The sequence below is a fragment of the Corynebacterium pilbarense genome, from assembly GCF_026930265.1.
Taxonomy (GTDB): Bacteria; Actinomycetota; Actinomycetes; order Mycobacteriales; family Mycobacteriaceae; genus Corynebacterium; species Corynebacterium pilbarense.
On the sequence record NZ_JANRML010000007.1, the window covers coordinates 55,380 to 111,675 of the forward strand.

Sequence of the window (56,296 nt, forward strand, 5' to 3'; positions counted from 1 at the left end):
TTGGTCACGTGCCAGATCTCCGGGCCCTTGTGGTCCACGGTGAAATCCACGCGCGTCATGTCCATGGTCTTGCCGTTGATTTCCACTCCGTTGAGACGGAACTCGCGCTCCACCTCCACAGACTCCGCATCGGGCACCTCGAACGGCACCAGCGAATCCGCGAGCTCGGGCACCTCGGGGGCGTCTTCCACAGGCGCTGCAATCTCGAGCAGGTCAAATTTGTCGGTGAAGCCGAACATCTCCGCGGTTTCCTTATCCGGCATGCCGCCTAGGTCCGGGAGGCCGTCGCTGCGCAGCATCAAGTCCTTGCCCGGCTCCAGGTCCACCACGATCTCCACGCGCTCGCCGGAGCTGAGCAGCACGCCGTCGACCTCGACCGGGGCGTCCAGGAAGCCCTGGTCCGTGGCCACCACGTGGAACGGCTTGCCCAAAGACAGGTGGTGGAAACGCATCGTCGCGCCGTTAAGCACGCGCAGGCGCACGCGCCGGGTGGTCGCTTCGAAGCGCGGCTTGGTCATGCCGTTAACCATCACGGTGGAGCCGACCCAGCCGTTTTCCTCGTCCAGCTGGCCGTCTTCGGTGAAGTTGGCGTCGGTGATGATCACGGGGATGTCGTCTACCCCGTAGTCGTTGGGGAGGCCAGGGAAGGCGGAGTCGTCGTCAAGCACGATGCCCCCGGCCAGTCCGCGGTAGGCGTGGACGGCGGACTTTTCGTGCGGGTGCGGGTGGTACCAGCAGGTCGCCGCCGGCTGGTCCACGGTCCACGACGGCGACCAGGACTCACCTGGGTCGAACATGAGCGCCGGCCCGCCGTCGGCGGTGGCGGGAAGGTGCAGGCCGTGCCAGTGCACAACCGTCGGCTCCGGCAGCTCGTTGTGCACCGTCATGTCGATTTCCTCGCCGCGGCGCATGTACAGCGTCGGGCCCTGGTACGGGCCGTTGAAACCCCAGGTCTTGGTCATCGTTCCGGGCACGATCTCGAACTCGCCTTCCTGCGCGGTCAGCTCGAAGCGGCGCACGTTGCCGTCGAGCTCGCCCTCGTACAGCGGCGGGATGCGAAGCGGGCGCGCCTTTTCGTCCGCGCCCAGCGGTTTCGTCTGCGAGGACGTCGAGCACGCCGTACCTGTGGCTGCTGCGGCCAGCGCCGCCGTCGCGAGAAGTGTGCCTCTGAAGAATGTGCGTCTGCTCATTGCCATGTCCGCCTCCCGGTTCGCTGATACTCTCTTTCGACCCTACTATCCGCTGTATGTCTAACGATCAACGCGAGGAACGCAACGCACGCCGGTTCATCTGGTCAAACGGCCTGCAAAACATCGGCGACCAGGTCGTCGCTCCGAAGACGGTGCTGCCGTGGCTCTTCGGCGCCGCGGGTGTGCCGGCGGTGCTGACCTCGTTTCTCGTGCCCATCCGCGAATCCGGCTCGATGCTGCCGCAGGCGTTTTTGAGCCCGTGGGTGACCTCGAAGCGCTCCCGCAAACGCGTGTGGCTCATCGGTTCGTGGGGCCAAGCCATCGCCGCAGGCCTCATTGCGCTGAGCGCCTTGCTTCTCGACGGCACTCCGCTCGGCGCCGTCATCCTGATCCTTCTAGCCGCCCATGCGTTGTTTCGCTCGTTGTGCTCTCTGGCGGGCAAGGACGTGCAGGGGCGCACGATTTCCAAGGGCCGCCGTGGCAGTATCACCGGCCGCGCCACCGCCTTGGCCGGCGCGTTCACGCTCGCGATCGGTCTGCTGCTGACGTTTTTGCCGAGCAACCTGCCGCAGTGGACGATCGCCGCGCTGCTCGCCGTGGGCGCTTTGACGTGGGCTCTGGCGTCGCTGGTCTTCAGCGGCATCGACGAGCCGGAAGCCGAACCGGAGTCCAAAGACGGCCAGAGCATGAAGGAAATGTGGGCGCTGGTTAAGGGCGACCGGGACCTGCAGAAGTTCCTGGTGGTGCGCTCGCTGATGCTGGTCACCGCACTTTCCACCCCGTTCATCGTGGTGATGGCCGGCGATGAGGGCGCGGATCTAACGGGCCTGGGTGCATTCATCATCGCCTCAGGCGGCGCGTCGCTGCTGGGCGGCAGGGTGTCGGGCAAGCTTTCCGACAGGTCGTCGAAAAGCACGATGGCCTGGGCAGCCGGCGTGGCCTCGACCGTGATCGTGGCCCTTGTCGCAAGTGCCCGCCTGGCACCTTCTGCGGTGAACGCCTGGGTCATGCCACTGGGCTTTTTCCTGGTCAACCTCGCCCACACCGCGGTACGCGTGAGCCGTAAGACCTACCTTGTGGATATGGCCGACGGCGACAAACGCACCATGATCACCGGCGCTTCCAACACGGTGATGGGCGTGGTCCTCCTCGTCGTCGGCGCGGTGTCCTCCGCGATTGCGGTGCTCGGGCCGCAGGCGGCGCTGATCTTCCTTGCCGTTGTGGGCTACGCCGGTGTTTTCGGCGCGCGGAACCTGAAAGAAGTCTCGGCGGCCGCCTCCTAGGCGTTATGCTTGTGGCCGACAAAAACCCGCTACAAATCCCATAAAACAAGGAGCATTCGAGTGCCTACCCACTTCGAACGTGCCGTTGTCGTGCTTGCGGCCGGCGCCGGAACCCGCATGAAGTCCGACCGCCAGAAGACGCTGCACGAGATCGGCGGGCGTAGCCTGCTGTCCCACTCCCTGCACGCAGCCGCCGGTGTGCACCCCAACCACCTGGTTGCGGTTGTCGGCCACCAGCGCGACCAGGTCGCTCCGGCCGTGGAGCAGATCGCCGAGCAGATGCACGTGGAGATCCGCCAGGCCATCCAGGAGGAGCAAAACGGCACCGGCCACGCCGTCCAGGTGGGCCTGTCCGCCATCCCGGACTTCGACGGCACCGTGGTGGTCACCAACGGCGACGTGCCGCTTCTGACCCCGGAGACCCTGCAGGCGCTCGTGGAAAAACATGAGGCCGAGCACGCCGCGGTCACCGTGCTCTCGCTCGAGTTCGACAACCCCACCGGCTACGGCCGCATCATCCGCGGCGAGGCCGGCGACGTCCTCGAAATCGTGGAGGAAAAGGACGCCACCGACGAGCAGCGCGCCGTCCGCGAGGTCAACTCCGGCGTATTCGCCTTCGACGGCAAGGTGCTTCGCGACGCCCTCACACGCGTCACCCCGGACAACGCCCAGGGCGAGTTCTACATCACCGACGTGCTGAGCATCGCGCGTGGCGACGGCCTCCGGGTCACCGCCTTTACTGCCCCCGACGCACGCGAACTGGCCGGCGTGAACGACCGAGTGCAACTGGCGGAGGCTGGCAAGGAGCTCAACCGCAGGCTCGTCGAGAAGGCGATGCGAGGCGGTGCGACCGTGATCGACCCGGACACCACCTGGATCGGCGTCGAGGTGGAAATCGGCCGCGACGTGGTCATCCACCCGAACACCCAGCTGTGGGGCTCCACCGTCATCGGCGACGGCGCCGAAATCGGCCCCGACACCACCCTGACCGACATGGAAGTCGGCGCCCGCGCCACCGTCGTGCGCACCCAGGGCGAACTCGGCGTCATCGGCGAGGAAGCCACCGTCGGCCCGTTCACCTACATCCGCCCCGGCACCGAACTCGGGGCCCACGGCAAACTCGGCGGCTTCGTCGAATCCAAGAACGCCAAGATCGGCGAAGGCTCCAAGGTGCCGCACCTGACCTACATCGGTGACGCCACCGTGGGGAAGCACTCCAACATCGGCGCAAGCTCCGTGTTTGCCAACTACGACGGCGTGAACAAGCACCACACCACCATCGGCGACTACTGCCGCACCGGCTCCGACACCATGTTCGTCGCACCGGTGAACATCGGTGATGGCGCCTACACCGGCGCGGGTACAGTGGTCACCGAGGATGTGCCCGCCGGCGCGCTGGCCATCAAGGAAGGCCGCCAGCGCAACATCGAAGGCTGGGTGGAAAAGCGCCGCCCGGGCACTGACGCGGCTGAAGCAGCAAAAAACGCGAAGCGAGAGGGTTAATTACATGACTGGTTACTCCACCGAAAACCACAAAGACCTCAAGGTCTTCACCGGCCGCGCCCACCCGGCCCTCGCAGAGGCTGTGGCCAAGGAGCTCGGCATCGAGCTGGTTCCCACCACCGCGCGCGACTTCGCCAACGGCGAGATCTTCATCCGCTTCGAAGAGTCCGTCCGCGGCGCCGACTGCTTTGTCATGCAGTCCCACGCCCAGCCGCTGAACAAGTGGCTGATGGAACAGCTCATCATGATCGACGCGCTCAAGCGCGGCTCCGCCAAGCGCATCACCGCGATCCTGCCGTTCTACCCCTACGCCCGCCAGGACAAGAAGCACCGCGGCCGCGAGCCGATCTCCGCCCGCCTGATTGCGGACCTGCTCACCGCCGCCGGCGCGGACCGCATCGTCTCTGTGGACCTGCACACCGACCAGATCCAGGGCTTCTTCGACGGCCCGGTGGACCACATGCACGCCCAGCCGATCCTGGTGGACTACATCAAGTCCAAGTACCCGCTGGACAACCTCGTGGTGGTCTCCCCCGACGCCGGCCGCGTGAAGTCGGCCGAGAAGTGGGCCAACATGCTCGGCGACGCCCCCATGGCGTTCGTGCACAAGACCCGCGACGTCGACGCCGCGAACAAGGTCGTGTCCAACCGCGTCGTCGGCGACGTCGACGGCAAGGACTGCATCCTCATGGACGACATGATCGACACCGGCGGCACCATCGCCGGCGCCGTCGGCGTGCTCAAAGAGGCCGGCGCGAAGTCCGTGGTCATCGCCTGCACCCACGGCGTGTTCTCCGACCCGGCCCGCGAGCGCCTCAGCGACTGCGGCGCAGAGGAAGTCATCGCCACCGACACCCTGCCGCAGGACACCGAGGGCTGGAGCAACCTCACGGTGCTGTCCATCGCGCCGCTGTTGGCAAAGACGATCCACGAGATCTTCGAAAACGGTTCCGTGACCACCCTGTTCGAGGGCCAGGCGTAGCCGCCACGGTTCGCCGGGCCACGACAGCCGGGGCAGCACTTGCGCTGCCCCGGCTTCACGCATACGGGAAGGAAAAAGGATGTACGAGCGCTACGCCCCGTCGGTGGATCTCACCCCCGACCTCGAGCACGCGAAGTCCATGTTCGACAACGACGCCACCCTGGAGTACCTCGGCGCGACCATCACACGCCTCGAGCCTGGCTTGGCCGAGGGCGAGTTCACAGTTGAAGCGCGCCATGCCAACGGCTTCGGCGTGTGCCAAGGCGGTGTGCTGTTCACCTTCGCCGACGCACTGTTCGGAGGCGCCTGCAACTCGCGACGCACCGACCCGACCGTAAGCGCACAGTCCGAGATCATCTTCCTCGCGCCCGCGAAAATGGGCCGCACCATCCGCGGTGTTGCGCACGAGCGCCACACGTGGGGGCGCAACGGGCTTTCGGACGTCACGCTTTACGACGGCGACACCGCCATCGCCGAATTCCGAGGTATGTCCCGCACCACCACACGACCACCGACAGGAAACTAAACCTTGAGCCAGAACCAAAGCCTGCAAGAACAGGGCCTGAACAGGAGCGTCAAAAGTAGGCAATTGATGATGATTGCCTTTGGTTCGTCGATAGGCACAGGCCTGTTCTTGGGCTCCGCCGGATCAATCCAGTACGCCGGGCCCGCGGTACTGATCTCCTTCGCGCTCGTTGGCGCGATCGTGTACTTCCTCATGCGCATGCTCGGTGAGATGGCGGTCGAGCACCCCGTCTCCGGCTCCTTCGCGGCCTACTCGCGCACGTTCATCGGACCGGTGGCCGGCTTCATCACCGGCTGGAACTGGTGGTTCACCACCGTCGTGGTGGGCATGCTGGAGCTGACCGCCATGGGCACGTTCTTGGACTACTGGTTCCCCGCCCTGCCCCACTGGGTCACCGCACTGGTGACGCTGCTGCTGGTGGTCGCGCTCAACCTGTTCAACGTGCGGGTGTTCGCCGCGACCGAATACTGGCTCTCGCTCATCAAAGTCGCGGCACTCGTGCTCATGATCGTGCTCGGGTTCGCGCTCGTGCTCGGCTTAGGCCCGGACGAGGCAATCGGGCTTTCCAACATCACCGACCACGGCGGGTTCATGCCAAACGGCATCTCCGGCGTGCTGTTCGCTCTGGTGGCGGTGACGTTCACATTCGGCGGCATCATGTCCATCGGCACCGCCGCCGGCGAGACGGACAACCCGAAGTCCGCAATCCCGCGCGCCGTGAACTCCGTGGTGTGGCGCATTCTGGTGTTCTATCTCGGCGGCATCGGCACCATCCTGCTGCTCGCCCCGTGGAACGAGCAGGAATCGAACGAGAGCCCGTTCATCCGTGTGCTTTCCGGTGTCGGTTTCGGCCCGGCGGCCACCGTGCTCAACGTGGTCATCGTGGTGGCGGTGTTCTCGGTGCTCAACACCATGACGTACTCGGGCGCGCGTATGCTGCGCGACCTCGCCCGCAACGGCCAGGCACCGCGCGCGTTCGCCGCCACCAGCGCGAAGGGGCTGCCCACCAAAGCCCTGCTTTTCGACGCCGCGCTGATGGGCACCGTCGTCATCCTGAACTACTTCTTCGAAGGCAAAATCTTCGCGGTGCTGCTCGCCATCATCGTCGGCACCGAGCTGATCACCTGGGCGGGCATCTGCATCTCGCACTTGAACTTCCGCAAAACCTCCAAGAGCGCAACCTTTCCCGCCCCGCTGTACCCGGCGGCCAACTGGATTTGCATCGCGTTTTTCATCCTCGTGCTCGTGCTGATGGGTATTCTTCCGGAATACCGGATGGGCCTAGCCACGCTGACCGGCTGGATCATCGTGCTGGGCCTAATCTCACTAACCACGCAGAGGAGCCACGCATGATCCGCCCCGACCTCGAGGCCATTCCCCCGTACGTCCCCGGCGTGCGCGACGAACGCGCCATCAAGTTGTCCTCCAACGAGTGCGCGGAGGGCCCGCTGCCGCCGGTGCTCGACGCCATGAGCAAAGCGCTCGGCGAGATCAACCGCTACCCGGACATAGACGCGCTGCAGCTGCGCACGGCCCTCGGCGAGCACCTTGGTGTGGCACCGGAGCAGGTCGCGCTCGGTGCCGGTTCATCCGCCTTGTGCCAGCAGCTGGTGGAAATTACGGCCCAGCCCGGCGACGAAGTGATCTTCCCCTGGCGCAGCTTCGAGGCCTACCCGATCTTCGTCCAGGTCGTCGGAGCCACCCCCGTACGCGTTCCGCTGGACAGCGACGGCAGACTGGACATGCCGGCACTAGCCGCCGCGGTGACCGACCGCACCAAGCTGATTTTCATCTGCAACCCAAACAACCCGACCGGCACCACAATCACTAGCGCCGAGTTCACCGCTTTCATGGACGAGGTGCCGGCGGACGTGCTCGTCGTGCTCGACGAGGCCTACTTCGAGTACAACCACGCCGCCGACACGCCTGTCGCCACCGAGGTGATCACCCGCTACCCCAACGTGGTGGGGCTTCGCACCTTCTCCAAGGCGTACGGGCTAGCCGGCGCACGCATCGGCTACGCGTTCGGCCCGCGCCCGATCATCGAGGCGCTGAATAAAGTCTCCATCCCCTTTTCCGTCAGCGCGGTGGCGCAGGAGGCGGCACTCGCCTCGCTCAAAGCACAGGAGGCACTGCGTGCGCGTATCGACGGCACCGTGGCCGAGCGGAGCCGTGTCGTCGATAAGCTTGGGCTCGCAGAAAGCCAAGCAAACTTTGTGTGGCTGCCCGGCGCCGGCCAAGAGTTGGCGGACCGGCTAGCCGCGGAAGGTGTGCTGGTGCGCGCTTTCCCCGAGGGCATCCGCGTGACGGTGACCAATGCGGAGGAAACCGACGCGCTTTTAGAGGCTTTCAGCCGTGCGCAGTGAGCGACGCCGCGTCATCGCGGCCACGACCATCGGCACCGCCATCGAGTGGTACGACTACTTCCTCTACGCCGCCGTCGCCGGGCTGGTGTTCAACCAGGTCATGTTCGGCCCACTCGGGCCCGCGGCGGCGACGATTGCCAGCTTCCTCACCGTCGGGCTGTCGTTTTTGTTCCGGCCGCTCGGTGCGGTGCTGGCGGGCCACTTCGGCGACCGGCTGGGGCGCCGCGGCGTGCTCATGGTCACGCTGTTCACCATGGGCACCGCCACCGCGCTGATCGGGCTGCTGCCCACCTACGAGACCGCCGGCTGGTTCGCGCCGGCCGCCCTGGTGCTGCTGCGCATCCTGCAGGGCACCTCCGCCGGCGGTGAATGGGGCTCCGCGGTGCTTTTGGCCGTGGAGCACGCGCCGACCGACAAGCGCGGCCTCTACGGCGCCGGGCCCCAGGTGGGCGTGCCAGCGGGGCTGCTGCTGTCCTCCGGGGTACTGGCGCTGATGACCATGATCGCCCCCGGCGAGGCGTTTTTGCAGTGGGGCTGGCGCGTGCCCTTTCTGCTGTCCATCGGGCTGACATTTTTGGGCTGGTGGATCCGCACCGGCGTGGAGGAATCGCCCGTGGTGGAACAGATGCGCGAGGTCGGCGCGCGAAACCCAGTCGGGTCCCTGTTCAAGCGCCACGCCGGGCTCGTCGTCGCTGCGGCGCTGATCTTCGCCGCCAACGGCGCGGTGGGCTACATGACCACCGGCGGCTACATCCAGAACTACGCCACCGACCCAGCCGGGCTGGCTTTGGAACGCGGCGACATCCTGTGGGCCGTGACAGCCTCCGCCGCCACCTGGCTGTGCACCACCGCGTTCGCCGGTTGGGTGTCCGACATCATCGGCCGCCGCCGCACCCTTTTGGTCGGCTTTATCGTGCAGTCCGCTGGCGTGGCGGTACTGTTCCCGCTTGTGGACACCGGGTCGCTGCCGAAGATCACTGCGGCGCTGGTCTTCCTCACCGTCGGGCTCGGCCTGACCTACGGCGAGATCGGCGCGTTCTACGCCGAGCTCTTCCCCGCCTCCATCCGTGCGTCCGGCGCGTCCATCTCCTACGCGCTCGGCGCGATCTTGGGTGGCGCGTTCGCCCCCACCATCGCTGCTGCCCTGCGTGAGGCGACGGGCGGCACCACCGCGATCACCGTGTACTTGATGGCGGCGACGGTCACGGGCTTCGTGGTCACGCTGCTGATGCGCGAACGCGGCGGCATCCCGCTGGGGCACGAGCACGAGGAAGCCCAGGCGGGCGGGCATTTTGTGTGGCAGAAACCGGCTGCTACCCTGTAGCAGTCTCGGCGAGGGCCTTTGAAAGGGCCGTTATCGACGCGATTTTGAGATCCTTTTGCGATCACTCGACGAGCACATATCCGTTTAGTGGTCGCAGGCAAGGCCTGTGGCCCTTCACACACGAAGGAGTACAACATGGCTATTACCCCCACCGTTATCAAGGGTGAGCGTCGCGAGGAGTTCGGCAAGGGCTCCGCACGCCGTCTGCGCCGCGACGGCAAGATCCCGGGTGTCCTGTACGAAAAGGGCATCGAGAACATCCACTTCGCAGTCGACCTCATCGAGATGACCGCGATCGTGCGTAACGACGGCGCCAACGCCATCGTCGAGCTCGAGCTCGACGGCGAGAAGCTGCTGGCCATGGTCAAGCACATCGACCAGAACGTGATCACCCTGGACATCGACCACATCGACCTGTTCGGCATTAAGCGCGGCGAGAAGGTCACCGTCGAGGTCCCGGTTGTCATGGAGGGCGAGGCCGCTCCGGGCGCAGTTGTGCTGCAGGAGACCGACTACGTCGAGATCGAGATCGACGCGCTGTCCATCCCGGACGAGCTGACCGTGTCCATCGAGGGCAAGGAGATCGGCGACGCTCTCTACGCAACCGATGTCAAGCTGCCGGAGGGCGCAGAGCTCATCTCCGATGCAGAGACCCTCATCGTCAACGTCACCTACGAGCAGGTTGACGAGGACCTCGAGGCTGAGGCCGAGGCAGCTGAGGAAGGCGGCGCTGAGGCTGGCGCCGAGTCCGACGCTCCGGCTGAGGAGAAGGGCGAGGAGTAAACCCTCCCCTGCTCACCCCGCCCCCGCATTTGCCGCGGCGGCGGGTTTTCCGCATTTTCGGGTGGGTTATCCTCGTGGGCGTGACTATCTTGATCGTCGGTCTTGGCAACCCCGGCCCGCAGTACGCCGCCACCCGGCACAACGCGGGCGTGTTCGTCGTGGAGGAGCTGCTCGACCGCGCGACCCCCATGCCGGCGCAGCTTGCGGTGCACAAGCGCACGAACACGGAGATCGCCGAGCTTGCGAAGGGGCGTTTGCTTGACGACGACCATGCGGTCATCGCCCGCACCCGGTCTTTCATGAACGTCTCCGGCGGCCCCGTCAAAGCGTTGATGGATTACTTCGGCGTGAAGCCGGCCGATTTGTACGTGGTGCACGACGAGCTGGACTTGGAGCTCGGCGAGGTGAAGCTGCGCCTCGGCGGCGGCGACCACGGGCACAACGGGTTGAAGTCCATCACGAAATCCTTGGGCGGCAAGCCGTACAACAAGGTGGCGGTGGGCATCGGCCGCCCGCCCGGGAGGATGGCGCCGGCGGACTACGTGCTCAAACCATTCAGCGCGAAAGAGCAGGTGGATCTGGCTATCGCATCCGCGGACGCGGCGGATGAGATCATTCGCGCGATAGGCTAGCGCGCATGAAACTTGCCACGATCAGGACAGGAAGCACCACCACCGCCGCCCGCATCATCGACGACAATAGGGCGGTCACGCTGGGCGCGGAGGACGTCGGAAAGCTGCTGCGCGACGGCACGTTCGACGAAGGCGAGGAGATCACTTTCGCCCCGGACGACCTCGCGCCGGTGATCCCGCGGCCTGGCAAGATCATTTGCGTCGGCCTGAACTACGCCAAGCACATCGCGGAGATGGGCCACGAGCAGCCGGACGTGCCCACCTTGTTTATCAAGTACCCGGAGGCCCTCATCGGCGCCTACGACGACGCCGAGGTGCCCAGCTTCAACGCCGACACGCTCGATTTCGAGGGCGAGCTCGCGGTCATCGTCGGCACCCGCGCCCGCCACGTCACAGACGGCGCGGAGCACATCGCGGGCTACTCGGTGATCAACGACTACACCCAGCGCCACTTTCAAAAGCGCACGCAGCAGTGGCACCAGGGCAAATCGCTGGAAAAGACCGCCGGCTTCGGCCCGTGGCTGGACACCGAGTGGCAGCCGGGCCCTGCGATCACCACCACCGTCAACGGCGAGGTGATGCAGCACGCCCCCACCGACGATTTGGTGTTCACGCCGGCGAAGCTGGTGGAGTTCATCTCGCACCTCTACCCGCTCGAGCCCGGCGACGTCATCGCCACCGGCACCCCCGCCGGCGTGGGCCACGCCCGCGAGCCGAAGCGCTACCTCGCTAACGGCGACACGGTGCGCGTGGAAATCGAAGGCCTCGGCGCGATCGAGAACACCACGCGGGTGTACTAGACGCCCAAGCGGTCCAGCAGGCGGACCTCAGCCTCGGCGATCATCTGCAGCGGGAACAGTAGGATCGCCAGCGGCAACGCGCTGAGCATGACCCCACCGAATTTCTCGGTCGGATGCCTGTCCGCGCCGCCGTTGATCTGGTCGAGCCCGTTCATCAGGTTGGTCATGAGGAAGCTGTACAGCCCCCACGAGCTGCCGCTGTACGCGCGGTCGCTTTCAGCAGGCGCGCCGGCGGTTGCGGTGGCAATGGCGATCCTGGAAAGTTTCATACCTAAAACATCGCCCCGGCCGGCGAGGGCGTTAGCATCCGCTCGATCTCGCGCGCTGGTGCGGCCATGAGCTCGCCGCGGTCCGCGCCGACGAGGCAGTAATCGTTGTCCCTGGTCATGGGGCGCAGGTATGGGTAGGTCGGCGGCAGGTCCGAGTGCTCGCGGGTGAACGCGGTTTCCACCCCGCTCGCCCACCGTCCGGAAAACGCGCGCGAGACCACCGCGGGCGCGTCCGTGCGCAGCAGGTCGCGGTTGCGCGCGCTGGTGCCGGCTTCGTCGGCGAGCAAGAACGCGGTGCCGCAAGCGACAGGGACTCCAAGCTTTTCGACGTCCTCCGGTCCCCGCACCCCACCCGCCGCGATCACCGGTCCGTCCGCGAGCGTGAGAAGCTCTTCTAACGGGCGCTGATCGGGATCGTCGTGCTGGTCCCAGGTTGCGCGGTGGCCGCCAGCGCGCGGGCCCTGAACGATCACGCCGTCGACGCCCCTGCGCTGGGCCTCGGCGATCTCGGCCGGGTTAGTCACCGTCGCCCACGCCTCCGACCCCGCCGCGTGCAGCTGGGCGATCTCGTCTTCGGTGAAGCAGCCGAACGTCGACGAGACCACGGCCGGCGCGGCATCGAGCACGAGCGCGAACTTCTCGGCGTAATCGGAGGAGACGTCGGGGACTTTTTGGTGGAGGCGGCGGGCGACCGTGAGGACGTCGTCAGGCAAAGGCTCGCGCTGCGGCACAAACAGGTTGGCGCCGAAGGGAGGCTCGCACGCGGCGAGCCACTCGCGGGCCTGGGTGAGGGTGCAGGTGCCGAGTGCGATGAACCCGAAGCTCACCGCGTTGACGAGCGCGGGCGTGGACGGCCCGCCGGCCATGGGCGCTGCGACTACACGTGGAAAGTCCATGGCTAAAGTATGCGTCATGTTCGGATTCTTCAGGCGCAAACGCACCCCCAAGCTGGAGGCGGAGTGGCTCGTGGTGGGGCTGGGCAACCCAGGTGCGAAATACGCCGCCACCAGGCACAACGTGGGGTACATGGCGCTCGACGAGCTCGCCGGCCAGCTCAAGCCGGTGCCCGGCATCAAAGCGCATGTGCAGGTGCGCGATGGCGTGGCTTACGCCCGGTCCACGACGTACATGAACACCACCGGCGAGGCCGTCGGCCCGCTGGCCCAGTCGCTGGGGGTTGCGCCGGAGCGCATCATCGTGGTGCACGACGAGCTGGACCTGCCCGCTGGGAAAGTACGCGTGAAACTCGGCGGCAACGAAAACGGCCACAACGGGCTGAAATCCATCACCGAGCACCTGGGCACCCGCGACTACCTGCGTGTGCGGATGGGCATCGGGCGCCCGCCGAAAGGTGTGGCGGTGCCGGACTGGGTGCTCTCCCCCATCGAGAGCGATATTTCCGCCCAGGTCGCGCTCGCCGCCGAGGCCGTGCAGTTGATTGTCAGCGAAGGCCTAGGCAAAGCGCAGAACGTGATCCACGCAACACGGTAGGTTGTGGGGCATGACCCGCCATGCCATGTTCGACAGCAAATTCCCGCCCGCAGAGGGCCTTTACGAACCCGACGAGACCACCAGCGAAATCTGCCTGCAGCTTTGCCACGGCTGGAGCGCAGACATGATCACCGCCGGGCTGGAGGACGACGGGGTCCCCGTGTCCGTCTTCGAGGAGGTCCGGGACGAATACGCCCGACTCGTCCCCGAAGCCTCCGAGGACGCCAAACGCATCGACGCGCTGCGCGACGCCCTGGCCAAGCGCGATCTCGCCTTCTCCTTCGACGAGGGGTACGACATGGGCGAGGCCGCCGAAGACGGCGCCGATGTCGCCCGCGAAGACGCGCGGAAAGGCTACGCCTACTGCACCATGCAGGACGTCGACAGCGTCATCCACACCGGCGAACTCCTATTCGGCTTCAGCTCCCTGGACAACCCCGGCGACGAATCTGATGCGGAGATCGGCCAGGCGGTCGTCGACGCGCTCGAAGAGGTCGGCTTGTCGCCTGAGTGGAACGGCTCGCACACGGCGCGCATTGAGTGCAGCGGCCTGAAGTTCGAGCTCCCGCTGGCGGACTAGCCCAGCTCGGCCTCCAGGTCATCCAGCGCGCGCGTGAGCGCCGCCTGCTTGTGCTCGCGCGGGGCGAGCTCGCCATCCTCGACGTCCTCGCCGAAAATGTTCAGCGCCACCTGGTTGCGGATGCCGCGCATGGGCAGGTTCGCCACAATCTGGCGCCAGTGCTCCACCGCGCGCACGCCGCCGTCGGCGCCGTAGCCCACGAACGCCACGGGCTTGCCGGCCCACTCGCCGAAGAGCGAGTCGAAGGCGTTTTTCATCGTGCCCGGGATGGAGTGGTTGTACTCGGGCGTGACAAAGACGTAGCCGTCGCAGGCGTCCACCGCCTCGGACCAGCGGGTTACCACCGGGTCGTTGTACTGCTTGTTCGCCGCGCCAGGCACGACCTCCGCAACCAGGTGCGGCACGTCGAAATCGGCCAGGTCGAGCAGGCGGTAGTCGACGTCGCGCTTGGCGGCGGCGTCCATCACCCAGGCGCCGATATGCTCGCCGATGCGGCCAGAGCGTACAGATCCAAGAAACACTCCGATTGTTGTCATGGACACGACTGTACTTGGCCGAAGGTGCGTCGATAAGCTAGCTGCTTATGAGTACCGTTTCCGAGGCCGCGCGCCGCCGCACATTCGCCGTCATCGCCCACCCGGACGCCGGTAAGTCGACGATTACGGAGGCGCTGGCGCTGCACGCGCACGTGATTTCGGAGGCCGGAGCGGTGCACGGCAAGGGCAACCGCAAGTCCACCGTGTCGGACTGGATGGAGATGGAAAAGGACCGCGGCATTTCCGTCGCGTCCTCGGCGCTGCAGTTCGAGTACGCCCCTGACGGTCACGAGGGCGAGCCGTACGTGGTCAACTTGGTGGACACGCCGGGCCACGCGGACTTCTCCGAGGACACCTACCGCGTGCTTTCCGCTGTCGATGCCGCGGTCATGCTTATCGACGCAGCCAAGGGCCTCGAGCCGCAAACCCTGAAACTGTTCCGCGTGTGCAAGGCCCGGGGTTTGCCGATTGTCACCGTGATCAACAAGTGGGACCGCGTGGGCCGCGAGCCGCTCGAGCTTGTGGACGAGATCGTCTCCGAAATCGACCTGCAGCCGACCCCGCTGTACTGGCCGGTCGGCGAGGCGGGCGATTTCCGCGGGCTGGCGCACGTCTCACGCGACGGCGAGATCGACGGGTATGTGCACTTCACCCGCACCGCCGGCGGCTCCACCATCGCCCCGGAGGAGCACTACTCCCCCGACGAGGCCGCGGGCAAGGAAGGCGACGTGTGGGACACCGCCGTCGAGGAGGCGTCGCTTTTGCTTGAAGACGGCGCCGTGCACGACCAGCAACTCTTCGAGCAGTGCATCACCTCGCCGATCATCTTCGCCTCCGCGATGCTGAACTTCGGCGTGCACCAAATCCTGGACACGCTGTGCGCCATCGCCCCGGCACCTGAGGGCCGCGCCTCGGACCCGAAGGCCATCGAGGCGTCCACCACCGCGATGGACGAACAGCGCGAAGTCGGCGACGACTTCTCCGGCGTGGTGTTCAAGGTCCAGGCCGGCATGGACAAAAACCACCGCGACACCCTGGCATTCATGCGCGTGGTCTCCGGCGAGTTCGACCGCGGCATGCAGGTCACTCACGCGCAGTCCAGCCGGTCGTTTTCGACGAAGTACGCGCTGACGGTGTTCGGCCGCAACCGCGACACGGTGGAAACGGCGTACCCGGGCGACATCATCGGCCTGGTCAACGCCGGCGCTTTGGCACCTGGCGACACGATCTATGCAGGCAAGAAGGTCCAGTTCCCGCCGATGCCGCAGTTCGCGCCGGAGCACTTCCGCACGCTGCGCGCCAAATCGCTGGGCAAGTACAAACAGTTCCGCAAGGCATTGGACCAGCTGGACGCCGAGGGCGTGGTGCAGATTCTGCGCAACGACGCCCGCGGCGACGCCGCCCCGGTGATGGCCGCAGTCGGCCCGATGCAGTTCGAGGTCATGCAGGCGCGCATGGAAAACGAGTACAACGTCGAAACCGTCACCGAGCCGATCCCGTACTCGGTGGCGCGCCGCACCGACGCCGATTCTGCGCCGGAGCTGGGGCGTCAGCGCGGCGTGGAGATCTTCACCCGCACCGACGGCGAGCTCATCGCCCTGTTCGGCGACAAGTGGAAGCTCGCGTTCGTGGAGAAGGAGCACCCGGAGCTGACCATCGAGCCGCTCATCGCGGACTAGCGCTTCGCGGTGAGGAACTCGCGCATCGCGGGCCAGTCGCGCTCAACCTGCGCCTGCCCGGCCGCGTAGTTGGCCCGAAGCTTCTCCGCGTCGAGCTCGGTGGACTCCACTCCCATCGAGTCGGGGAAAAAGATGTAGGCGTTGCCGGCGGCAGCTTCGTCGATAAGCGACTGTTTCGCAGCGTTGTAAATGCCCGGCCGGGCAACCATCGCGTCGGCGACCTTCGGTGTGTTGCGCAGGATGCGGCGCACGGCGCGCTCACGTTTCTGCGGCCCCTTGACGTAATCGCGCGGACGGGTAAGCACCGCGAGGAAGCGCGAGTATCCGGCAGCGCGGGCGGCGTCGATAAGCAAACCGCCCGAGGTGCCCAGCGCACCGTCGACGTAGGGCACGCCGTCGATCTCGCGCATTTTCATCAGTATTGGCAGCGTCGACGACGTTCGCGCGGCAAGGGCGACGTCCTCCAAAGTGCGCAGGTCCTCGCGGTTGAACGCCACCGTCTCCCCTGTGTCGGCGCGCACCGCCTCAACGTGAACCTCCTCGGTGGTCCGGGCAAACGCGTCGAAGTCGAACGGCAGAACGTCCTCGGATTGCTCGTACGCCCACTCACCGTTGATCAGGCCTTTGCCCCGTACAACCGAGCGCCAGCCGCCGAATTTGGGGTTGCCCACGAACTCCGTGAACGCGTTTTCGGAGCGCCACGTGTCGCGGGAGGCGAAGTTCAACGCGTGGACCGAACCGGCGGAAATGCCGCCGACCCAGCCGAATTGGACCTCCTCCGCGATGAGTTTTTCCACCACAGGGGCGGTATAGGAGTTGCGGGTGCCTCCGCCTTCGAAAATGAGGGCGGTGTCGCGGGCGTCGATCATGCCCGCGAGCCTACGCGCACGGCCTCTCCGATCGCGTCCCAGGCGGCCTCCGCAAATTCGGCCGTGCCGAGGCGCCCGCAGCCTTCCGGCAGGTGGCCCCAGTAGTCGGCTCCGGTGACTTCCGGCAGCTCTTCGACGTTGAGGCGCGTGGGCAGGTCCGGGTTATCGGGCATACTGCCGCCGATGAGCCCCAGCACCTCCAGGCCCATCGCGCGGGCGTGGACGCAGGTCAGCTCCGCGAGGTTCAGGCTGCCCAGCCCCAGTGAGGTGACCACCACGAGCGGCGCGCCTGTGGCTTTGGCGATGTCGGCGAGGGTGTAGTCGTCTGCAAGCCGCACCAGCAGCCCGCCGGCGCCTTCCACCAGCACAACGCGATCCGGGGCGTCGAGGCTGCGCACCCATTCCGCGACCTCGTCCAGGCTAGGGGTCTCGATCCCGGCGCGCCGCGCGGCGAGGTTCGGTGCGAGGGGTTCCGGGTAGCGCCACCGCTCGAACGTCTCAATGCCAGCAAGCTTTGCGACGGCTGACGCATCCCCCTGCCCCGCCTCCTCGCCCGTCTGGATGGGCTTGGCTGCCACCACGTCGACGCCGCGGCGTTTGAGCACGGCGGCGATGGCGGCGGTGGCCACCGTCTTGCCCACGTCGGTGTTGGTGCCGGTCACAGCGATGATCATTTTGTGGCCCCCTTAACTGCTGCCGCGATGCCCCGGCAGATCTGTTCAATCTCGTCCGGGGTACAGATGTACGGCGGCATCGTGTAGATCAGCCGGCCGAATGGGCGAATCCAGACGCCTTCTGCCATGGCGGCTTCGGTGGTTTCGCGCATGGGCGCGTCGTGTTCGAGCTCGACCACGCCGATGGCGCCGAGCACGCGAACATCCGCAACCCCGGGAAGGTCCGCCAGCGGGCGCAGGCCACGCTCGAGCGCCCCTTCGATCCGTACGACCTGGTCGCGCCACTTCCCCTCCGCCACCATGGCAACGGACTCGGCCGCCACCGCGCAGGCGAGTGGGTTGGCCATGAAGGTTGGGCCGTGCATGAGCGCGCGCGGCTTCATCCCCGAGGCGATTTTCTCGGTGGCCAGGGTGGCCGCGAGTGTCATAAACCCGCCGGTCATCGCCTTGCCTACGCACATGATGTCGGGCACGACGCCGTTGTCCAGGGTGGTGAACAGCTGGCCGGTGCGGCCGAACCCGGTGGCGATTTCGTCGGCGATGAGGGGGATGCCGGAGGCGTCGCAAAGCTGGCGTAGCCCCACAAGCAGCTCGGGGTCGTGGAAGCGCATGCCGCCGGCGCCCTGGACCACTGGCTCGACGATCACGCCGGCGATGTCAGCGGTGATAAGCCGCGCGAACTCGTCCAAATACGCCGCATGCTCGGCGGCCGACGCCCCGCGCACCGGCGGCGCGGGGGCAAACACCTGCGGTTTCAGCGCGTCGCCCCACATCGCGTGCATGCCGCCTTGCGGGTCGCACACGCTCATGGTGGCAAACGTGTCGCCGTGGTACCCGGAGCGCCAGGTCAAAAACGTGGTGCGCTCCGGATGCCCCTGCCCGATGGCGTACTGCAGCGCCATCTTCATCGCCACTTCCACCGACACGGACCCGGAGTCGGAGTAGAACACCTGGGAAAATGCGCCGCCGGTCAGCTCCAGCAGGCGTTTCGTCAGCGTCGCCGCTGGTTCGTGGGTGAGACCGCCGAACATGACGTGGCTCATCTTCACAATCTGCGTCTCGGCCGCCGCCACCAGCCGCGGGTTGGAGTGGCCGTGGATGGCGGCCCACCAGGAGGACATGGCGTCGACGAGTACGCGGCCGTCGAAAAGCGTGATGCGCGGGCCCTTAGCGCTTTCGACGGGGTAGGTGAACTGCCCCGGTTCCGCATAGGGGTGCCAGATATGGGCAGCGTCAATGTCGGCGATCTCGCGTGGGTTCATGCACACGAACCCTAGCAGCTCACTGCTAGTTTTGAACGGTGTTCAGGCGCGACTTTCTTCAGCGATTTCGTCGGCTGCCCGGTCAGTCCAGCGCCGCATCTGCAACCGCCCCGCAGCACCCCTGCTGGAACGCGGCGGCGCCTGGATGCAGCGGCGCGAATCCATCCCCGCTTGCAACTCTTTGGCGCGCAGCATCTCGGCGTCGATTTTCACGCCCATCAGCAGCACCACGTTCATCGTCCACACCAGCACCAGCACAGCCAGCACCGTCCCGAACGCGCCGTAAGTGCTACGCACACCGACCAGTTTCAAGTACCAGCCAAAACCGACCCACAGCGCACTGGCTACCACGAGCGCCAGCGCCGAGCCGAGCGTCAGCACCCGGAACCGCCCCGGGCGCACGTTCGGAGTGAAGTGGTAGAGCACGCTAACCAGCGCGACTGCCACCACCGCGATCACGGGGCCGCGCAAGTAGTCCCACACGGGCAAGAAAATCGAGGTGAGGTACTCCAGCTCGTCCTCCAACTGCAGCGGACGTGCGAGGGGCCCGAGGACGGCGTTCACGATGCCGTCGGTAAGCAGCGCACCCAAAATAATCACCACCGCGCCGACCACGAGCACGAGCGTGACCAGCCACATCGTCGCCCACGTGACCACAATCGGTCGGCCTTCAGTGCGGCCGTACATCAGGTTCGCGTTACGCGAAAACGACCGCACGTAGCCCGACGCGGACAGCAGCGAGATCAGCACCGAGACCACGAGGGCAATCGTGCTTTGCGACGGCGTCCCGACAATCGACAACACCAGCGCCAGCGCATCTTCCTGCAACTCCGCAGGCACGTACGAGCGGATCAGTTCCGCGAGCAGTGAATCCGGGGCGTCCTCCTCGCGCGGCATGAGCAGGCTGAAAATGGAATACGACGCAAGCAGTATCGGCGCAACCGACAGCAGCGTGTAGTACGTCATCGCGGCTGCGCGGTCCACCATGGCGTCGTTGGCAAAGTCTGTGACGATGCGGCGCAGCACCGACTTCCAGCCGACGCGCGACAGCCGGGTGCCAAGCGGGGAGGAGTAGTCGTGCGGGGAGACGACCACGTCGCCGGTGCCGTACGGCATGACCAGCTCAGCGCGATAAGAGGTGCCCTTTTCTGCCATGTCAGACACTGTAACCGGGGTGTGCTGCCGAAACTGTGCGCGGGTTCCCAGCGTTTCCAAATCTGTGAACAACTCTACTGCCCAATCACTAGCGGTGGCCCTCTACACTCGGACGGCATGGGACTTCTCAGTCGCGCGCGCCAGCTCCTCGGCCTCGGCCACACTCCGCTGGTGGATTTTCCGGACCGGTTTGAACCTTTGGACGTCGACAAGCTTGAGGTGCACACCGCGAAACTCTCCCCCGACACCGAGGAAAAGATGGTTATCGTGACCACCACGGTCGCCGCGCTCGATCGCATCGCCGCAGGCGGCGCGGTGCAGCTGCGGCACGAAGGCGAGCGCGACGTCACCTTCGTGCCGGTGGACCGCGAAGCCGTGCCGGTGCTGGACCCGAAGCTCGGGTGGATCATTCCGGTAACGCCCGCGACCGCCCAGGAACTCGCTGAATTGCCAAAAGGCCCAGGCGAGCACGAACTTTCCGCGCTGCACCTGGGCCTGATTGTGGAGTAGTTAGAGCAGACCGATCCAGTTCCAGTAGGTCGCCGACAGCAGCAGGATGAGCAGGTAGCCCACAATCGTCAGCGGGATACCGGTGCGCAGGAACTGCTTGGAGGTGAACGCGCCAGTGCCGTAGGCCAGCATGTTCTGCGGCGCGGAGACCGGCAGCAGGAAGCCGAAGCAGATGACGAACTGCTGGATGATAACGAAGCCGATGCCGTTGTTGGGCACGTCCAGGGTGGCCGCCAGCGCGATGAACACCGGGATCAGCGCGGACGCCAGCGAGGTCGCCGAGGCGAACCCCAAGTGGATGAGGATGTTAAACAGGCTCACCAGCGCGATCGTGGCGATGATCGGCATGGAGGCGAGGCCGATGGCGCCGAACGTCGCCTCCGACAGCCAGGTCGCCGCGCCCGTGTCCAGCAGGAACTTACCCAGCGAGATGCCGGCGGCGAAGACGACCAGGGTGCCCCAATTGATGTGTTCCTGGGCGTATTTCCAGTCCATCACGCCGATGATCGGGGTGAGCATGATGCCCACCGCGACGATGGTGATGGTGGCGGAGCTGATCGGGTGCAGCACGCCTTCCGTCGCCCAGAACAGCAGCAGCGCAACGGCAATGGCGGTGAGGCGCTTCTCGGCGCCGGTCATCGGCCCCATCTCTGCAAGCTGCTTCTCGACGAGCTCCCGCCCGCCCTCAATCGCCTCAGCCTCCGGCTTGATCGCCCAGCGCATGATGAAAAACAGCGCGATCGACATCAGCACTGACCACGGCGCGGCCCACAGGAACCACTGGCCCCAGGACACGGTCTGTTCCAGCTGGTCCTCGATGAAACCGACGGCCACCAGGTTCTGCGCCGCGGCGGTCTTGATGCCGACGTTCCAGATGGACACCGCCTGCGTCGCGGTGATCACCAACAGCGCCGCCAGCTTCGACTCCTTGGCCAAGCCGAACGCGGCGACCATACCCATCAGGATCGGCACCACAGCGCCGGCACGCGCCGTCGCGGAGGGGACGAAGAACGCCAGGATGATGGAGATAGCAATCGCGCCGATGACGATGTTGGAGACCTTCTCGCCCGCAGTCTTGAGCACGTAGAGCGCGAGCCTTCGGTGCAGCCCCGTGGCCTGCATGGCCGTGGCCAGCGCGAGCGCCGCACCGACGAGCGCCACCGCGGACGACGAGAAACCGCTCATCGCGATGCTCAAACCCTTGGACGCGCCGACCGCCTGCCCGGTCTCGGGGTCGGTGGCGAAGGTGAGCAGGATCGCGATGAGGCCGACGATGATCACGGCGGAAACCGAGTAGGACACCGCCTCGGTGACCCACATGATCACGGCGAAGGCGAGCATGCCGAGCGCGATTTTCGCCGGCATGGCCAGGCCCGCAATCGGCAGCATCATCACCACCCCGAGTGCCACAAACGCCAAGATGAACGCGATGACCTTGCCGGTGTTGCGTTTCTTTTCCACCGGTTGTTGCTCTGAGTTAGCTGCTGGTGTGACTGCTGTGGTCACTGCGTGCCCCTCCTTGATTCGGTTGTTATATACCTGACGCTAGTCACTCCTATAAAGCCTGCAAAATGGGATGTTCGTACGGTTAGCCGGTGGCGGGGGCGTAGCATCGTCGGCATGAATTTGAGCTCGCAGCTGACCTACAACATGCACCACGGCGCGGAGGATCTGCGCATCATGCTGACCACCGACATCACCAACAGTTTCCTGCCCGCGTCCTGGCAGCAATCACTTTCTGACCTCAGCTTTTCCGTGATCGGCCTGTGGGATTCGATCGTTCGCGGCGTTGGGGTACTGCTGTGACGCAGCAGCGCCTTACCGAGCGTTTCCTGCGGTACGCGCGCACCGAAAGCCAGTCCGACGCCGCCGCGGCGACCGTCCCCTCCACCGACAGCCAGTGGGCGTTCGCGCGGATGCTTGTCCGCGACCTCACGGCCGCCGGCGCCACCGACGTGCATCTGTCGGACACGTGCGTGGTCACGGCGAAGATTCCGGGGGCGGGCGTTGGGCCGTCGATAGGCTTTTGCTCGCATATGGACACGGTGGACGTGAACCTGTCGCCCACCCTGAACCCGCAGGTGACCGAGTACACCGGCGGCGACCTGCGCCTGGGGAGCACCCTGATGCGCGCCGACGAACACCCGGAACGCGCGGCCTACGTCGGGCAGACGATCCTGCACACCGACGGCACGAGCGTGCTCGGCGCCGACGACAAGGCCGGTGTCACCGCGATCATGGAGGCGGTCGCCGCACTCGGCGGCCAGGCGCCCGCGGGCGACGTGTACGTCGCGTTCGTGCCCGACGAGGAGATCGGGCTGCGCGGCGTGCGCACCATCGACTTCGACCGCTTCCCCGTCGACTACGCCTACACCGTCGACGGAGGCGAGCTCGGCGAGGTGGTCGAGGTGACGTTCAACGCCGCAACCGCCACCATCGTGATCCAGGGGGTCAGCGCGCACCCGATGAACGCGAAGGGCAACCTGGTCAACCCGATCACGCTCGGCATGGAATTCGCCTCCCAGCTTGACCCGCTGGAGACACTCGAGCACACCGAGGGCCGCGAGGGCTACATCTGGTGCAACCACATCGAGGGCAACCAGTCCACCTGCACGCTGAGCCTGAGCATCCGCGACCACGACCGCGCGGGCTACGAGGAGAAGAAAAAGCGGGTGCGCTCGCTTGCCGACGAGCTGGCCCACGCCCACCCCCGCGCCACCGTCACCTGCACCATCGAGGACGTCTACGGCAACATCTCGGACGCGAAAACGCCGGACAACGCGGTGGCCTCGCAGCGCCTGCGTGCGGCGATGGAGCGCCTAGGCATCGCAATCAAGGAGCTGGACATGCGCGGCGGCACCGACGGCGCGTGGCTGTCCAACCAGGGCATTTACACGCCGAACTACTTCACCGGGGCGCACAATTTCCACTCCATCTACGAGTTTCTGCCGGTGCCGTCGCTTGAGCGCTGCTACGAGCTCACGCTCGCACTGATGCGGGGCGAGTAGCCGGAAAAGCGTCGCCGATCTGGGAGTATAAAGAGTATAAATCCGTAATTGCACACGCTACGCAACTTTGCGTACTGTCTGCAACATGTCTGAATTCCTCTACCGGCTCGGCAGCTGGTCATACAAAAAAGTCTGGCCGTTTTTGGCCGTTTGGCTGATCCTTTTGGGCGCCCTCGGTTTCGGCGCCGTGAACTTTGCAAAGTCCCCTAGCCCGACGTTTTCCATGCCTGACATGGACTCCACCGTCACGCAGGAGGAGATGAACGAGCGTTTCGGCACCGACGAGGACGCGATGAGCGTGCCGTCGGGAAGCGTCGTGATCAAGGCGCCGGAAGGCAAGACGCTCAAGGACCCGGAGGTGATGGCTGAGGTCGACGCCATGCTCGACGAGCTCAAGGCCACCGGCGATTTCCGCGAACCCGAGGCTATTGTCAACCCGGTGCTCGCCGCCGGCGGCATGGCCAAGCAGATGGGCGAAGCCAAGGCGGCCCAGGGCATGCCGCAGGAGCAGATCGACGCCGACCTCGCAGCCCTGTCGCCGCTGAGCCCGGACGAAACCACCGGCACCGTGTCCATCACGTTCACCGACGACACAATCATGGACATCCCGGATGAGACCCTGGACGAGGTCGAAAGCATCCTCGAGCGTTACGACGACTCGGACCTCACCGTGAAGTACAACGGCAACGCGTTCAGCAGTGCCGGCGAGATGGACGGCACCTCCGAGCTGATCGGCATGGCCGTCGCCGCGATCGTGCTTTTGGTCACCTTCGGTTCCCTGGTCGCGGCGGGCCTGCCGCTGATCGCCGCGGTCGTCGGCGTGGGCGTGGGCATCCTCGGCGTGCAGATGGGCACCCTGTTCACCGACTCGATCTCGGATATGACCCCGACGCTGGCGTCCATGATCGGGCTTGCCGTGGGCATCGACTACTCCCTGTTCATCGTCGCCCGTTTCCGCAACGAGCTGATCTCGTCGTCAGGCCTCAATGACCTCACGCCGAAGGAGCTGGCGCAAGAACTGAAGAAGATGGACAAGGCGAAGCGCGCCCACGCCATGGGCATGGCGCTGGGCACCGCGGGCGGTTCCGTCGTCTTCGCGGGCACGACGGTGCTCATCGCGCTTGCGGCCCTGTCGATCATCCGCATCCCGTTCCTCACCACCATGGCGCTGGCCGCCGCGGCGACGGTCGCCATCGCGGTCCTGGTGGCGCTGACGTTCCTGCCGTCGCTGCTCGGCCTGTTGGGCACACGCGCGTTCGCGATCCGCATCCCCGGCCCGAAGGTGCCGGACCCGGAGGACGAAAAACCGACCATGGGCCTGCTCTGGGCCCGCCAGATCCGTAAGCGCCCCTGGCTGAACCTCATCGCCGGTGTGCTGCTGCTGGGCATCCTCGCTATCCCCGCCGCCAACCTGCGCCTGGCCATGCCGACCGACGGCACCGCGAAGCTCGGCTCCCCGCAGCGCGAAGCGTACGAGCTTATCGACGACGCCTTCGGCCACGGCCGCAACGCCCCCATGATCGCGTACGTGGACACCGCCAACGTCGCCGAGCAGGACCGCATGGGCGTCTACCAGACGCTGCTGCAGGACTTCGCCGGCACCGAAGGCGTGGTCAACGCGCAAATCGTGCAGACCACCGAGAACTTCGACGCCGCCCAGATCCTGATCACGCCGAACTCGGGCGCGACCGACCAGGCCACCACCGACACCCTGGAGCGCCTGCGAGAGTTCAAGCAGCCCTTCGAGGACGAAACCGGCGCCACGTTCGGCATCACCGGCATCACGCCGATCTTCGACGACATCTCGCAGATGCTTTCCGACGTGCTGGTGCCCTACATCGCCATCGTCTTGGGGCTCGCGTTCATCGTGCTGATGCTGGTGTTCCGTTCCTTCTGGGTGCCGCTGATCGCCGCGCTCGGCTTCGGCCTGTCCATGGCGGCGACCTTCGGCGTGACCGTGGCCATCTTCCAGGAGGGCATGTTCGGGCTCATCGAGGACCCGCAGCCGCTGCTGTCCTTCCTGCCCATCATGCTCATCGGCCTGACCTTCGGTCTGGCCATGGACTACCAGGTCTTCTTGGTCACCCGCATGCGCGAGGGCTACGTCTCCCGCGGCAAGACCGCCGGAAACGCGGTGGCCAACGGCTACAAGCACGGCGCGCGCGTGGTCACCGCGGCCGCATTGATCATGATCTCGGTGTTCGCGGCGTTCGTGCTCATCGACGAGCCGTTCATCAAGGCCATGGGCTTCGCGCTCGCCGCAGGCGTGCTTATCGACGCATTCGTGGTCCGCATGACCCTCATCCCGGCCACGATGTACCTGCTCGGCGACCGCGCGTGGAAGATCCCCGGCTGGCTAGACAAGGCGCTGCCGAACCTGGACATCGAGGGCGAGAAGCTGCACCAGTCGCAGTCGCAGCAGTCTGAGCCGGTTACGGTGTAGCCATGAGCCTGCGCGAAGAGAAGAAGGCGGCGACCCGGCGCGCCATCTCGGAGGCGACCGCGGCCCTGCTGCTCGAGGAGGGCACGGCCGCAGCCACTGTCGCGCGGGTTTCCGAGCGCGCGGGCGTGTCGGCGCGGACCTTCCACAATTACTTCGCCGACATCGACGAAGCACTCGAGGAGTTCCTGCGCAAGGTCTTCGCCGCCATCGCCGAGCAGATCGCGGCGCTGCCGGAGGAGCTCTCGGCCGCCGAAGCCATCGAGGCGATCATCATCGACGCGCTCAGGGAGGACGGCTTCGAGCTCTACTCCGCATCCACCCTGGTGCTCCTGAGCGATCGCACCCGCGCTGAATCGGGTACTCCCCCCCCCGCCGAGGAGACGATGCGCGACATCGCGCAGCCGCTGGTCGCGGCTGTGCGCGAGCGCACCCCCGGCGCGACAGCGTTCGACGCGGAGGTACTGCTCAACACCTACGGCATCGCCGGCGCCACCGCGGTGAAGGCCTACTTGGCGCTGCCGGAACCGCGCACGCCCGACGACGGCCGCGCGCTGGTCCGCCGCGCATTCGAGGTGCTGCGCGACATGCGCTAGCCGCGCTTGATGCTGGTGATCTTCTTGCCGCGTGCGAGCTCGTCGACAAGCAAATCCATCTGGCGGATCTTGCGCATGAGGTCCTCTTCGACCTCCTCGACGCGCACGCCGCACACCTTCCCGGTGATCAAGTCGGCGTTCGCGTTGAGCGCGACCGCCTCGAAGAACTCGCGCAGCGTCTTGCCCGACTCGGCTTCCGCTTCCAGCTCCGCCGGCGCAAGGCCGGTGAACCAGCCAAGTATGTCGTCCAGCTCCGCGCGGGTATGCCCCTTGCGCTCCACTTTGGCCAGGTAGTTGTTGTAAATGTCGCCGAACGGGTAGGCGTAAACCCGCTCCAGCTTCGCTTGTTCATCCATGCCCGCCACCCTATCGCCTACCGCGGTTCCCTCGCCGTTGCGCATTTTCATGGACATTCGGGCTCTTGTGCGCGGGGCGTGGGTGGCTTTAGTGTCGTCGATAAGCGGGAGCAGGGGGCTGCCGCACGACACCTAGGGGGGACCCATGCGATTTGACACCTACGAGCTGTATTACCTGGACACCTACGACGAAGAGGCCGCGGATCTTGCCGACGACCTCGGGATCGAGCAAGACGACCCATACTTCGACGAGGACATAGCCTGCCACCTCGACGCCGACTACGTCATCGACACCGGCCTGAAGGTCGCGGTGATCGTGCACGACATCGACTCGCACGAGGTCGAACTCGCCATGCTGCAGCCCGGCAGTCCGCAAGCGCCCGAGTGGTACACGCCGGAGGACGCCGCGAACGTCGTCGCCGAGCTGGGCCGCATCCTCGTCGCGCTCGACGACAAGACCGTGAAAATCGTCGACCCGCAGGATCCCGCGTTCGCGCTGAAGCGCCGCGCGTCGTTCGAGGCGGAGGACATGTCCACCGCGACACTCGCGATGGTGCAGAACTCGCAGGACAACGCGCTCTACACCACGTTTTGCATCGAGTTTCGCCCGAACATGAACTCCGATTTCACGTTCCCGGTCGCGGTGTTCGCGTTCGACCCGCGCGAGGGCAAGCTTTCGGGGCACATGCTCATCGACGACAACCCGTTCGCCCCACCCACCTTCAACCGCGCACAGAAGAAAATCGTGGCGCGCAGAATCAACGACATCCTGGAATCCATCCACACGGCCATGCACGAAGAGCGCACGATCAGCCCGTTCAAGGACCTCGGCCCGCAGTTCCGCTCCGAGGGCCTGCCGTCGATGGAGGCGGTGGACACCCACCACGCCATCGACCAGGCGCTGGAGTACCTCGAGCAGTGGTGGGGCGAGCGGGCGTCCTAGAAACGCTCGTTGGGCACGATGATCGCGCGGCCGGCGACTTGGCCGTCAACGAGTTTCTGGTAGGCATTTAGGCCCTCATCCAGCGAGTACGTGGTGTACTGCGGCTCCAGGTGGCCTTGCTGCAGCAGCGCGACCAGCTCGCCGAGCTCCGGCAGTGTGCCCCAGTAGGTCTTCACCAGCTCGGCCTCGTACGGCTCCTTGTACCACTGCCAGCCGTAATCGCTGCCCGCGGCACCGAGGCCGACGATGGACACGCGGCCCTGAGTGGCCACAGACTTCATCGCGGTCTCCACCGTGGGGCCAATGCCGACCATGTCGAAGACGGCGTCCACTCCCCGCCCGCCAGTGAGCTCGCGGACCTTCGCTGCCTGGTCGTCGCCGGAGGCCACAGTCACCGCACCGTATTTCTCAGCTGTACGCAGCGCTTCTTCCTTCGTGTCAATGGCGATGATCGTCGCGCCGGTCATGGCTTTGAGGATCTGCACCGCCAACAACCCGAGCCCACCAAGGCCGATCACCAGCGCCGACGAGCCCGCCTTGTTCAGCTTCGGCAACGCCAGCTTGATTGCGTGGTACGGGGTCAAACCGGCATCGGCGAGCGCGGAGGCCTTCACTGGGTCCGCATCTCCCAGCGGCACGAGGTTGCGCGCCGGCACGACGACGTACTCCGCCATGCCTCCGTCACGACCCAAGCCAATGCCCAGGTAGCCGACCTGGGCGACGTTTTCGCAGAACGTGTCCTGGCCGATCATGCAGAACCGGCAGTAGCCGCAGCCGACCGGGCCGTAGACCACGTACGCGGCGCCGCGCTCGATTCCGTCGACGCCCTCGCCGATCTCGTCCGCCCAGCCTGCGACTTCGTGGCCGAGTGTGAATTGCGGCGCGCACAACGGGTTTGTGCCCTCGACAAAGTCGTTGAACACGGCGACGTCGGAGTGGCATGCGCCCGACGCGGCGACTTTCAGCACTACCTCGCCGGGGCCAGCGACAGGCTTGTCAATGTCAACGATCTGCGGAAACGTTTGGTAGTCGGTGTAGCGGATGGCCTTCATGGGGTGGGGCTCCTTTGGTCGTCGATAGGCAATCTGCCCCACCCATCGTATTTACGGAAGCAGCCCTTGGCTGTGCGCCCAGCCGAATCCCGCAGCACCCAGGCCGATAAGCCCCAGCAGCACGCCGATGATGATCCCCAGCGGCGAGTCGGAGCTGCCGGAGGGCTTCTCGCTTGGCGACGGCTCCGCTTTCCCCGGCACCTGCACCGGTTTCGCGGTCGCTGTCGGCGTTTCCGACGCAGCGGCTTTGAGGCGGTGGCGGGCGTACTCCTTCAGGTCCTCGTCCGCGTCGGAGGCGAGGACTTCCTTGAGCACCTTGTCCATCTCGGCTGGGGTGTATTCGAGCGCGGAGACATTGAAGGTATCGTCGAAGACCCGGGCGCCCTCGGAGTTGGACACGGTGATGTGCAGTGGCACGACGGGCTCGTCAACCAACGCGGCCGGTGAGACCTCGATATCCACGGGCGTGATGTAGTTCGAGTCGCCCTTGGCAAAATAGCTGCCGCGGAACTCGCCAACGCCGTAGTCTGCGACCACGGTGAAGGTGTCGTCGGTGGCACCGAGGTTGCGCAGCTCACCCTTGATGATGTTGGTGTCGGCGTGGGCGACGATGCCGTTGTCGTTGTTCAGGTTGCGGGCGAGGCTGAAACCGACCTTGCCGTTGTTGCTGCCGGTGGCGGCGGAGATGAGCTCGTCGACCACGGCGCGTTCTTCGTCTGCGGCCACCTCGGGTGCATCGGCGGTGTCGTCGTAGTCGCGCACGCCTTTGCCGATGTACTCGGTCTTGAACAGCAGGTTGTCCCAGTCCGACGGAATAACGTAGTCGAAGTTGTCGTTTTTGGGCTTGTAGCGGGAATTGTCTGCGGCGTTCGGGATGGTCTCGGTAGTGCGCACCTCCTGGCCGGAGAAGCCGAATGTGGAGAACTGGTGGGCGTAGCTCATGGTGGACTTGTAGGTCTCCAGCCAGTCGTAGCCGGGGCGGTCGAACTCCATCGACGGGTCCTCGGTGTCCACGAAGCGCACGGGGCGCTTGGCGGTGTTGCCCTGGGTTTCCCGCCCCCAGTGCTGCAGCCCCAGGGTGTGGCCGAACTCGTGGAGGATGGTGTTGCGCAACAACTCGTCGCTGTTGGTCACGTCCCCTGAGACGAAGAAGGTGGAGCCGTTGACTTGGCCTAAGCCGGTGACGTTGCGCTTGGCCCCTTCGTCGAAGCGGGTGCCAATCAGGGCGGAGCGGAACACCGACCGGCGTGCGCCGAGGAGTGTGTTCGCCTGCTCTTCCAGCTTGACGGTGCGCCCGTCGTCGTCGAGCCCGCCGAAGTACTCGGCGGTGTAGCGCTCCGTTTCGCCGCCTTTGCGCTCGTCGGCGGTCATGCTGGCCATGGATTCGCTGACGTAGCTCTTGCCGGCATCGATGTGCAGGTTGATGCCGTTGTCGTCGAAGAGGTCTTCCAATTCTTTGAGCATCGACGGGTTCGGTGCGTAGCTTGTCGTGTTCGCGGTGGCGCAGGCGGCGAACTCGGCAAACTCGGCGAGGTTGGCAGCGAAGCGCTCGGTGCGATTGCAGCCGATTGTCGCCCACTCGGATTGCATCCAGTTGATCTGCAGGAACAGGTCTTTGCGGTCGGGGTCTGCGCCCCAGCGCTGGATGGGTAGGTACGTGCCGTCGGCAAGCCTGAGCCCCTCGGCCTCCCAGGAGTCGCGCAGCCCGTCGCCGTCGCTGTCCAGCGCGGAATCTTGCGTTGTGATTGCCACGGTCATGCCTGCGCGTATCGACGCCCCGGGGGCCACCGTGCGCTCCCACCTCGCGGCCTGGTGCTTGGCACCGTTGTTGGCTCCCGCGAGGGCCGCCGCCTTGGTCTCGCCCGAGGCCGCGGTGTCAGGCGCGGTGAAACTCACGTCGGTGACGTAGCCGCCGGCTTTCGGCTGCACGACCACGCGATCCCCGTCCTTGCGCGCTGCGCTGCCCGCGGCCGCTGGCAGGGCGTTGGCCAGGTCGATGCCCACCTTGCCCGCGGCTTGGCCGGTGTTTTTCACAGCCACGGTGGCGTCGACGCGCCCGCCGTCGATGCGGTAGGTGCGGGTGATGAGGAAGTTGTTGTGCTGCTGGGTGTAGGTGAGCACGTCTGCGGTGCCGTCGGTAGTCACCTTCGGCTTCGCGTTTAGGCCGGGGTCCACCGGGGCCCCGTTCGCGCGGACCTCCATGGAGGTGTCGAACTGGTGGTTGTCCGCCTGCGATGCCGGGTGCGAGTAGTCGAACCGGCCCACGCCGCGCGGGGTGATAAACCCGTTGATGAACGGCTCAGTGGCGCTGGAGTGGCTCACGGTCGCGTCCGGGTGGGTGGTGCCGAGGGTGACCTTCGCGCCCGCTGCCGGTGCCGCGGCGGCCGCAAGGGCCGCGCAGAGGGACACTGCCAGCGTTTTCTTCATCGCACTCATGCCAACGTCCCTTTCTTAGAATCCGAACTGCTTCAGCTGCGCCCTGACAGCGTCTTGGTTAAGAAACACCGCGTAGCCGATGCCAGCGATCGCCGCGAGCGCGCCGAGCACCACCGCGATCCACCCAGCGGATTCCGACGAGCCCTGCTGCGGTTTCGTCTCCGGCGGGGCGGCGGCGGTGAGCGGGTACTCCACAATCTTCGTGGAGCCGTCCGGGAAGGTCGCCTTGACCGGCACCTTCAACACGGTACCCGCGGGCACGGAACTGTCCGGGGTGGCGGTCAGCTCGCCGGTGGCGGAGTCGTACGCGACATCCCAGCCGGCGTGGTCGAAGTCTGCGAGCTTCGCTCCGCGCGGCAGCCCGGTGCGCACCGATGTGCTTCCGCTGTTCTGCGGGGTAAACCGCGCGGCGTCGGAGACAGCCGTGACCCGCGAGGTGATCTCCTCGGTGCTTCCATCGGCGTAGCGCACGCGCACCGTCACCGTGTACGGGGTGTCCCGCGGCGCGTCCGGGGGCAGCTGGATCTTCAGCGAGCCATTTCGCTTATCGACGCCCACGTTGCCCAGTCCCCCACCATCCACCACAACGAACGTGGTGCCCGCCGGGACCGTGCCTGTCAACCCCACCGTCGCGGTCTCTCCGGGCGCGGCTGAGCCATCGGCGTAGGAGGGGGAATGTTTGGTGGAAAGGGCGGAGCTCGTCGATAAGCGGACGCTCGCAGTGAGCTTCGTCGACGACCCGTCTGCGAAGTACGCGATGACCGGGACCTGCACGTCGCCGCCCTGCTTCGGCGCGAACAGGCGCAAATCCCCGGAGGTTTCGTTGACCAGTGCAACCCACCCGTCCAGCGGCTCGGAGCGGTCCACCTCGAAGGTCGTGCCCTCCGGAAGGACAGACGCGCCCGTGCGCAGCACCGTGAGACCGTGGCCGGGTTGCACGGACAGGCCGTCCTCGTAGCCCAGATCGGTGGTCCGGGCGAACAGCGGATCGCCGACCTCCACCTCGGCGTTGTATGTGCGGAACGAGTTGTCAGGGAACGTCACCTTCACCGGAATCGTGCGGATCCCGGGCTTCGCGTCTCGCGGCGGGGTGAACGTGAGGCGGCCGTTGTCGTCGACGCGCACCCAGCTGGCAAAGGCCGGGTCGACGTCGAAGCGCGCGCCTTCTGGCACGCGGCGGTCCTGGTACACGAACGGCCCGTCGGTGACCGTCGCGCGCGGGCGGCCAGCCTGACGGGTCGCCCCCGCCGGCACCGGAATCAGCGGGAATCGCACCTCGTGCTGCTTCGCCATCGGCACCGGCTGCGCTACCTCGACGGTGATGGTGTGGGTCTGCCCCGCCGCGTCCTTCGCCTTCACGCGGTACTCACCCGGCGCGGCATCACGCGGCGGTCTGGCGACAACCGTCCCGTCCTTCTCAACCGAAATCCAGCGGTCTTCGGCGGGCAGTTGCGTGGTGGTTCCGTCGGGGCTGACCTGCGTGACACCAGTCGTGCGGAAACTCGGCACGAAGGTGGTGTCGCCGGAACGCTTCGGCGCGATTACCTGCGTCTCACCGGGTTTGACCACCAAGCGGTCCCAATCGAACCGCGCCTTCGGCTTTTCGGGCTTGACCACGAACCCGGGCAACCGGACGGTCTGCCCCGCCTTCACCTTCGCGTCGGCGGGCGGCGGGGCGACGTGGCCTGTAGGCACATCGACTGTGACCGTGTAGTTTCCCGGCGGAAGGTTATTGAGGCGGAAGGTCCCGTCCTTGGCAACCTGGACGGTGAACTCCTTACCGTTTGCGCCGCGAGCCGTGACCGTGGCGCCCGGCACCGCCTTGCCAGCTGGGTCGGTGACTTTGCCGGCCACGGAACCGACCGTCGGCGCCGGCTTCGGCGTCGTGGTCGTGGTCGACGGTTTCGGTTTCGCGGTTGTCGGCTTCGGGGCCGTGGTCGTCGGCTTCGACGTGGTCGGGCGCGGTTTTAGCGTTGTGGTCGATGGTTTAGGCGTCGGTGTCGGCTTCAGCTCAAGGGGGAAATCCACGTCCGAGACACCGCTGACCGTCACGTTCTCTTTCCGCGGCGTCGGCCGCACGTACTTGGACGATGCCGCGATGACCTCGATGGTGGTCTCGCCAGTCGGCACATCCACAATCGAGTACATGCCGTCGGCTCCGGTGGTGCTGGTCTTACCGCCAGCGGTCACTTTCACATCCGCAACGCCGTTACCGTCCGGATCAAACACCCGGCCCGAGACGTCTCCGAACTGTGGCTTCGTATCAATGCGCGGTAGCTCGATGGTGTTGTCTCGCTGGTCGCTCACTACAACGCCGCGGACCGTTCTCGCCTTGGTCGTCGGGGTCCCGCCGATAAACACGTCGCGTGTGCCCGCCGGAACCTTCACTACCGTGAACTTACCGTTCTGATCCGTGGTGGCGGTGCGGCCGGCGATCGCCACGGTGGCGCCTTGGACGGGGGTCTCGGATGCGTCGAGAAGCGTCCCGCTCACAGTGATCGGGTAGACATCGAAGTCGCGGTCGACCGCACCCGAGGCCACATCAATGGTCTTCTTTGCTGGGGTGGCAAAACCCTCCGGCGGGACCACCTCGATGGTGTACTCGCCGACGGTGGTGCCGAGGGCGACCGGGAACGAATTGTCAGCCCCAAGCTCCGGTTCGGTGGTGGCGCCATCCTTGGTCACCAGCACTTTCGGCTTGCCCACCGGCTTCGAATCTGGGTTGTGCACCCGCACATGCCCGAGGTACTCGGTGTTCAGGTACGGCATGGAATAGCGGGAGCTGCCGCCGTCGAGAGGCATCGGGTACACCGAGCCTTTGCCGGGAGCGGCGAGCGAGAGGCGGTCGTGTTGTTTTACCACCACATCCGGCAGCTCGTACGACAAGCGGATGGCGTTATGGCCAGACGTCGACTTCGAAATGCTGGTGGTCACGACAACCTCGTAGGTGTCTTTCAGCTGCTGGCGGCGGTTGACCTGCTCGTAGTGTTCGACGGTGAACGTTGAGGACTGCGGAATAATGTCGAAGACTGGGTCGCCAATCTCCGCTACCTGCACGTCGCGGGGGTTTTCCGGATTGGTCTCGGGCGGCACAAAGTCGTGGGCCACGGTGCTGACCACCATGGTCTTGTCAAAGAATATCTCCGCGCGCCAAGTCCCGCGGTCGTTGCGGACCTGGCCGAAGCGCACGCCGTCCTGCGGAATCGGGGCAACCTGAGCGTGCGCGACCGACCCTACGGGGCCCAGCGGGATTTCCGCGGCCCCGCCCGCGAGCGCCAACACTGTAGCTACGGCGGTGATTCGCTTTGTACGCACGCGACCATTACCGGGCAGAGACATGCGGGCTCCCAACTTTTTCCATGCTTAGACACCGCTAAAATACAGGGAACGCTACCACTCAGTTGTATGCCCTACCCAAAATTACTAACGCCGGGGGTGCGCGCACGCGAGTACGCTCAGCGGAGGTTGCCGGACACCGGTAACGTATGCGGAAATGTGCGTAAAGAAAGGCGAGAATTAGTGAAGATTGCAGTTCTGGGCGGCGACGGATTCTGTGGCTGGCCCGCGTCCCTGCACCTTTCAGACCTCGGACACGAGGTCACGATCGTGGACAACCTGTCGCGGCGCCGCATCGACCGCGAGCTCGACGCGGAGTCGCTGACGCCGATCGCGACTATCGACGAGCGCCTGTCGGCCTGGAACGAGGTCTCCGGCAAAACGATCGGCTTCGAAAACATCGACGTGGCCCAGGACTACGACGCACTGCTGGCCTTCCTCAAGGACTTCCAGCCTGACACCGTGATTCACTTCGCCGAGCAGCGCGCCGCGCCGTACTCCATGAAGTCCCCGCGCAACAAGCGCTACACCGTGGACAACAACGTCAACGCGACCCACAACCTGCTCACCGCAATCGTGGAGACCGGCCAGGACATCCACGTCGTGCACCTGGGCACCATGGGCGTCTACGGCTACGGCACCGCCGGCATGAAAATCCCGGAGGGCTACTTGGACGTGCAGGTGGACGCGGGCGAAAACGGCATTGTGGAGCAACAGATCCTCTACCCCACCAACCCGGGCTCGATCTACCACATGACCAAGGTGCTGGACCAGCACCTGTTCGCGTACTACGCCAAGAACGACGAGCTGCGAATCACAGATTTGCACCAGGGGATCATCTGGGGCACCCACACCCCGCAGACACTTCGCGACGAGCGCCTGATCAACCGCTTCGACTACGACGGCGACTACGGCACCGTGCTCAACCGCTTCCTCATGCAGGCGGCGATCGGCTACCCGCTGACCGTGCACGGCACCGGCGGACAGACCCGCGCGTTCATCCACATCCGCGACATGGCGCGCTGCATCCAGCTGGCGGTGGAAAACCCGCCGGCGCGCGGCGAACGGGTGAAGATTTTCAACCAGATGACGGAGACGCACAGGGTGCGGGATTTGGCGGAGCTCGTCGCAAAGATTGCGGACGCGCAGGTGCAGATGGTGCCCAACCCGCGCAAGGAGTCCGCGGAAAACGAACTCCACGTGGTCAACGACGCTTTCCTGGACCTCGGCCTGGAGCCGACGAAGCTGGAAGAAGGCCTGCTCGTGGAGATCGAGGAGGTGGCGAAGAAGTACGCCGACCGCGCGGACCGCTCGAAGATCCCGGCGCGCTCGCTGTGGACCGCTGCGCAGTCCGCCGGCGTGCCGCAGGGCGAGAAGTAGATGCGCATCGCGCTACTCACCGAGGTCTTCCTCCCCAAAATCGACGGCGTGGTCACCCGCACCACCCGCCACTTGGACCAGTTGGCGGCGCTGGGCCACGAGGTGCTTATCTTCGCGCCCGGTAACCCGCCCGCCGAGTACGCGGGCTTTGAGGTTGTGCCGATCCGCTCGCACAGCTTGAAGGTGTACCCGGAGGTCAAGCACGGCATGCTGGGGCCGAAAACCTACCGCCGCCTGCGCGAATTCAACCCGGACGTCGTGCACGCCGTCAACCCCATCTGGACGGCTGGCTGGTCCACGTTGGTGGTGGCGCGCCGCTACCCCGTGGTCGCGTCGTTTCACACGGACGTGCCGGAATACTGCCTGAAGCTGGGCATCCCGTGGGTGAAGCCGATCGCCGAGTGGGGGCTTCGCACCTTCCATGGCCGCGCCGGGCTGAACATGGTGACCTCGGGCCCGATGATGGACAAGGCCGCCGACTACGGCATCGACAACGTGCGGCTGTGGCCGAAGGCGGTGGATACGGAAAGCTTCACCCCTGAAGCGCGCACCCGAAAGATGCGCAGCCTGCTTTCCGACGGCCATCCGGACGCCCCCCTGGTCATCTTCGTCGGCCGCATCTCGGCTGAGAAATCCGTGGACCGCTGCGTCCCCATCGTCGAAGAGGTGCGCACGCGTGTGCCCAACGCGCGCCTGGCGTTTGTGGGCGAGGGCCCGCTTTACGACGAGCTCCGCGCCGACCCGCCCGCCTGGGCCACCTTCACCGGGTATTTGTCCGGGGCGGAACTGAGCGCAGCCTACGCCTCGGGCGATGTGCTGCTGTTTCCCTCCACCACGGAGACGTTGGGTTTTGCGGCGCTGGAGGCATTCGCATCGGGCGTGCCGGTGGTGGCCGCGAACGCGGGCGGTCTGCCGTTTGTGGTGGCGGACGGCGACACCGGTGTCTTGGTCGACCCGGAGGCGCCGGATGCAGCCTGGGCCGAACCGATCGAGCGTATTCTGACGCAGCCGGAGCTGCGCGAGCGCATGTCCGCCGCCGGGCGGGCCGAGGCGGAGCGCTGGACGTGGCGCGCCTCCACCGAGACGGTGCTGGGCTACTACGACGAGGTCATTCGAAGCGCAAGACGGTGACCTCGGCGGTCTCGCCGTCCGCGAACTCGCGGGATTCCGTCGCCGTGCGCACCGTCGCCGCCGGATCGATCTCCCCGTAGGCCTCCACGCCTGACCCGCAAGCGTCGACCTTGCGCGGGTCGAACCACTCGATCTCCGCGCGGTCGCCGGCAATCACGCCGATGCCGGAGGCGGTCTCCCAAGCCTGTGAGTTGTCGTCGATGCCGGGCACGTCCTCCGGGTCGAAGCCGAGGCGCTGCGCTTCGGCCTTGTCCGTGTACGGGCAGAATACGTAGGCGCGCTCCACGTCCGGCCCCGCCGCGTCCGCGACGGTGAAGTCCCCGGCGAGCGCGGCGTCCTCTAGCCCCAGCTCAGTGCCGTGGGCGCCGCAGCCTGCCAGTGCGACCACGCTGGCTGTTGCGATGATTTTGCGGAACATACCCCACAGCGTAGCTCCGCCCCGGCCGAAACGGGGCCGGGGCGGCGCTTTTTTACGTCGAGAAGCTACTGAATCTCAGCCGGATCCTTGCGCTCCGGGAACACGCGCGGACGCACGCCCGCGATGTCCTCGACGACGCGGACCACCTGGTGGGAGTAGCCGTACTCGTTGTCGTACCAGACGTACAGCACGAGGTGGTTACCGGAGGCGATGGTGGCCAGGCCGTCCACCACAGACGCGTGGGTGGTGCCGAGCAGGTCGGTGGAGACGACCTCGGGCGAGTTCACGTAGTCGATCTGCTGGCGCAGGTTGGAGTTGGTAGACACGCGGCGCAGGAAGGTGTTCACCTCGTCCTTTTCCACGTCCTTGTCCAGGTCCAGGTTCAGCACGGCCATGGACACGTCCGGGGTGGGCACGCGGATCGCGTTGCCGGTGAGCTTGCCTTCAAACTCCGGAAGCGCCTTCGACACGGCCTTGGCGGCGCCGGTCTCGGTGAGCACCATGTTCAAACCGGCGGCGCGGCCGCGGCGGTCTCCCTTGTGGAAGTTATCCGCCAGGTTCTGGTCGTTGGTGTAGGAGTGGACGGTCTCGACGTGGCCATGCTTGACGCCGTAGCGGTCGTTGATCACCTTCAGCACCGGGGTGATGCCGTTGGTGGTGCAGGACGCCGCGGACAGGACGCGCTCGTCGCCGATCATGTCCTCGTTGATGCCGTAGACGATGTTCGGGATGTCGCCCTTGCCCGGCGCGGTGAGCAGGACGCGGTCCACGCCCTTGGACTCGAGGTGCTTGGACAGGCCGTCGCGGTCGCGCCACGCGCCGGTGTTGTCCACCACGATGGCGTTGTCGATGCCGTAGGCGGTGTAGTCGATCTCTGCCGGGTCGTTGGCGTAGATCATCTGGATCGGGGTGCCGTTGGCCCAGATGATTTCCTTTTCCTCGTCGACGGTGATGGTGCCGTTGAAGGCGCCGTGCACGGAGTCGCGGCGCAGCAGGGAGGCGCGCTTGATGATGTCGATGTCGCCCTTCTTGCGCACCACCACGGCACGCAGGCGCACGCCGCCGTACATCGCCTCGCGGGCGATCAGGATGCGGGCGAGGAGGCGGCCGATGCGGCCGAAGCCGTAGAGCACGACGTCGCGGGCTTCGAGTTCGGAGGAGGTGCCGATGACGTCGGCGAGCTCGCGGTCGAGGAAGGCGCGCAGGTCCTGCTCGTCGGTGTGCTTGAACTCCTTAGCCAGGCGGCCCAGGTCGATCGACGCGGTGCCGAGGTCCATCTCCACGAGTTCGCGCAGGATCGGCAGCGTCTCGTCGAGCGCGAGTTCCTTCTCGTCGATGCGGCGGGCGTAGCGGTGCGCCTTAATGATGTCGATGTCGGTGACACCCACCAGCAGGCGGCCGTAGACCGAGGTCACCGCGTTGTGCTCGCGGTGCAGGCGGCTGATCAGCGGCAGCATCTCCTGCGCGAGGGTGAGCTTGTGGTTCCATTCGTCGCGGGGGTTTGTCGTTTCGGTCAACGTCGCTCCTTCAGCATGTGGGAATCGGGGGCAATTTCTTCGCCCGTGATCGCCCCCTTACTGTAGCGTCCGCGGCGCGTGCGCGGGTGCTGCACCCCCGCGATTGCGCAGCCCTTAGCGCAGGACGTCCCGGTACTTGCCGGGTTCTGGCTGCGGGGCGAAGTTCGGGGACTGGTCTTTGTCCACGAGCACCGCGCGTACCCCCTCGGCGAAGTCGGGTTCGCGGGTCATCAGCGCGCCCAAGCGCCGCTCGTTGTCCAGCGCGCCGGCGAGGTCCTGCGAGGCGTTGGCGGCGAATAGCTCGGCGGCCGCGACCAGGGACGACGGCGAGGCCTGTGCCGTCAGCTTTGCGACGAGCTCCGCCAATTCCCCGTCCAGATTTTCCTGAATTTCAGCCCAGGAACCCTGGAACGTGTGCTCGATGCCGTCGTAAAGCGATGAAAGCTCCGACTCCCCCGGTGCGATGGCGACCGTATCCAGGAACCCCGGCCCCTCGGCGACGATGCCGTCGAGCACCCCGTCGAGCGTGGCCACCTTGTGCGTGGCCAGACCGGTGGCCAGCATGTCGTCGGGAGTGAGACGGTAGCCGGTCAGCGCGAGGAACTTCCCCAGCGGCAGCGACGGGCGCTTCGGCAGGTTCTGCAGCAGCCAGGACATGCCCACATCCGTGACGTAGCCGATGTTCATCTCCGGCATGGAAGCAAAGGCATCTTCGGTGACCACCATGTGCGAGCCGTGGGCCGAGATGCCCATGCCGCCGCCCATGATCACACCGTTGCACAGCGCGATGTAGGGCTTGGGATAGTTCGCGATGTCGAGGTTCATGGCGTACTCGTCGGCGAAGAAGGCGTCGACCTCTTCGCCGCGGCCGTCGAGGATGCCCTCGCGTGCGGCGCGCACATCGCCGCCTGAGCAGAAGTGCTTGCCCGAGGACTGGACGACCACCTGTGTGATGGCGTCGTCGTCGCGCCACTGCTTCAACGTGGCGTCGATGGCGCGGGCCATCTCGGGGCTGAGCGAATTCAACGCCTTCGGACGGTCCAGGGTGATCACACCGGTGGTTTCGCGTACTTCAGTCTTGATCAGATCGGTCATACTTTCCTAGTGTTCCACATCACACCGGTAGTGTGGGGGCAATGCGGACACCTCGGTTAATAGCGTTGGACATGGACGGCACACTCCTCGACGGCGACGGGCGCGTGCCGGATGCGTTTTGGCCGCTGCTGAAGACCGCGCGCTCGCGCGGGGTGACCCTCGCGCCGGCGTCCGGGCGCCAGCTGGCCACGTTGCAGCAGATGTTCCCGGATTGCGAGGACTTCATCGCGGAAAACGGCGCGGTGGTGGCGCGCGGCGGCGAGGTGGTCTCCACCACGGCCCTGCCGGAAGCGCCGGTGCAGCGGTTGTTGTCCGCCCTGCCTGACGCGCCGTTTGCGGCGCATGCCGTGGTGTGCGCGCCTTCGGTCGCCGCCACCGCCGCCCTGCCGCCCGCCGTGGACGCGGAGGTGGACAAGTACTACGCCTCGCGCACCTTGCTTGGCGACGGCTCCGCCTCCCCCACCATCAAAATCGCCCTGTACGTGGAGTCGGACGCCGAGCGCGACGCCTACCCGTGGGTGCGCGAACTGGTGCCGGAGCTGCGCGCGGTGGTCTCCGGCAAGCACTGGGTGGACCTGATGCACCCGGACGCCGACAAGGGCCTGGCGCTCGCCCAGCTGGCCGGGGCGATGGGTGTTGCGATGTCGAAAACGGCGGCGTTCGGCGACTACCTCAACGACCTCGGCATGCTGCGCGCGGCCGGGCACGCCGTGGCGATGGGCAACGCGCACGAGGACGTCAAAGCCGTCGCCGACGAGGTCGTGGGCACCAACGCGGAGGGCGCGGCCGTGGCAAGGTTGGCGAAATGGCTCTCATGATCGACTTTTCACAGCCCGCCAACGTTGTCGCCCCGCAGCTGCTTGGGTGCGTGATCACGCACAACGGGGTCAGCATCAGGCTCACCGAGGTCGAGGCGTACCTCGGCGCAGACGACCCAGCGGCGCACACGTACCGCGGAAAAACGGCGCGCAACGCGGCGATGTTCGGCCCGCCCGGGCGGTTGTACGTGTACTTCTCCTACGGCATCCACCACAACGGCAACATCGTGTGCGCGCCGGAGGGCGACGGGCAGGGCTGTCTCATGCGCGGCGGCGAGGTCGTCGCCGGCGAGGATTTAGCGCGGGAGCGGCGGCAGCGCCCCGACCGGGCGCCGATCGTCTACGAGAACCTAGCGCGCGGGCCGGGAAACCTCGGCCGAGCGCTCGGGCTTGAGTTGGGAGACAACGGCACGAAAGTGCAGCTCACCCCGCGGGCTTCGGAACCGGAGTGGGTGGCCGGCCCGCGCATCGGCATCTCCAAAAACGCCGACGCCCCGTGGCGGTTCTGGATCCCGGGCAACAAAACCGTCTCCACCCCACGGGGCGCGCCAAAGAAGCGCTAGCTACTTCTTCTTTTTCTTCTTCTTTTTCTTGGACTGTTTGCCCACCTCAAGGTCTGCGGCGACGTCGGGGACGTAGCGGAACTCCTCGCGAGGCGGACGCTCATAGTCCGTGGTCTCCGGGCGCTCCGGGATCTCCGGCAGGTCCGGCTTGATGTGCTCGTACGGAATGGTGGAAAGCAGGTGTGAAATGACGTTGATGCGGGAGCGCTTCTTGTCCTCGCTTTCCACCGTGTACCACGGCGCCGACGGGATGTCGGTGTGAACGAACATCTCGTCCTTCGCGCGGGAGTAGTCCTCCCATTTTGTGATGGATTCCAGGTCCATCGGCGAGAGTTTCCACTGACGCAGCGGATCATTGCGGCGGGACTTGAAACGCTTGTACTGCTCCTCGTCGGAAACGGAGAACCAGTATTTGCGCAGCATGATGCCGTCTTCGACCAACAGGCGCTCAAAGATCGGCGCCTGGTGCAAAAACCGCCGGTACTCCTGCGAGGACGCAAAGCCCATCACACGCTCCACGCCGGCACGGTTGTACCAAGAGCGGTCGAAGATGACGATCTCGCCGGCCGTAGGAAGCTTCTCCACGTAACGCTGGAAGTACCACTGGCCCTGCTCGCGATCCGTCGGCTTCGGCAGCGCCTCGATGCGGCAAGTGCGAGGGTTCAAATACTGGGTGATGCGCTTAATCGCGGAGCCCTTGCCGGCGGCGTCTCGGCCCTCCATAACAATGACCAAACGCTCGCCGTTTTCCACCACCCACTGCTGCATAGCCACAAGCTCAGCCTGCAGGCGCAGCAGCTCCTTTTCATAGGCTTTCTTGGACAGTTTCGGCGGTTTGTTGTCGTGGCTCATGGGTGTAACCGTACCCGCAGGCGCTGTGAGCACTAAAAAGACACTGGAATCTGAGAAGAAAGATCAACATGAGGTAATCAGTGCATTGTTCAACAATAAATACGTTATACTCTCCCTAGTTCTAACCAACGTGGTCACCCACCTGCAGAAACACGGTAGGTGACAACTGATTTCAATACGGATGCCATGCTTGCACACAACGTTTCCGCCGAGGTCCGACGCGCGATCTCACGTGGCGAATTCGCTCCCGGGCAAAAGCTCAACGAGGTAGCCCTCGCCGAGCGCTTCGGGGTTTCCCGCAACACGTTGCGTGAAGCTTTCGCCATGCTGACCGCTGAAGGCCTCTGCGAACGCATCCCCAACCGCGGCGTGTTCCTGGCCACCCCGACGCCGGAGTTCGTCACCGACACCTTCCGCGCCCGCGCCGCCATCGAGCCTGCCGCGCTGCTGTGGGGCCCGGACTTGGACGTCGAACGGCTCGAAGAGCTGAACAGGGAAGCCCGCGTCGCCATCGAGGAAGAAGACGACGACCTGTTCATCGCCGTCAACCAGGCATTCCACCACGTCGTACTCGCCGCAATGGGCTCGAAGACGCTCGGCGACACCATGGACCAGCTCGACGCCTTCCTCCGCCTGGCCACCCTGCCAATCCTGGAGCACGACCCGAGCTTCAACCGCCGCTTCATCGAGGTCAACGAGCACATCGTGGAACTGGTCAAGTCCGGCGACCGCCAGGGCGCTTCGGATTACCTGCAGGAACAGCTGATGGTGCAGGCGGAAGCCATCATCGAAATGATCGAGAAGATCAACAACGGCATCGTCTAGCCCACCCCCTTCCAAACCTGAGTGCGAGGTCACATGACCCAGGTTGTATAACTAGGGCCATGCACATCGACCTCAATGCTGACCTCGGCGAGACCACCGCGGGCAACCCGGTAGCTGACGACGCAGCCATGCTGGAGATGGTTTCCAGCGCCAACGTCGCCACTGGGTTCCACGCAGGAGACCCCCATTCCATCGCTGGCACCCTCAAAAACGCCGCCGCCCACGGCGTGATCCTCGGCGCGCACGTGGCCTACAACGACCCGGCAGGCTTCGGCCGCCGCTTCATCGACTACGCCCCAGCCGAGCTCGCCGACGAAACGCTCTACCAAATCGGCGCCCTCGACGCCCTGGCCCGCGTCCACGGCATGCGCGTGCGCTACGTCAAGCCGCACGGCGCGCTCTACAACACGATCGTCCACCACGAAGCCCACGCCAAGGCGGTCATCGACGGCATCAAAGCATTTAGCCCCGACCTCGCTGTGATGCTGCTTCCCGGTGGCGTCGCCGTCGACGTCGCCGAAAAGGCAGGCCTTCGCGTGATCCGTGAAGCGTTCGCGGACCGCGGCTACAACCCCGACGGCACGCTCGTGTCGCGCCGTGAGCCGGGTGCGGTCATGCACGATGCGGAGGACGTGGCCAAGCGGGTGCTCCAAGTCGCCTCCACCGGATCCGTCACCGCCATCGACGGCACCGAAGTCAAAGTCCAGGCCGAATCGGTCTGCGTCCACGGCGACTCCCCCGGCTCCGTCGAACTGACCCGCAGCGTCGTGCACAAGCTTGCCGACGAAGGCATCCGCATCGAGGCCGTCCTGTGAGCTACCCCGTAAAGCGAGTCGGCACCCGCGCCCTCATCGTGGACCTGCCCGACCTGAAAACAGTCATGGACTTCTACGCGGCGCTTTCCGCCTCGCCGCTGGAGCACCAAACCGACGTCGTCGCCGCCGCGCGCACCGTGCTCGTGACCTTTGATTCGCCCACCGCCACCACCAACGCCGTCGATGTGCTCGCCGGCTATTCGCCTGCGGCTGCGGACATGGGCACGCCGCGCGACATCGACATCGACGTGCGCTACGACGGTGAGGACGTCGACGCGCTGGCGACGTCGCTAGGCATGAGCCCGCGCGAGCTGATCGAGTGGCACACCTCCACCACCTGGGTCGCCGCCTTCGGCGGATTCGCCCCCGGGTTCACCTACTGCGTGCCGGAAGACGCCTCGCGCGCGCTGGCGATCCCGCGCCGCGACTCGCCGCGCACCGCCGTGCCCGCAGGCGCTGTCGCCCTGGCCGGCGAGTTCTCCGCCGTCTACCCGCGCACCTCCCCCGGCGGCTGGCAGCTCATCGGCACCACCGCCACCCCGATGTGGGACTCCACCGCCACCCCGCCCGCGCTCGTCGCCCCCGGCGACCGCGTGCACTACCACGCCGTCGACACCCTGCCCGCGGACACGCAGACCGCGCGCAAGCACCTCGCCACGCCGCCGCGCCGCCCCGTGTTCACGCTGGACGACGCGGGCCTGCAAACGCTGTACCAGGACCTCGGCCGACAAGGCAACGGCAACCTGGGCGTGACCACGTCCGGGTCCACCGACCGCGCCTCCGCCCGCACCGCCAACGCCGCGGTGGGCAACAAACGCAACGCCACGCTTTTGGAAAACGTCGGCGGGCTGACCATGACCGCCCTGGCCGAGACCGTCATCTGCGTTACCGGCGCCGACGCCGACGTCACCGTCGGCGGGCGCCCCGCGCCGCTAGCCACCCCGACGATTGTGCCGGCGGGCGCGGAGGTCGTCGTTAAGCCGGCGCGCCTGGGTTTTCGCACCTACGTCGCCGTGCGCGGCGGGCTCATCGCCGACACCGAGCTGGACTCCGCGGCCACCGACATGCTCTCCGGCCTCGGCCCAAAGCCGCTGGCAGCCGGCGACACCATCGCCATGTCGCTGACCCCGCCGCAATCCGCCAACTCGCTTTTAACCAACCCGCTGCGCGTCGAACACGACGGCGCGGACGTCGTCGGCGTGGTGCGCTGCGTCCTCGGCCCCCGCGACGACTGGTTCGACCAAGACGCCGTGGACCGGTTCTTCGCCACCACCTTCACCGTCACCGGCGACTCCAACCGCGTCGGCCTGCGCCTCGAATCCGACGCCCCGCTGACCCGCTCGCGCGACGGCGAGCTGCCCAGCGAAGGCATGGTCGCAGGCTCCGTGCAGATCCCCCCGTCCGGCCAGCCCGTGCTCTTCCTGCGCGACCACGCCGTGACCGGCGGATACCCTGTCATCGCGACCGTAATCAATGAAGACGTCGACATCGCCGCACAACTCCCGCCCGGCGGAAAACTCCGCTTCGAGCGCTACACCCTGGAAGGTTAATTCATGACTCTTTCTGCCGTACTGATTGCCAACCGCGGCGAGATCGCCGCGCGCATCGCGCGCACCGCCCGCGATCTGGGCATCCGCTCCATCGCCGTCTACTCCGAGCCGGACACCGGGGCGCTGCACACCCAGGTCGCCGACGAGGCCTACCTGCTGCCGGGCAAGACCTCCGCCGAGACGTATATGAACATCCCGGCGCTCATCGAGATCGCGCACCGCGCCGGCGCCGACTGCCTCCACCCCGGCTACGGGTTCCTCTCCGAAAACGCCGACTTCGCCCGCACCGTCGAGCAGGCCGGCCTGACCTGGATCGGACCATCGCCGGAGGCCATCGAACTGCTCGGCGACAAACTCTCCGCCCGCGCCCTTGCCGTCGAGGTTGACGCCCCGCTCGCACCAGGCACCGGCGAGCCGCTGTCCACCTGGGAGGAAGCCCGCGACTTCGCCGACAAGCACGGCATGCCCATCGCGATCAAGGCGGCCTTCGGCGGCGGCGGCCGCGGCCTGAAAGTCGTCTTCGACGAAGCCGACATCGAGGAAGGCTTCGCCTCCGCTGGTCGCGAGGCACGCGAAGCGTTCGGCCGCGGCGAGTGCTACGTGGAGAAGTTCCTTACCCACCCGCGCCACGTCGAGGCGCAAGTGCTTGCCGACGCGCACGGCAACGTCGCAGTCCTTGGCACCCGCGACTGCTCTACCCAGCGCCGCTTCCAAAAACTCATCGAGGAAGCCCCCGCCCCGTTCCTCACCGACGAGCAACGCACCGCCATCGAAGAAGGCGCCCGCGAAATCATCCGCAAGGCGAACTACCAGTCCGCCGGCACCGTCGAATACATCGTCTCCGAAGACGGCACCGTGTCGTTTTTGGAGGTCAACACCCGTGTCCAGGTCGAGCACCCCATCACCGAGGCCGTCACCGGCGTGGACATCATCGCCGAGCAATTCCGCATCGCGGATGGGCTTCCCCTCTCCTTCGTCGACTCGAACGGTAACGGCGGCAACGGGATCGATCCGTCGATAAGCGGGCATGCTTTTGAGTTCCGCATCAATGCCGAGGATGTCACCAACGGCTTCGCCCCCTCGCCCGGCACGGTGACCCGCTTCGACGTGCCAACCGGACCAGGCGTGCGTATCGACACCGGTGTCCGCACCGGCGGACAAATCCCGCCGTACTACGACTCGCTCATGGGCAAACTCGTCGTCTGGGGACCCGACCGAGACACCGCCCTCGCCCGCGCAAAGCAGGCGCTCAGCGAGTTCGTCATCGAAGGCGTGCGCACCGTGCTGCCGTTCCACCGCGACATGGTTGACGCGCCCGAAATCACCGGTGACAGCCTCGACGTCTACACCGACTGGGTCGACCACAACTACTCACCGTCGCAGAAACACAACGGCGTCGACATCGAGCACATCTACGACGAACGCCGCGACGTCATCGTGGAAATCGACGGCCGACTGCACACCATCGGCTTCCCCGTCGCCATGCTCGGCGGCGGCGCGGCCACGGCCCCGGCCGACACGGCTGGCCCGGCCGGCGACGAAGCAGGCGCCGTGACGTCGAAGTACGAAGCCACCATCGTTGAATGGTTGGTCGCCGACGGCGACGTCGTCTCCAAGGGCGACGCTATCGCCACCGTCGAGGCGATGAAGATGGAATCGCAGATCAAAGCACCTCGCGACGGGCAAATCTCGCTTGCCGCACAGCAGGGCGAGCGCGTGAAAGCGAACGCCACCATCGCGACGATTTCCTAGGCGCGCGGGTGTTACGCCGTCGTCCGTTGTTGGGCGGCGGCGTTTCGCATTGTTAGGTGCTTGGTGGTCCGAAGAGCTGGTCGAGTGCTCCGCGGTCGGTGTTTTTGATGTGGTACCCGCGGGGTGAGACCCACCAGGGCGCGCCTCGGATCATGGCGATGCGGCCGCGGGTGTTGCGCCAGGGGTCGTCGTCGTTGATGCGGTTGTGGTAGCGGCACAGCGGCGCCAGGTTGTCGATGTTGGTGTAGCCGCCGTGTTTCCACGCTTTCACGTGGTGGATCTCGGAAGCGTACGCGCCGTGGCGGCAGCCCGGAAACGCGCACACGGGTGAGACCATGCAGGCCATATCGCGCTGTTTCTGGTTGGCGAAACGCTCGGTGTCGTAGAGGTTGACTGCCCCTTCCTCCGGGTGGAAGGCGGCAACCTCCAAGGCTTCGCCGAACTCTTGCTGGAGGTACTCCGCACCCGTCATGATGGTGCCGTCAGTTAGTGTGAGGATGACGTCGTCGCCATCGCCGGCCATAATGCGCGAGTGTGCGTCGATGGGCACCATCACGATCGGCCTAGGTGCTGCGGCGACGACCCCGCCGGTTTCGCCTTCGACAATGCGCCAGAACGCCTCTTCCATCTGCGCCGCCGCCGGCTGGGTGGTGTCGATGTCTTGGCGCAGGCGGTGCTCGAGATCGGCTGCGTTGCGGTCGGTGGTGTCGATGGTGATGCGCGCCCGGCCATTCTTCGGCGCGGAGAACGCGACCTGCTTCTTTGTCGGGGCGTTGTCCTCGCGGGGGATGAGCTCGCGGGCGGCGCGTTCGATTGCTTTGTACCCGCCGGTGACATCCAACAGTTCCAGCCGTAGCCGCCACCGCTCGCCGGCGTCCTTCACTCCGCTGATGCGGCGCTCGATCAGTCCGAGTTCGTCGAGTGAGAACCCGCGGGCTTTCTGCGCGGCTTCCGATTGCTTGCGGGTAAATTTCGTTTTCCCGTAGTAGACGTCCTGCATCCGCGCCCACGCGTGGGCCTTGTCCGGCGCCATCCCGGCGCTCAGGGCAACCGGCAGGTCGAAGTGCCGCAGTGTCTCCATGGATACTGCGGACATCGCCTGGATGAATGCGTCGAACGAGTTCATGGCCACAGACCCTAAACCCAACGCAACCCCACCCAACCCCCACAACCAAAAACTGTGGATAACCCGCCCCAAAAAGCACCAAAGTTATCCACAGCCGAGCCCTTTAGGGAACCTGGTACGCCACGTCCCGCACGTCGGTGATGAGCATCTTGCCCGGCGAATGGCAGATCGCCAGCTCCGGTTTCGAATGCATCGCGATCGACTGCGGCGTCACCCCGCACGCCCAGAACACCGGCACGCAACCTGCCGGGATGTCTACCGCGTCGCCGAAATCGGGCGCGGCCAGATCGTCGATGCCGATTAACCCCGGCTCCCCCACGTGCACCGGCGCTCCGTGCACCGCCGGGTAGCGCGAGGTGATCCGCACCGCGTCCGCCACCAAACCTGCCGGGATGGGCCGCATGGACACCACCATTTTCCCGCTGAACGCCCCAGCAGGCTCGCAGTCGATGTTGGTCAGGTACATCGGCACGTTCACCCCCTGCTCGATGTGGGCGACCGGCACATTGTTGTCCAGCAATGCCTGCTCGAAGGTGAACGAACAGCCGATGACAAACGCGACGGTGTTCTCGGTCCAGTAGGCGGTGGCATCCGTTGGTTCGTCGATAAGTGAGCCGTGCGAATACACCCGGTAGGACGGAATGTCGGTGCGGATGTCGCCGCCCGCGAGCAGCGGCGACGACACCTGCCCCGGTTCCAACACGCCGAGCAGCGGGCACGGCTTCGGGTTGCGCTGCGCGAACAACAAGAAATCGAACGCGTACTTCCGATCCAGCGCGATCAGGTTGGCCTGGGCGAAGCCAGCGGAAAAGCCCGCCGTTGTCGCCACATCGGTGGTGCGGAACAACGCGCGGGCTTGCGCTGGGGTGTAGGAGGAGTACATGCCTCAACGCTACATTGAGATAATCTCCGGAAGCTTACTAATGGAGCTCCAACCCATGTACAGCGTGAGCACCAGCACGAGCACACCGATCGTGAGCATCCACACCGGCGGCTTGTAGCCGCGCAACAGGTCCCGGCGGAAGATGCCGACGAAGAGCACCACCGCGAAACCGATCGGGAGGATCAAGCCGTTGAACGCGCCGGCGAACAGCAGCACCTTCTGCGGCGGGGTGCCGCCGAGGGCGAGGAAGATCGCGGCGGAGGCGACAATGAACGCGACGGTGAACATCGTGCGCTTCTTCGGGTCGAAGCCCTGCTTGGTCATAAACGACACGGAGGTAAACGACGCGCCGATCACCGAGGACAGGCCAGCGGCCCACAGCACGAGGCCGAACGCGCGGCGGCCGAACTCGCCGGCAGCCTGGTAGAACACGTCGGCGGCGGTGTTGTCCTTGGACAACGTCACACCGGTGGCCACCACGCCGAGCACCGCGAGGAACAGCAGCACGCGCATAATGCCGGTGACGATGATGCCGGTGACCGAAGACCGGGTGAGGTAATCGATGTTTTCCGGCCCGGTGTGGCCTGCGTCGATGAGGCGGTGCACGCCGGCGAACACGATGTATCCGCCGACGGTTCCGCCGATGAGGATGGTGATGACGTTGAAGTCGATCGCCTCAGGCGCGACCGTCTGCCGCATGGCCTCCGCCACCGGCGGGTTCGAGGAGATGGCGACATACAGCATGAGCAGGATCATCATCGCGCCGAGGATGCCGACGATGACGTCGAGTGCGGCGCCGGCGCGCTTTGACAGGAACACCACCAGGGCGATGACGGCGGAGATGGCGCCGCCGATGCGCGGTTCAATGCCGGCGAGCGCCTGCAGGCCGAGGCCAGTGCCGGCGACGTTGCCGATGTTGAAGATGAAGCCGCCGACGCCGACGAGCACCGCGAGCACCCACCCGAGGCCGGGCACCACCTTGTTGGCGAGTTCGCTGGCGCGCAGGCCGGACACGCCGAGGATGCGCCAGACGTTGAGTTGCACGGCGATGTCGATGAGGATGGACAGCAGGATCGCGAAGGCGAGCGCTGCGCCCATCTTCACGGTGAAGACGGATGTTTGGGTGAGGAAGCCGGGGCCGATGGCCGAGGTGGCCATGAGGAAGATGGCGCCGATCATGGGGCCGATCCCCCTCGCCGCGGCTGGTGGTTTCGCGGGCGCGTCGGCCGCGGTGGACCCACTCTGGGTCGGATCTGGAGCGGTCACTGGGGACACCCCTTTCACGTTCTAGGAAATTGTGACGGGGGAGATATTAAGCCATGAATGCGCTCCAGGAAACATTGCGCCCCACTGAGGCTCCCCCTAGGAGACTTTGAACTCCGCCATCTGATCCCACTCGGTCTTGCCCTCGATGAGGGTGTTGATGATGGTGGGGGTCTCTTTCAGGATCGTGGGGAAGAATTCCTGGGCGGCCTTGAAGTGGTCGGAGTTGACGTGGGCTTCGGCGGCGTCGTCCTGGAATGCCTCTATGAGCAGGTATTCGTCGGGGTTGTCTTCGTTGCGGTACCAGTCGAAGAAGATGTTGCCTTCTTCGGCGCGGGAGGCGTCGGTGAAGTCCTTGACCAGCTCGCGGAAGTTCTCGACGTGTTCGGGCAGGGGCTTGAATCGCACGTTGATCAAAATCATGGGACCCACCCTAGCTTTCGAGCTGTTCGCCGAGTTCGAGCCATTCCATCTCGAGTTCCTCGCGGGCGTCCTTCACGGCGTTGAGCTCTTTGGTCTTGGCGCCAATGGCGTCGAAGTCGCCGGCTTCGGAAAGCGCGGCGATCTCGGCCTCGAGGGCTTCGGCCCGCTCGTTTTCCTTGGCGATCTTGCGCTCGAGCGCCTTCATCTTCTTCTGCAGCTCGCGCTCTTCCTGGGAGCTCATCTGCTTCTCGACGCCCTCCGGTTTCCCCTCCCCCAGATCCAGCACACCAGCAGTGCGGGCCTGGTCGGCGCGGGTGTCCAAGTACTGCTGGATGCCGCCGGGCAGGTTGGTCAGCTTGCCGTCGCCGAACAGCGCGTAGGTGTTATCGGCGATGCGCTCGATCAGGTAGCGGTCATGGGAGATGACCACCAGGGTGCCGGGCCAGGAGTCGAGGAGGTTTTCCAGCTCTTGGAGGGTGTCGATGTCGAGGTCGTTCGTGGGCTCGTCGAGAAGCAAAACGTTCGGCTCGCTCATGAGCACGCGGGTGAGTTGGAGGCGGCGGCGCTCGCCGCCGGAGAGGTCGCGCACGGGGGTGCGTTGGCGCTTCGGCGAGAAGCCGAGGCGTTCGGCGAGCTGTGAGGCGGACAGTTCCTTTTTGCCGAGGGAGATGTAGGTGGCCACGTCCTCGACGGCGTCGATGACGCGGCGCTCCGGGTCGAGGTCGTCGAGTTCTTGGCGCAACCAGCCGATGCGGGCGGTCTGCCCCTCGATGCGTTTGCCGGCTGCGAGCGGGTACTCGCCGGCCAAGGAGCGCAGCAGGGTGGTTTTGCCGGAGCCGTTCACACCGACTAAGCCGATGCGCTCGCCCGGCGCGAGGCGCCAGGTGAGGTGGTCGACCAGCGTGCGGCCGTCCGGGGCGTCGATGCGCGCGTCCTCGAGCTCGATGACCACGCGGCCCTGGCGCTGCTTGGAAAAGGCCATGAGTTCGACGGTGTCGCGCGGGGGTGGGACGTCCTTGATCAGGGCTTCGGCGGCCTCGATGCGGTAGCGCGGCTTGGAGGTGCGCGCCGGTGCGCCGCGGCGCAGCCACGCCAGCTCCTTGCGGGCGAGGTTCTGGCGGCGCTGCTCGATGGCGTCGGCCTGGCGGGCGCGCTCGGCGCGCGCGAAGGTCCAGTCGTTGTAGCCGCCCTCGTAGACATCCACGGTGCCGTCGTGCACCTCCCACGTCAGTGTGGCCACGGTGTCGAGGAACCAGCGGTCGTGGGTGACCACCACAACCGCGACCTTGCGCGAGAGCAGGTGGTCGGCGAGCCATTGCACGCCTTCGACGTCGAGGTGGTTGGTCGGCTCGTCCAGCACCACCAGGTCCAGGTCCTGCACGAGCGCGGCGGCGAGGTTGACGCGGCGCCGCTCGCCGCCGGAGAGCTGCCCCACCGGGGTGTCCAGGCCAAGCTCCGCCACACCAGTGCCTTGGAGCACCTCGCGCACGCGGGCGTTGGAGGCCCATTCGAAGGTCTGCAGGCCCAGCGGCTCGACGACGGCCTGGCTGACCGTGAGCGCGCTATCCAGCGTGAACCGCTGCGTCACCACCGCCATGCGCAGATCCGAGGTGTGCGAGACGCGCCCTGCGTCTGGCGGCTCGATGCCGGTGAGCACTTCCAGCAGGGTGGTTTTGCCGCCGCCGTTGACGCCGACGATGCCGATGCGCTCGCCGGTCTGCACGCCGAGCGAGACCCCGTCGAGAAGCGTTTTCAGCCCCCAAGTCTTGGAGACGTTTTCCAGGTTGATCAGGTTAGCCATATGGCTTGCAATCTTACGCAGGCGCAAGCGTGACGACGCCTCCGGTTAACCCACCTTCTCCACCACCGCGCCGTGGTCCGGGCCTTCGGCGACGAAGATCTCGTAGCCGTCGAACTGCTCCGCCAAGTGCTCGGCGGCAAACCGCGCGGCGTCGGCGTCGTCGCAGAGCACGGCCACGGTGGGCCCGGAGCCGGAGACGATCGCGCGGCGGCCCGCGTCTGCTGCTGCATCGAGCACGCGCTTGAGCACCGGCCGCATCGACAACGCGGGCGCTTCCAGGTCGTTGTGCAGCGCGGCGGCGACGCGCGCCACGTCGCCGGAGGTCAGCGCCTGGGACAGCTCGGTGGCGTCCAAATGCGGCACGAGGGCGGGGTTGCCGTGCCGGAGGTCGTCGAGAAGCGAGAACGCTCCCCCGGTGTTGATCCCGATCTTGGGGTTGATGAACACCCAGTGCAGCCGGCCGCGCGAGAGCATCTCGACCAGCTTGTCGCCACGGCCTGTGCCAAGCGCCGTGCCGCCCATGAGCGAGAAGGGCACGTCCGCGCCGAGCGACGCCGCGATCTCGTGCAGCGCCTCGTCCGGCAGCGGCTCGCCGAACTGGGTCACGAGCGCGTTGGCCGCTACCAGCGCGGCGGCCGCGTCGGCGGAGCCGCCCGCCATGCCGCCGGCGACGAAGACATGCTTGTCCACCTCGATGCGAACGCGCGGCACCGCCACGCCCGCGCGCGCCACCACGGCCTCGACGGCGCGCCACGCCAGGTTGTTCGGTCCGTCGATGTCCTCGTCCGGCTCATCCACGAAAAACGTGGTGTGCATGGACTCGACTGCTGGGCCGGCCACGGGGTCGCCGTCGGGAAGCAATCGCACCACCTCGCGCCGGTCTACCGCGTGGAAGACGCTGACCAGGTCGTGGTAGCCGTCCGTGCGCGCCTCACCCACGCCGAGGTGCAGGTTCACCTTGCCCGGCGCGGAGGCGACGATCTCACGCACCATGGCGGGCCTCCCCCAAGCGGATAAAGTCCGCGACGGTGAGCTTCTCGCCGCGCAGGCCCGGGTCGATGCCGGCGGCGCGCAACGCGTCCTCTGCGGCCGCGGCCGAGCCGTAGATGCCGGCCAGCGTGGAGCGCAGCGTCTTGCGGCGCTGGGCGAATGCGGCGTCGACTAGCGGGAAGATGGTGTCGCGAAGCTCGCGTGGGGCGTCGGGTGCGACGTCGATGCGCACCAGCCCCGACTCGATGTTTGGCGCCGGCCAGAACACGTGCTTGCCAATCGTGCCGGCGCGCGAGACGTCGCCGTAGAACGCGGCTTTGACGCTGGGCACGCCGTAAATCTTCGAGCCGGGTTGCGCGGCAAGGCGGTCGGCAACTTCCTTTTGCACCATCACGAGCACCCTGCGTATCGACGGCAACTCCGCCAACAAATGCAGCAGCACCGGCACCGAGACGTTGTAGGGCAGATTCGCCACCAGCGCGGTCGGCGCGACGTCGAAGTCGGCGCGGGCGACCTTCAGCGCGTCGGTGTTGATCACTGTGAGGCGCTCGGCGTACTCCGGGGCGAACGCCTCCACGGTGGTGGGCAGGCGCCCGGCCAGGCGCGGGTCGATCTCGAGGGCGGTCACGCTCGCGGCGGTGTCGATCAGCCCCAGGGTGAGCGAGCCGAGGCCCGGTCCGACCTCCACGACGTGGTCGTCGGCAGAAAGCTCCGCCGCCGCGACGATGCGGCGCACGGTGTTGGGGTCGTGCAGGAAGTTCTGCCCCAGCTTCTTCGTCGGGGTGACGTCCAGCTCGGCGGCGAGGTCGCGGATCTCGGCTGGCCCGAGGAGTTGCGCTCCCGCCATCTAGCGGATACCCAGGCTCGCGGTGCAGGCCGGCCAGGCACCCCAGCCCTGGGAGGCTTGGACGCGCTCGGCGACGGCGATTTGCTGCTCGCGGGTGGCCAGGTGCGCGCTCGGCGCGTACGCGGTACCGCCGTGGCCCGCCCAGGTGGACGGGGTGAACTGCAGGCCGCCGGAGAAGCCGTTGCCGGTGTTGATGGACCAGTCGCCGCCGGCTTCGCACTGCGCCAGCGAATCCCACACGCTGCCGGAGGCCACCGCGGGCGCGGCCTCGCCGGTGTTGCCGGCCTGCTTGGTGCCGCGGGCAATAAGCGCCGGCTTGGCCTTCTTCACTTCCTTTTCTTCGGCCACGCCTTCGGACTCGACCTTGCCGTTGACGGTAACGGTGCGGTGGATGACCTCGGTCTCGCCCTGCTCGCCCTTTTCGCGGACCTCCTCGGTGCCTTCGTCGAGCGAGTCGTCGTCCACATACTCGGCCGGGGCCTCCACCACGACGGTCTCCGGGCGATCCACGGTGCTGACGCGGTCGAGCACGATCTCCATGCCGGGCTCGATGGCGTCGGTGAGTGCGACGTTGAGGCGGTCGTCGGTGTCGAAGGTGACACCGCGGGCGGCAAGCAAGTCCCCGACGGTTTTCGCAGCGGCAGAGACGTAGGTCAGGTTCCCGCCGTCGCGCAGTGCGACGATCTTCGGGGTGGTCACGTCCAGGTTCATGCCGTGGGTGACCGGCTGGTCGCGGTCCACGTCCACCGCGGAGTAGCCGTCAACGCCGGCTTGCTCGATCAGCTCGCCGACGGTGCCGGCGGTGGACGTGATCTCCTGTGCAACACCGTCGATGACCACGGCGACCGGCTTCGCGGTGCGCACGGTGACGGTGTCGCCGCTGGACAGCCTCTCTCCCGGCGCCGGGTAGACCAGGTCCTCCGGCGCGACATCGACACCGGCGGAAGAAAGCGCGCCCGCCACGTCGGAGGCGTAGGTGCGCACGTTGGTTTCCTCGCCGTTGACGTCGACGGTGACTTGCTTCTGGGTGGCAAGTGCCGTGCCCGCGCCGCCGACCAGGACTGCGCCGGCGACGGTGCCGGCGACAGCGCGCTTGGTGGCGGTGCTCTTCGGGTTGATCCGCTTGATCTGACGGGACATGTGTTTCCTCACGGGTCGGCTCAGCTGAAGGTGCTTCAGCTAATAACCCGGGTAACGATACGGTAACGCCCGCGGGGTTTCAAGGACGGACGTGCCAGGTCACACCCCGTAGACCCGCGAGAACGTCTCTGCAATCTCACGCGCCACATCGGCCACTTCCATGCGGCGCGCTTGTGCCACAACCTTCGCGGTGTGCCCGATCAGCGACGGCTCGTTTCTCGCCCCGCGGTAAGGCTCGGGCGTCATGTATGGCGCGTCCGTTTCCACCAGCAGCTGCCCCACCGGCGCCAGCGCCGCCGCCTCGCGCAGCTCCTCGTTGCGCTTGAATGTCACGTTGCCGGCGAAACTGAGCACATAGCCGCGCTCAATCGCCTCGCGCGCCACATCCAACGGCGAGGAGAAGCAGTGCAGGATCACGTGCTCAGGCCGCGGGGCGTCGTCAAGAATGCGCATCATGTCGGCGTCGCCCTCGCGGTTGTGGATCATCAGCGCCTTGCCCGTCTCACAGGCTAGGTCGATGTGCCAG

Annotated in this window: 53 protein-coding genes (2 of these 53 only partly in view); 27 read left to right on the forward strand and 26 right to left on the reverse strand. The window is 66.2% G+C overall.

Annotated features, from left to right (window positions below):
* Positions 1-1,190, reverse strand: partial view of a multicopper oxidase family protein gene (locus NUW87_RS06860; protein WP_269027808.1) — the 5' portion only. 298 nt of this gene lie to the left of the window's left edge; the window shows 1,190 of its 1,488 coding nt (coding positions 1-1,190); its start codon is at positions 1,188-1,190; its stop codon lies beyond the left edge, outside the window.
* 56 nt (positions 1,191-1,246) lie between these two features.
* Between NUW87_RS06860 and NUW87_RS06865 the strand changes: the two genes are divergently transcribed.
* The 10 genes from NUW87_RS06865 (at position 1,247) to NUW87_RS06910 (ending at position 11,389) form a co-directional block, all read left to right on the forward strand.
* The gene (locus tag NUW87_RS06865) at positions 1,247-2,473 is read left to right on the forward strand and encodes an MFS transporter (protein WP_269027809.1); all 1,227 of its coding nucleotides are present in this window, start codon (positions 1,247-1,249) and stop codon (positions 2,471-2,473) included.
* Positions 2,474-2,533: 60 nt separating this feature from the next.
* Positions 2,534-3,976, forward strand: coding sequence for a bifunctional UDP-N-acetylglucosamine diphosphorylase/glucosamine-1-phosphate N-acetyltransferase GlmU (gene glmU, locus NUW87_RS06870; protein WP_269027810.1), 1,443 nt, complete (start codon positions 2,534-2,536; stop codon positions 3,974-3,976).
* A gap of 4 nt (positions 3,977-3,980) precedes the next feature.
* Positions 3,981-4,958, forward strand: coding sequence for a ribose-phosphate diphosphokinase (locus tag NUW87_RS06875; RefSeq protein ID WP_269027811.1), 978 nt, complete (start codon positions 3,981-3,983; stop codon positions 4,956-4,958).
* 79 nt (positions 4,959-5,037) lie between these two features.
* Positions 5,038-5,484, forward strand: coding sequence for a hotdog fold thioesterase (locus NUW87_RS06880; RefSeq protein ID WP_269027812.1), 447 nt, complete (start codon positions 5,038-5,040; stop codon positions 5,482-5,484).
* Positions 5,485-5,550: 66 nt separating this feature from the next.
* A complete protein-coding gene (locus NUW87_RS06885) occupies positions 5,551-6,837 on the forward strand; it encodes an amino acid permease (RefSeq protein WP_269027813.1) in 1,287 nt (428 codons plus the stop codon).
* The gene (gene hisC, locus NUW87_RS06890; protein WP_269027814.1) at positions 6,834-7,850 is read left to right on the forward strand and encodes a histidinol-phosphate transaminase; all 1,017 of its coding nucleotides are present in this window, start codon (positions 6,834-6,836) and stop codon (positions 7,848-7,850) included. Before NUW87_RS06885 ends, hisC begins: the two co-directional genes overlap by 4 nt.
* Positions 7,840-9,174 (forward strand): MFS transporter, encoded by a 1,335-nt coding sequence (locus tag NUW87_RS06895; protein WP_269027815.1) that lies wholly within the window; start codon positions 7,840-7,842, stop codon positions 9,172-9,174. Before hisC ends, NUW87_RS06895 begins: the two co-directional genes overlap by 11 nt.
* A gap of 135 nt (positions 9,175-9,309) precedes the next feature.
* The gene (locus NUW87_RS06900) at positions 9,310-9,957 is read left to right on the forward strand and encodes a 50S ribosomal protein L25/general stress protein Ctc (protein ID WP_239217311.1); all 648 of its coding nucleotides are present in this window, start codon (positions 9,310-9,312) and stop codon (positions 9,955-9,957) included.
* Between the two features lie 80 nt (positions 9,958-10,037).
* Complete coding sequence (pth, locus tag NUW87_RS06905) at positions 10,038-10,589, forward strand: aminoacyl-tRNA hydrolase (protein WP_269027816.1); 552 nt, start codon at positions 10,038-10,040, stop codon at positions 10,587-10,589.
* A 5-nt stretch (positions 10,590-10,594) separates the two neighbouring features.
* Positions 10,595-11,389: a fumarylacetoacetate hydrolase family protein gene (locus tag NUW87_RS06910; RefSeq protein WP_269027817.1), complete on the forward strand. Its 795-nt coding sequence runs from the start codon at positions 10,595-10,597 to the stop codon at positions 11,387-11,389.
* On the opposite strand, the gene NUW87_RS06915 is transcribed toward NUW87_RS06910, so the two are convergent.
* Both NUW87_RS06915 and NUW87_RS06920 read right to left on the reverse strand, forming a co-directional pair.
* Positions 11,386-11,658 carry a hypothetical protein gene (locus tag NUW87_RS06915; RefSeq protein ID WP_269027818.1) on the reverse strand — a complete coding sequence of 91 codons (273 nt, stop codon included), beginning with the start codon at positions 11,656-11,658 and terminating at the stop codon, positions 11,386-11,388. The two genes, NUW87_RS06910 and NUW87_RS06915, sit on opposite strands and share 4 nt — an antisense overlap.
* Before the next feature lie 2 nt (positions 11,659-11,660).
* Positions 11,661-12,554, reverse strand: coding sequence for an NAD(P)H-dependent flavin oxidoreductase (locus NUW87_RS06920; RefSeq protein ID WP_269027819.1), 894 nt, complete (start codon positions 12,552-12,554; stop codon positions 11,661-11,663).
* Between the two features lie 16 nt (positions 12,555-12,570).
* Between NUW87_RS06920 and pth (NUW87_RS06925) the strand changes: the two genes are divergently transcribed.
* Positions 12,571-13,149 (forward strand): aminoacyl-tRNA hydrolase, encoded by a 579-nt coding sequence (gene pth / locus NUW87_RS06925; RefSeq protein WP_269027820.1) that lies wholly within the window; start codon positions 12,571-12,573, stop codon positions 13,147-13,149.
* A 10-nt stretch (positions 13,150-13,159) separates the two neighbouring features.
* The gene (locus NUW87_RS06930; RefSeq protein WP_269027821.1) at positions 13,160-13,729 is read left to right on the forward strand and encodes a DUF6891 domain-containing protein; all 570 of its coding nucleotides are present in this window, start codon (positions 13,160-13,162) and stop codon (positions 13,727-13,729) included.
* Here the strand turns inward: NUW87_RS06930 and NUW87_RS06935 are convergent.
* Positions 13,726-14,265 (reverse strand): NADPH-dependent FMN reductase, encoded by a 540-nt coding sequence (locus tag NUW87_RS06935; RefSeq protein ID WP_269027822.1) that lies wholly within the window; start codon positions 14,263-14,265, stop codon positions 13,726-13,728. The two genes, NUW87_RS06930 and NUW87_RS06935, sit on opposite strands and share 4 nt — an antisense overlap.
* A 47-nt stretch (positions 14,266-14,312) precedes the next feature.
* On the opposite strand from NUW87_RS06935, the gene NUW87_RS06940 reads away from it, so the two are divergent.
* Positions 14,313-15,944, forward strand: a complete 1,632-nt coding sequence (locus NUW87_RS06940) for a peptide chain release factor 3 (RefSeq protein WP_269027823.1) — start codon at positions 14,313-14,315, stop codon at positions 15,942-15,944.
* Here the strand turns inward: NUW87_RS06940 and NUW87_RS06945 are convergent.
* The 4 genes from NUW87_RS06945 to NUW87_RS06960 are packed head-to-tail and all read right to left on the reverse strand — an operon-like array spanning position 15,941 to position 19,904.
* Positions 15,941-16,813, reverse strand: coding sequence for a patatin-like phospholipase family protein (locus tag NUW87_RS06945; RefSeq protein ID WP_239217320.1), 873 nt, complete (start codon positions 16,811-16,813; stop codon positions 15,941-15,943). The two genes, NUW87_RS06940 and NUW87_RS06945, sit on opposite strands and share 4 nt — an antisense overlap.
* Positions 16,810-17,487, reverse strand: a complete 678-nt coding sequence (gene bioD, locus NUW87_RS06950; RefSeq protein ID WP_239217321.1) for a dethiobiotin synthase — start codon at positions 17,485-17,487, stop codon at positions 16,810-16,812. The genes NUW87_RS06945 and bioD overlap by 4 nt, the downstream gene beginning before the upstream one ends.
* Positions 17,484-18,749, reverse strand: a complete 1,266-nt coding sequence (locus NUW87_RS06955) for an adenosylmethionine--8-amino-7-oxononanoate transaminase (protein ID WP_269027824.1) — start codon at positions 18,747-18,749, stop codon at positions 17,484-17,486. Before NUW87_RS06955 ends, bioD begins: the two co-directional genes overlap by 4 nt.
* A 42-nt stretch (positions 18,750-18,791) precedes the next feature.
* Positions 18,792-19,904: a YihY/virulence factor BrkB family protein gene (locus NUW87_RS06960; RefSeq protein WP_269027825.1), complete on the reverse strand. Its 1,113-nt coding sequence runs from the start codon at positions 19,902-19,904 to the stop codon at positions 18,792-18,794.
* Between the two features lie 117 nt (positions 19,905-20,021).
* Here NUW87_RS06960 and NUW87_RS06965 point away from each other — a divergent pair, with 117 nt between their 5' ends.
* Complete coding sequence (locus NUW87_RS06965) at positions 20,022-20,414, forward strand: hypothetical protein (protein ID WP_269027826.1); 393 nt, start codon at positions 20,022-20,024, stop codon at positions 20,412-20,414.
* On the opposite strand, the gene NUW87_RS06970 is transcribed toward NUW87_RS06965, so the two are convergent.
* A complete protein-coding gene (locus NUW87_RS06970; protein WP_269027827.1) occupies positions 20,415-21,920 on the reverse strand; it encodes a DASS family sodium-coupled anion symporter in 1,506 nt (501 codons plus the stop codon).
* A gap of 114 nt (positions 21,921-22,034) precedes the next feature.
* On the opposite strand from NUW87_RS06970, the gene NUW87_RS06975 reads away from it, so the two are divergent.
* From NUW87_RS06975 to NUW87_RS06990, 4 genes are all read left to right on the forward strand, one after another.
* Entirely contained in the window at positions 22,035-22,220 is a 186-nt protein-coding gene (locus NUW87_RS06975; protein ID WP_269027828.1) for a hypothetical protein, read from the forward strand.
* Positions 22,217-23,422, forward strand: a complete 1,206-nt coding sequence (pepT, locus tag NUW87_RS06980) for a peptidase T (RefSeq protein WP_269027829.1) — start codon at positions 22,217-22,219, stop codon at positions 23,420-23,422. Before NUW87_RS06975 ends, pepT begins: the two co-directional genes overlap by 4 nt.
* An 85-nt stretch (positions 23,423-23,507) precedes the next feature.
* Positions 23,508-25,865: an MMPL family transporter gene (locus NUW87_RS06985; protein WP_269027830.1), complete on the forward strand. Its 2,358-nt coding sequence runs from the start codon at positions 23,508-23,510 to the stop codon at positions 25,863-25,865.
* A gap of 2 nt (positions 25,866-25,867) precedes the next feature.
* Positions 25,868-26,458, forward strand: coding sequence for a TetR family transcriptional regulator (locus NUW87_RS06990; RefSeq protein ID WP_269027831.1), 591 nt, complete (start codon positions 25,868-25,870; stop codon positions 26,456-26,458).
* Here the strand turns inward: NUW87_RS06990 and NUW87_RS06995 are convergent.
* Positions 26,455-26,814, reverse strand: coding sequence for a DUF2200 family protein (locus tag NUW87_RS06995; protein WP_269027832.1), 360 nt, complete (start codon positions 26,812-26,814; stop codon positions 26,455-26,457). The two genes, NUW87_RS06990 and NUW87_RS06995, sit on opposite strands and share 4 nt — an antisense overlap.
* A gap of 145 nt (positions 26,815-26,959) precedes the next feature.
* Between NUW87_RS06995 and NUW87_RS07000 the strand changes: the two genes are divergently transcribed.
* Positions 26,960-27,757, forward strand: a complete 798-nt coding sequence (locus tag NUW87_RS07000; RefSeq protein ID WP_269027833.1) for a hypothetical protein — start codon at positions 26,960-26,962, stop codon at positions 27,755-27,757.
* Here NUW87_RS07000 and NUW87_RS07005 read toward each other — a convergent pair.
* Genes NUW87_RS07005 through NUW87_RS07015 form a run of 3 tightly spaced genes read right to left on the reverse strand, consistent with a single transcriptional unit; the run spans position 27,754 to position 34,560 of the window.
* Positions 27,754-28,809 (reverse strand): NAD(P)-dependent alcohol dehydrogenase, encoded by a 1,056-nt coding sequence (locus NUW87_RS07005; protein WP_269027834.1) that lies wholly within the window; start codon positions 28,807-28,809, stop codon positions 27,754-27,756. The two genes, NUW87_RS07000 and NUW87_RS07005, sit on opposite strands and share 4 nt — an antisense overlap.
* Before the next feature lie 51 nt (positions 28,810-28,860).
* Complete coding sequence (locus tag NUW87_RS07010; RefSeq protein WP_269027835.1) at positions 28,861-31,245, reverse strand: zinc metalloprotease; 2,385 nt, start codon at positions 31,243-31,245, stop codon at positions 28,861-28,863.
* Between the two features lie 15 nt (positions 31,246-31,260).
* Positions 31,261-34,560, reverse strand: a complete 3,300-nt coding sequence (locus tag NUW87_RS07015; RefSeq protein ID WP_269027836.1) for a Rib/alpha-like domain-containing protein — start codon at positions 34,558-34,560, stop codon at positions 31,261-31,263.
* A gap of 204 nt (positions 34,561-34,764) precedes the next feature.
* Here NUW87_RS07015 and NUW87_RS07020 point away from each other — a divergent pair, with 204 nt between their 5' ends.
* Together NUW87_RS07020 and NUW87_RS07025 are read left to right on the forward strand one after the other, a co-directional pair.
* The gene (locus NUW87_RS07020) at positions 34,765-35,961 is read left to right on the forward strand and encodes an NAD-dependent epimerase/dehydratase family protein (protein WP_269027837.1); all 1,197 of its coding nucleotides are present in this window, start codon (positions 34,765-34,767) and stop codon (positions 35,959-35,961) included.
* Complete coding sequence (locus tag NUW87_RS07025; protein ID WP_269027838.1) at positions 35,962-37,092, forward strand: glycosyltransferase family 4 protein; 1,131 nt, start codon at positions 35,962-35,964, stop codon at positions 37,090-37,092.
* Here the strand turns inward: NUW87_RS07025 and NUW87_RS07030 are convergent.
* The 3 genes from NUW87_RS07030 to NUW87_RS07040 all read right to left on the reverse strand — a co-directional run bounded on the left by NUW87_RS07030 (position 37,070) and on the right by NUW87_RS07040 (position 40,122).
* Complete coding sequence (locus NUW87_RS07030) at positions 37,070-37,510, reverse strand: hypothetical protein (RefSeq protein WP_239217336.1); 441 nt, start codon at positions 37,508-37,510, stop codon at positions 37,070-37,072. The two genes, NUW87_RS07025 and NUW87_RS07030, sit on opposite strands and share 23 nt — an antisense overlap.
* A 65-nt stretch (positions 37,511-37,575) precedes the next feature.
* Positions 37,576-38,967 carry a glyceraldehyde-3-phosphate dehydrogenase gene (locus NUW87_RS07035; protein WP_377734279.1) on the reverse strand — a complete coding sequence of 464 codons (1,392 nt, stop codon included), beginning with the start codon at positions 38,965-38,967 and terminating at the stop codon, positions 37,576-37,578.
* Between the two features lie 174 nt (positions 38,968-39,141).
* A complete protein-coding gene (locus NUW87_RS07040) occupies positions 39,142-40,122 on the reverse strand; it encodes a 3-hydroxyisobutyryl-CoA hydrolase (protein ID WP_269027840.1) in 981 nt (326 codons plus the stop codon).
* A gap of 41 nt (positions 40,123-40,163) precedes the next feature.
* Here NUW87_RS07040 and NUW87_RS07045 point away from each other — a divergent pair, with 41 nt between their 5' ends.
* Together NUW87_RS07045 and NUW87_RS07050 are read left to right on the forward strand one after the other, a co-directional pair.
* On the forward strand, positions 40,164-40,940 hold the full coding sequence (locus NUW87_RS07045; RefSeq protein ID WP_269027841.1) for a Cof-type HAD-IIB family hydrolase: 777 nt from the start codon (positions 40,164-40,166) through the stop codon (positions 40,938-40,940).
* Entirely contained in the window at positions 40,937-41,503 is a 567-nt protein-coding gene (locus NUW87_RS07050; RefSeq protein WP_269027858.1) for a DNA-3-methyladenine glycosylase, read from the forward strand. Before NUW87_RS07045 ends, NUW87_RS07050 begins: the two co-directional genes overlap by 4 nt.
* Here the strand turns inward: NUW87_RS07050 and ppk2 are convergent, their stop codons facing one another.
* The gene (ppk2, locus tag NUW87_RS07055) at positions 41,504-42,355 is read right to left on the reverse strand and encodes a polyphosphate kinase 2 (protein WP_269027842.1); all 852 of its coding nucleotides are present in this window, start codon (positions 42,353-42,355) and stop codon (positions 41,504-41,506) included. It abuts the gene before it with no gap.
* 186 nt (positions 42,356-42,541) lie between these two features.
* On the opposite strand from ppk2, the gene NUW87_RS07060 reads away from it, so the two are divergent.
* The 4 genes from NUW87_RS07060 to NUW87_RS07075 are packed head-to-tail and all read left to right on the forward strand — an operon-like array spanning position 42,542 to position 47,297.
* Positions 42,542-43,180, forward strand: coding sequence for a GntR family transcriptional regulator (locus tag NUW87_RS07060; RefSeq protein ID WP_269027843.1), 639 nt, complete (start codon positions 42,542-42,544; stop codon positions 43,178-43,180).
* Positions 43,181-43,239: 59 nt separating this feature from the next.
* Positions 43,240-43,995, forward strand: coding sequence for a LamB/YcsF family protein (locus NUW87_RS07065; protein WP_269027844.1), 756 nt, complete (start codon positions 43,240-43,242; stop codon positions 43,993-43,995).
* A complete protein-coding gene (locus tag NUW87_RS07070) occupies positions 43,992-45,545 on the forward strand; it encodes a 5-oxoprolinase subunit B/C family protein (RefSeq protein ID WP_269027845.1) in 1,554 nt (517 codons plus the stop codon). Before NUW87_RS07065 ends, NUW87_RS07070 begins: the two co-directional genes overlap by 4 nt.
* A 3-nt stretch (positions 45,546-45,548) precedes the next feature.
* Entirely contained in the window at positions 45,549-47,297 is a 1,749-nt protein-coding gene (locus NUW87_RS07075) for an acetyl/propionyl/methylcrotonyl-CoA carboxylase subunit alpha (protein WP_269027846.1), read from the forward strand.
* 52 nt (positions 47,298-47,349) lie between these two features.
* On the opposite strand, the gene NUW87_RS07080 is transcribed toward NUW87_RS07075, so the two are convergent.
* The 9 genes from NUW87_RS07080 to NUW87_RS07120 all read right to left on the reverse strand — a co-directional run.
* The gene (locus NUW87_RS07080; RefSeq protein WP_269027847.1) at positions 47,350-48,423 is read right to left on the reverse strand and encodes an HNH endonuclease signature motif containing protein; all 1,074 of its coding nucleotides are present in this window, start codon (positions 48,421-48,423) and stop codon (positions 47,350-47,352) included.
* A gap of 103 nt (positions 48,424-48,526) precedes the next feature.
* Positions 48,527-49,306, reverse strand: coding sequence for a putative hydro-lyase (locus NUW87_RS07085; RefSeq protein WP_269027848.1), 780 nt, complete (start codon positions 49,304-49,306; stop codon positions 48,527-48,529).
* A gap of 9 nt (positions 49,307-49,315) precedes the next feature.
* A complete protein-coding gene (locus NUW87_RS07090; RefSeq protein ID WP_239217425.1) occupies positions 49,316-50,485 on the reverse strand; it encodes an NRAMP family divalent metal transporter in 1,170 nt (389 codons plus the stop codon).
* A gap of 183 nt (positions 50,486-50,668) precedes the next feature.
* On the reverse strand, positions 50,669-50,992 hold the full coding sequence (locus NUW87_RS07095; RefSeq protein WP_269027849.1) for a putative quinol monooxygenase: 324 nt from the start codon (positions 50,990-50,992) through the stop codon (positions 50,669-50,671).
* A gap of 10 nt (positions 50,993-51,002) precedes the next feature.
* Positions 51,003-52,793, reverse strand: a complete 1,791-nt coding sequence (locus NUW87_RS07100; RefSeq protein ID WP_269027850.1) for an ABC-F family ATP-binding cassette domain-containing protein — start codon at positions 52,791-52,793, stop codon at positions 51,003-51,005.
* 45 nt (positions 52,794-52,838) lie between these two features.
* The gene (locus NUW87_RS07105) at positions 52,839-53,786 is read right to left on the reverse strand and encodes a 4-(cytidine 5'-diphospho)-2-C-methyl-D-erythritol kinase (RefSeq protein WP_269027851.1); all 948 of its coding nucleotides are present in this window, start codon (positions 53,784-53,786) and stop codon (positions 52,839-52,841) included.
* Positions 53,776-54,630 (reverse strand): 16S rRNA (adenine(1518)-N(6)/adenine(1519)-N(6))-dimethyltransferase RsmA, encoded by an 855-nt coding sequence (gene rsmA / locus NUW87_RS07110; protein ID WP_239217352.1) that lies wholly within the window; start codon positions 54,628-54,630, stop codon positions 53,776-53,778. The genes NUW87_RS07105 and rsmA overlap by 11 nt, the downstream gene beginning before the upstream one ends.
* Positions 54,631-55,770, reverse strand: coding sequence for a resuscitation-promoting factor (locus NUW87_RS07115; RefSeq protein WP_239217353.1), 1,140 nt, complete (start codon positions 55,768-55,770; stop codon positions 54,631-54,633).
* A gap of 99 nt (positions 55,771-55,869) precedes the next feature.
* On the reverse strand, positions 55,870-56,296 hold the 3' portion of the coding sequence (locus tag NUW87_RS07120) for a TatD family hydrolase (RefSeq protein WP_269027852.1). It continues 410 nt past the right edge of the window; the window shows 427 of its 837 coding nt (coding positions 411-837); its start codon lies beyond the right edge, outside the window — the gene reads right to left on this strand; the stop codon is at positions 55,870-55,872.

Bases quoted from the DNA above. Each gene is read 5' to 3' on its own strand.
- NUW87_RS06865 (WP_269027809.1), top strand. From the start codon at position 1,247: ATGTCTAACGATCAACGCGAGGAACGCAACGCACGCCGGTTCATCTGG.
- NUW87_RS06875 (WP_269027811.1), top strand. From the start codon at position 3,981: ATGACTGGTTACTCCACCGAAAACCACAAAGACCTCAAGGTCTTCACC.
- NUW87_RS06880 (WP_269027812.1), top strand. From the start codon at position 5,038: ATGTACGAGCGCTACGCCCCGTCGGTGGATCTCACCCCCGACCTCGAG.
- NUW87_RS06885 (WP_269027813.1), top strand. From the start codon at position 5,551: ATGATGATTGCCTTTGGTTCGTCGATAGGCACAGGCCTGTTCTTGGGC.
- hisC (WP_269027814.1), top strand. From the start codon at position 6,834: ATGATCCGCCCCGACCTCGAGGCCATTCCCCCGTACGTCCCCGGCGTG.
- NUW87_RS06900 (WP_239217311.1), top strand. From the start codon at position 9,310: ATGGCTATTACCCCCACCGTTATCAAGGGTGAGCGTCGCGAGGAGTTC.
- NUW87_RS06910 (WP_269027817.1), top strand. From the start codon at position 10,595: ATGAAACTTGCCACGATCAGGACAGGAAGCACCACCACCGCCGCCCGC.
- NUW87_RS06915 (WP_269027818.1), bottom strand. From the start codon at position 11,658: ATGAAACTTTCCAGGATCGCCATTGCCACCGCAACCGCCGGCGCGCCT.
- NUW87_RS06920 (WP_269027819.1), bottom strand. From the start codon at position 12,554: ATGGACTTTCCACGTGTAGTCGCAGCGCCCATGGCCGGCGGGCCGTCC.
- pth (WP_269027820.1), top strand. From the start codon at position 12,571: ATGTTCGGATTCTTCAGGCGCAAACGCACCCCCAAGCTGGAGGCGGAG.
- NUW87_RS06930 (WP_269027821.1), top strand. From the start codon at position 13,160: ATGACCCGCCATGCCATGTTCGACAGCAAATTCCCGCCCGCAGAGGGC.
- NUW87_RS06935 (WP_269027822.1), bottom strand. From the start codon at position 14,265: ATGACAACAATCGGAGTGTTTCTTGGATCTGTACGCTCTGGCCGCATC.
- NUW87_RS06940 (WP_269027823.1), top strand. From the start codon at position 14,313: ATGAGTACCGTTTCCGAGGCCGCGCGCCGCCGCACATTCGCCGTCATC.
- NUW87_RS06945 (WP_239217320.1), bottom strand. From the start codon at position 16,813: ATGATCGACGCCCGCGACACCGCCCTCATTTTCGAAGGCGGAGGCACC.
- bioD (WP_239217321.1), bottom strand. From the start codon at position 17,487: ATGATCATCGCTGTGACCGGCACCAACACCGACGTGGGCAAGACGGTG.
- NUW87_RS06955 (WP_269027824.1), bottom strand. From the start codon at position 18,749: ATGAACCCACGCGAGATCGCCGACATTGACGCTGCCCATATCTGGCAC.
- NUW87_RS06960 (WP_269027825.1), bottom strand. From the start codon at position 19,904: ATGGCAGAAAAGGGCACCTCTTATCGCGCTGAGCTGGTCATGCCGTAC.
- NUW87_RS06965 (WP_269027826.1), top strand. From the start codon at position 20,022: ATGGGACTTCTCAGTCGCGCGCGCCAGCTCCTCGGCCTCGGCCACACT.
- NUW87_RS06975 (WP_269027828.1), top strand. From the start codon at position 22,035: ATGAATTTGAGCTCGCAGCTGACCTACAACATGCACCACGGCGCGGAG.
- NUW87_RS06985 (WP_269027830.1), top strand. From the start codon at position 23,508: ATGTCTGAATTCCTCTACCGGCTCGGCAGCTGGTCATACAAAAAAGTC.
- NUW87_RS06990 (WP_269027831.1), top strand. From the start codon at position 25,868: ATGAGCCTGCGCGAAGAGAAGAAGGCGGCGACCCGGCGCGCCATCTCG.
- NUW87_RS06995 (WP_269027832.1), bottom strand. From the start codon at position 26,814: ATGGATGAACAAGCGAAGCTGGAGCGGGTTTACGCCTACCCGTTCGGC.
- NUW87_RS07000 (WP_269027833.1), top strand. From the start codon at position 26,960: ATGCGATTTGACACCTACGAGCTGTATTACCTGGACACCTACGACGAA.
- NUW87_RS07005 (WP_269027834.1), bottom strand. From the start codon at position 28,809: ATGAAGGCCATCCGCTACACCGACTACCAAACGTTTCCGCAGATCGTT.
- NUW87_RS07010 (WP_269027835.1), bottom strand. From the start codon at position 31,245: ATGAGTGCGATGAAGAAAACGCTGGCAGTGTCCCTCTGCGCGGCCCTT.
- NUW87_RS07025 (WP_269027838.1), top strand. From the start codon at position 35,962: ATGCGCATCGCGCTACTCACCGAGGTCTTCCTCCCCAAAATCGACGGC.
- NUW87_RS07030 (WP_239217336.1), bottom strand. From the start codon at position 37,510: ATGTTCCGCAAAATCATCGCAACAGCCAGCGTGGTCGCACTGGCAGGC.
- NUW87_RS07035 (WP_377734279.1), bottom strand. From the start codon at position 38,967: ATGCTGCCGCTGATCAGCCGCCTGCACCGCGAGCACAACGCGGTGACC.
- NUW87_RS07040 (WP_269027840.1), bottom strand. From the start codon at position 40,122: ATGACCGATCTGATCAAGACTGAAGTACGCGAAACCACCGGTGTGATC.
- NUW87_RS07045 (WP_269027841.1), top strand. From the start codon at position 40,164: ATGCGGACACCTCGGTTAATAGCGTTGGACATGGACGGCACACTCCTC.
- NUW87_RS07050 (WP_269027858.1), top strand. From the start codon at position 40,937: ATGATCGACTTTTCACAGCCCGCCAACGTTGTCGCCCCGCAGCTGCTT.
- ppk2 (WP_269027842.1), bottom strand. From the start codon at position 42,355: ATGAGCCACGACAACAAACCGCCGAAACTGTCCAAGAAAGCCTATGAA.
- NUW87_RS07060 (WP_269027843.1), top strand. From the start codon at position 42,542: ATGCTTGCACACAACGTTTCCGCCGAGGTCCGACGCGCGATCTCACGT.
- NUW87_RS07065 (WP_269027844.1), top strand. From the start codon at position 43,240: ATGCACATCGACCTCAATGCTGACCTCGGCGAGACCACCGCGGGCAAC.
- NUW87_RS07075 (WP_269027846.1), top strand. From the start codon at position 45,549: ATGACTCTTTCTGCCGTACTGATTGCCAACCGCGGCGAGATCGCCGCG.
- NUW87_RS07080 (WP_269027847.1), bottom strand. From the start codon at position 48,423: ATGAACTCGTTCGACGCATTCATCCAGGCGATGTCCGCAGTATCCATG.
- NUW87_RS07085 (WP_269027848.1), bottom strand. From the start codon at position 49,306: ATGTACTCCTCCTACACCCCAGCGCAAGCCCGCGCGTTGTTCCGCACC.
- NUW87_RS07090 (WP_239217425.1), bottom strand. From the start codon at position 50,485: ATGATCGGCGCCATCTTCCTCATGGCCACCTCGGCCATCGGCCCCGGC.
- NUW87_RS07095 (WP_269027849.1), bottom strand. From the start codon at position 50,992: ATGATTTTGATCAACGTGCGATTCAAGCCCCTGCCCGAACACGTCGAG.
- NUW87_RS07100 (WP_269027850.1), bottom strand. From the start codon at position 52,793: ATGGCTAACCTGATCAACCTGGAAAACGTCTCCAAGACTTGGGGGCTG.
- NUW87_RS07105 (WP_269027851.1), bottom strand. From the start codon at position 53,786: ATGGTGCGTGAGATCGTCGCCTCCGCGCCGGGCAAGGTGAACCTGCAC.
- rsmA (WP_239217352.1), bottom strand. From the start codon at position 54,630: ATGGCGGGAGCGCAACTCCTCGGGCCAGCCGAGATCCGCGACCTCGCC.
- NUW87_RS07115 (WP_239217353.1), bottom strand. From the start codon at position 55,770: ATGTCCCGTCAGATCAAGCGGATCAACCCGAAGAGCACCGCCACCAAG.